Genomic DNA, 57,671 nt, shown 5'->3' with positions numbered 1-57,671 from the left:
CTGCATGAAATTACTCCGTAGGGATACTCTCGAAATTCGATCTTATTATTCAGAACCGGCGGATGACTGCAGGTTCCCTTAAATGCAAAAAAGCGTACCCCTTACGAGTACGCTTTCTCAAACTGGCGGAGCGGACGGGACTCGAACCCGCGACCCCCGGCGTGACAGGCCGGTATTCTAACCAGCTGAACTACCGCTCCTGCAAACAGTTTAGTTCACCGCGTCTTTCAGTGCCTTACCGGCTTTGAAGCCCGGTACGTTGGCAGCGGCGATCTTGATGGTCTGGCCAGTTTGCGGGTTACGGCCATCGCGAGCTTCACGACGCTTCACAGCAAAAGTACCAAAACCTACCAGAGAAACGCTGTCACCTTTTTTCAGGGCGCCAGTTACCGCTTCCAAAGTAGAATCCAGAGCGCGACCAGCGTCGGCTTTGGAAATATCCGCGCTAGCGGCAATCGCATCAATCAACTCTGACTTATTCACAAAGTTCCCCTTTCTCTATTTTCCCGGTTTTATGGTCGAGGCGTGATGCACTCTCCTTATGCGAAGCCGCCTTTATACCAACGGGTATCAGGGGCGTCAAGAAAGGAGAAGCACGATCTCACCCAAGTTAAAACAATTGAAAAACCATACAGATCAACAATTTAAAAAGGTTTAAATGTGATCCGTTAATGTGTACTAGGACGTTTGTTACCTTCCTGGTTTTTCTCTTCTGCCAGCGCTAAATCCTCTTCCAGCTCCGCTTCGGAAAGCGGATTTGGTTGATGAGTCAGTGCCACATCAAGTACCTGGTCAATCCATTTTACTGGTCGAATGTCCAAGGACGCCTTGATATTGTCGGGGATCTCCTTGAGGTCCCTCTCATTTTCTTCCGGAATCAATACCGTCTTGATTCCGCCGCGATGGGCAGCCAACAGCTTTTCCTTAAGGCCGCCAATCGGCAGCACCTGCCCACGCAGGGTAATTTCACCGGTCATGGCCACATCCGCACGCACCGGGATACCGGTCAACACAGACACCATGGCCGTACACATACCCACACCGGCACTGGGCCCATCTTTCGGGGTTGCCCCTTCCGGCACATGCATGTGCAGGTCGTTGCGATCCAGTGCCCGGCGGCGAATGCCCAGGGTGCCTGCACGGCTTTTCACTACCGTCCACGCAGCCTGGATAGATTCCTGCATTACATCACCCAGTGAGCCGGTAGAAATCACCCGCCCCTTGCCTGGCGTGGAAACACTTTCAATGGTGAGCAGCTCACCGCCCACAGAAGTCCATGCAAGGCCGGTTACCTGACCGATCTGATCCTGCTCTTCAGCACGACCAAAGCTGAACTTGCGGACACCGAGATAATGCTCAACCAGCTCTTCGCTCATGGTGACCGTTTTCGTTTCACCGCTGAGCAAATGTTCTTTCACCACCTTGCGGCAAATCTTGCTGATTTCGCGCTCCAGGCCACGCACGCCAGCCTCCCGGCTGTAATGGCGAACGATGTACCGTAACACGGCTTCATCAAATAACAGCTCATCTTTTTTCAGGCCGTTGTTTTTGATTTGCTTGGGGATCAGGTACTGCAGCGCAATATTGACCTTCTCTTCCTCGGTATAACCGGGAAGACGAATCACTTCCATGCGGTCCAGCAAGGGCGCCGGAATATTCATGGAATTGGATGTGCAAATGAACAGGGTTTCGGACAGGTTATAGTCCACTTCCAGGTAATGATCACTGAACGTATCGTTCTGTTCCGGGTCCAGCACTTCCAGCAGTGCCGACGCCGGATCACCCCGGTTATCCATGCCCATTTTGTCGACTTCATCGAACAAAAACAGCGGGTTACGGACGCCCACCTTGGACAGTTTCTGGATAACCTTACCCGGCAAGGAGCCGATATAAGTCCGGCGATGGCCGCGGATTTCCGCTTCGTCACGGACACCACCCAACGCCATGCGAACGAACTTGCGATTGGTGGCGCTGGCGATGGATTGCCCCAATGAGGTCTTGCCCACCCCTGGCGGCCCAACCAGGCACAACACCGGCCCTTTCACCTTGCCGACCCGGCTTTGTACGGCCAAAAATTCCAGCACGCGATCTTTTACGTCTTCCAGACCGTAGTGGTCCCGGTCCAGTACTTCCTTGGCGTAATTCAGGTCATGACGCACCCGGCTGCGCTTTTTCCACGGCACCGAGGTCATCCAGTCCAGATAACCGCGTACAACCGTGGCTTCCGCCGACATGGGGGACATCATCTTGAGCTTGTTCAGCTCTGCCTGAGCCTTGTCACGAGCCTCTTTGGGCATGCCCGCGCTATCGATTTTCTTTTCCAGATCGTCCAGGTCATTACCGCTGTCTTCCAGATCACCCAGCTCTTTCTGGATGGCTTTCATCTGTTCGTTCAGGTAATACTCACGCTGACTTTTCTCCATCTGCTTTTTCACCCGACCACGGATGCGCTTTTCCACTTTCAGCACATCAATGTCGGATTCCATCAGCGCGATCAGGTGTTCAACACGCTCGCGCACGTCCACCATTTCCAGCACGTCCTGCTTCTCTTCCAGCTTGAGCTGCAGGTGGGCGGCAATGGTGTCAGCCAAGCGGCTGACTTCGTCGATGGAAGAAACGGAACCGGTAACTTCCGGCGCCACTTTCTTGGAGAGTTTGACGTAATCCTCGAACTGACCCTGCAGGGAGCGAGACAACGCATCCTGCTCGCTTTCGTCCGGGAGCCCTTCTTCCAGCTCGCGCACATCAGCAACAGCGCCTTCTTCACCGAATTCAGCCTTGGCCACATGGGCACGCTGACCGCCTTCGACCAGCACCTTCACGGTACCGTCCGGCAGCTTGAGCAATTGCAGGATGGTTGAAATCGTTCCGACCCGGTAGATGTCGTCCACACCCGGATCGTCGTCGGAGGCATTACGCTGGGCGACCAGCATGATCTGCTTGTCAGCTGCCATGGCAGCTTCAAGAGCCGCAATGGACTTTTCCCGGCCGACAAACAGCGGGATAACCATGTGCGGGTACACCACTACATCACGTAGCGGTAAAAGCGGAATATCTTTCAGCACGTATTGCCTCTATGACTTAGGTGAAAGCAGGACAGACCCGGACCATGTCCGGGTCTTAATCCGGGGCCACCTTGGAAGACTGCTCGTTGTTTTCGTAAATCAACAACGGTTCGGATTCACCCTTGATGGTCGGGCTATCGATCACCACCTTGGCCACGCTATCCATGGACGGCACCTGGTACATGGTGTCGAGCAATACGCCCTCGAGGATCGAGCGCAAGCCGCGAGCACCGGTCTTGCGTACCATGGCCTTGTTGGCGATCGCACGCAGGGCATCGTCGCGGAAATCCAGCTCCACCCCTTCCATTTCAAACAGACGCGCGTATTGCTTGGTCAGCGCATTGCGCGGTTCGGTGAGAATCTGGATCAGCGCTTCTTCGCTCAGCTCTTCCAGCGTCGCGATCACCGGCAAACGACCAATGAACTCGGGGATCAGACCATACTTGACCAGATCTTCCGGCTCCACATCGACCAGCAACTCGCCCAGATTGCGCGTATTGTCCTTGCTCTTTACTTCGGCGGAGAAGCCGATGCCGCCCTTCTCGGAGCGCTCACGGATCACCTTGTCGAGACCGGCAAAGGCACCACCACAAATGAACAGCATGTTGGAGGTATCCACCTGCAGGAATTCCTGCTGCGGATGCTTGCGCCCACCCTGGGGCGGCACAGACGCCACGGTGCCTTCGATCAGCTTCAACAGTGCCTGCTGCACGCCTTCACCGCTCACATCACGGGTGATGGAGGGGTTGTCGGACTTGCGGGAAATCTTGTCGATTTCATCGATATAGACAATGCCACGCTGGGCCTTGTCCACATCGTAGTCACATTTCTGCAGCAGTTTCTGGATAATGTTTTCCACGTCCTCACCGACATAACCGGCTTCGGTGAGCGTGGTGGCATCCGCGATGGTGAACGGCACATTGAGCAGACGCGCCAGGGTCTCGGCCAGCAGGGTCTTACCGCTACCGGTAGGCCCAATAAGCAAAATATTGCTTTTTCCGAGCTCAACTTCGTCACGGCCTTTGCCGCCACTACGCAGGCGCTTGTAGTGGTTATACACCGCCACAGCCAGCACCTTCTTGGCGCGCTCCTGGCCGATCACGTACTCATCAAGGGTGTCCTTGATCTCGTTCGGCTTGGGGAGGCGCTCGCCAGCCGTATCGCTGGTGTCTTCCTGCACTTCCTCGCGGATAATGTCATTACACAGATCCACGCATTCGTCGCAGATAAAGACCGAGGGCCCCGCAATCAGTTTGCGGACCTCATGCTGGCTTTTGCCGCAGAAGGAGCAATACAGCAGTTTGCCGTCGTCGCCCTTGCCAGTGGAATCGGTCATCGAATTGCCTCTAAACCTGTGTATTTGCTTTGAAGATGCAGGGTAGCCCGGTGTTTTTCAAGCCCGCCGGGCCGCTCTGCTGTTCCGTTAGGACACTTTTTGTACGAACAGGCCCTATTTAAACAGGACGTTGGCTCAACACCGCGTCAATGATGCCGTATTCCTTCGCTTCGTCGGCACTCATGAAGTTGTCACGGTCAGTGTCTTTTTCCAGCTGCTCGATGGGCTGGCCGGTGTGGTGAGCCAGCAAGCTGTTGAGCTGCCCTTTGATTTTCAGGATTTCCTTGGCGTGAATCTCAATATCTGAGGCTTGGCCCTGGAAGCCACCCAGCGGCTGGTGGATCATCACCCGGGCATTGGGCAGTGCAAAACGCTTGCCGGTGGCCCCGGCGGTAAGCAGGAAGGCCCCCATGCTGGCCGCCTGGCCTACACACATGGTGGACACATCCGGCTTGATGAACTGCATGGTGTCGTAGATGGACATGCCGGCGGTAACCGAGCCACCCGGGCTGTTGATATACAGGTGGATATCCTTGTCCGGGTTCTCGGACTCAAGGAACAGCATCTGTGCCACGATCAGGTTGGCCATGTGATCTTCCACCTGGCCAATCATGAAGATCACCCGTTCTTTCAGAAGGCGGGAGTAGATATCGAAAGAACGTTCCCCACGGGCGGTCTGCTCGATAACTACCGGCACCAGCCCCAGATTGGTCGGATCCTTGATCAGCTGGTTCATTTCCGGGGTAAGCGAGTTAATACGGCTCAAGTCGATCATGTAGCGCTTTCCTTCTCGTCGATCGTCCGTGGACGTTCTCAACTGTTTATTGATGCCGGAGGTCAACAACCGGCATGTACCTTGGGCTTTCTTGGGGGCCGAAAGGCCGGAAAACAAGGCAAGCAAGGCAAATAGGTCTTCAGGCATCTTATGACGGCACTTGGGGGGCGTCTATAAAAGTGGGCGGGAGAGGGGTTCAAGTGCACAATTCTTGCGCAAATTGCGCATAAATAACGCAAAACGGGGCCCGAAGGCCCCGTTTTGAAGGTCAAACCGAAGGTTTAAATCAGCCTTCCGCTTGCTCGCGCGGCTTAACCGCGTCCTGGTAAGGCATGCTTTTCTCTTCCACCTTGGCGCTTTCCAGCACCAGGTCGACCACCTGCTCTTCCAGCACCGCACCTTCGATCTGCTGCAGCTGCTGCGGGTTGCTGTAAACCCAGCTCACCACTTCTTCCGGCTTTTCGTACTGCTCGGCAATCTCTTCAACGCGGGCTTTTACCTTGTCGGCATCTGCCTTGATTTCGTTCTTGTCGAGGATGGCACGCACTACCAGACCCAGACGCACAGAGCGCTCGGCCTGCTCTTTGAACAGGTCATCCGGCAGGATAGAGGGATCAAACTGCTGGCCGCCACCAAACTGCTGCATCATCTGCTGACGCATGCGCTGGATTTCCTGGGTGACCAGAGCTGCCGGCAGGTCAAACTCATGCAGGTTCACCAACCCGTCCATGGCCTGCTCTTTCACCTTGCTGGTGATGGCATTCTTGAGCTCACGCTCCATGTTCTTGCGTACTTCAGCCTTGAACTTGGTTTCATCGCCATCGTCCACACCAAAGCCTTTCATGAACTCGGCGTCCACTTCCGGCAGCGCCTTGCCTTCCACCTTGTTGACCTTGATCTGGAACACAACAGCCTGACCCTTCAGGTCTTCGGACTGATAGTCTTCCGGGAAGGTCACATCAATGTCTTTCTCGTCACCGGCTTTCATGCCAACGATGCCGTCTTCAAAGCCCGGAATCATCTGGCCAGAGCCCAGCTCCAGGTTCTGCCCTTCGGCGGTACCGCCTTCGAAGGCTTCGCCGTCTTTCAGGCCTTTGAAATCGATATTGACGCGGTCACCGGTTTCGGCGGCACGGTCCACATCGGCAAACTCCGCACGCTGCTGGCGCAAGGTTTCGATCATGGTGTCCACGTCGGCATCGGTCACGTCGGACTGGGGCTTTTCCACTTCGATGGTATCGAACGCGGCCAGCTCAACCTCCGGGTACACCTCGAAGGTCGCCACGAATTCCAGATCCTTGCCTGCTTCGTTGGTCTTGGCTTCAAAACCGGGCATGCCTGCGGGCTGCAGTTTTTCCTGCTCCACCGCTTCGATGAAGGCTTCACGCATGACGTCAGCCAGCACTTCGTTACGCACGGCCCCGCCAAAGCGACGCTTCACTTCACGCATGGGCACTTTACCCGGGCGGAAACCGTCCAGACGGATCGTTTTCTGGGCTTCCTGCAGCTTGCCTTCTACTGCCACATCCACTTTTTCCGCGGGTACACCCACCGTCACACGGCGCTCAAGACCTGAAGTCGTTTCAACAGAAACCTGCATAACATCCTCTTTAAAAAAGACTTTTATCTCTGCCCGCCGCCGAAATAACGCGAAGACGGCCTAATGAAGGGCGCAGATTATAATCAAAGGGAGCTTCGCTGCCTACAGTCTGCCTGTAGCGCAGCACCTGAAGCCCATACGAAAAAGCCTCCGGGGATCTATCCCGGAGGCTTTTAATATGGGGTGACTGATGGGGCTCGAACCCACGACCGCCGGAATCACAATCCGGAGCTCTACCAACTGAGCTACAATCACCATAAAACTGTCTGCTTTCTTGCTGTCCTGCCTGGCGCGCCTGGCAGGACTCGAACCTGCAACCGACGGCTTAGAAGGCCGTTGCTCTATCCGGTTGAGCTACAGGCGCTTGCAGGTTTCCGCCATCAAGCCAACTGGTCGGGGTGGAGGGATTCGAACCCCCGACATCCTGCTCCCAAAGCAGGCGCGCTACCAGGCTGCGCTACACCCCGTCTCATAAAGCAAAGTTAGCAACTAAGCTCGAAAGCGAGGCGCGCATAATACTCGGCACCCCCATAAGCGTCAACGGTGTTTGACGCAAAAAAATGTCTAACGTTCAGATTTTAGGCAACTTTTGCGTCCATTTTTTGCGCGCGGTGCCTGTGCATGCGAGAATCGCGCCGTTCCCGGCTACCCCGGCTGGCTGTCATTAGTGCACCCCGCCGAGCCGCACCTCCTAAATGTAGTCAATTTCAGAGAGACCGCCCACATGACCGCCCAGATTCTTGATGGCAAAACCCTGGCCCAGCAGTTTGAACAGGAGATGCGCCTGCGCGTCGACACCCTGAAAGCCAAGGCCGACGGCCGTACGCCGATTCTTGCCACCATTCTGGTGGGTGCTGACCCGGCCTCCGCCACCTATGTAAAGATGAAAGGCAACGCCTGCCAGCGTGTTGGCATGGAATCTGTCGCCATCGAACTGAGTGAAGAAACCACCACGGAACAGCTACTGGCCAAGATTGACGAACTGAATAGCAACCCGGATGTGCACGGCATTTTGCTGCAACACCCGGTGCCCGCCCAGATCGACGAGCGCGCCTGTTTCGATGCTATCAGCCTGGAAAAGGACGTGGACGGCGTCACCTGCCTCGGGTTTGGCCGCATGAGCATGGGTGAAGACGCCTACGGTTGCGCCACCCCCAAGGGCATCATGCGCTTGCTGGAGCACTATCAGGTGGAGCTGGAAGGCAAACATGCCGTCGTAGTGGGGCGCAGCGCGATTCTGGGCAAACCCATGGCGATGATGCTGCTCGAAGCCAATGCCACCGTCACCATTTGTCACAGCCGCACCCAGAACCTGCCGGAACTGGTGAAGCAGGCAGACATCGTTGTCGGCGCCGTGGGCAAACCGGAATTCATCAAGGCAGACTGGATCAAGGATGGCGCAGTGGTGGTCGATGCCGGCTTCCACCCGCAAAAATGCGGGGATATTGAACTGGCGCCGCTGGTTGATCGCGTGACCGCCTATACCCCGGTCCCGGGCGGGGTCGGACCAATGACGATCAACACCCTTATCTTCCAGACCCTGCAATCCGGCGAGAAAGCCTTCGGCTAAGTGCCAACCGGGGCGCCTCAGGCGCCCCACTCTTCCCTGCTTCCCCATCACTCCCCATCATCTGTGCTCGCCCTGAACTGTCATAAAATGGTCAATATCCACCGCTGTCGGGCTGGGTTAGCATCCTTGATGCTGCAGTGATTTTCTCGTTGCAGCCGCCCAATTGAGGCAGACCAAGGAGAGCACCATGTCAGGGAAGTTCGAGATCGACAAAGCCAGCAATGACCAGTTCATCTTTCGCCTGAAAGCCGGCAACGGCGAGATCATCCTCGCCAGCGAGCAATACACCACCAAGTCCGCCTGCGAGAACGGCATCGATTCGGTACGCAAGAACAGCACCGCTGATGACAACTTCGAACGCAAGATCGCCAAGGACGAGCGGCACTACTTCGTCCTCAAGGCCGCCAACCACCAGGTGATTGGGCAAAGCCAGATGTACAAGAGCGCCGACGGCATGGAAAACGGCATTGCATCCGTTGCAGCCAATGCACCCACCGCCGCTTTGGTCGACCTGACCTGAAAACGCTCGCAATACAAAAAAAAGCCGCACTCAAACATCCGAGTGCGGCTTTTTTTGTTTTCAGCCTTGCTGCAGTGTTACGCAGCAATCAATAGCCTATGATCGAGCCAGCGTGCGACTCAGGCTTCCTTCGGCCAGGACTCACGCAAGCCCACTGTCTGGTTGAACACCAGCCGTTCTTCGCTACTGTCCTGATCCACACAGAAATAGCCTTCGCGCTCAAACTGGTAACGGGTTTCCGCAAGCGCGCCGCGCAGACCCGGCTCTACCCAGCAACCATCCAGCACAGTCAGGGACTCAGGATTGATGTGCGACAGGAAGGTCTGCCCTTCTTCCAGCCCCTTGCCGGGGTTGGCAGCGCTGAACAAACGGTCATACAGACGCACTTCGCAGGGCAGGCCTTTTACCGCGCTGACCCAATGGATTACCCCACGCATCTTGCCCTGGTCCTCGGCATTTTCCGGGTTCTTGCCCAGGGTGTCCGGATCATAGGTGCAACGCACTTCCACAATCTCGCCCTGTGCATCGCGCACCACATCCGTGGCACGCACTACATAGCCGTAACGCAACCGCACCCGATCACCCAACACCAGACGCTTGAACTTCTTGTTGGCCTCTTCCCGAAAATCCTCACGGTCGATATACACTTCCCGCGTCATCGGCACCTGGCGGGTGCCCATGGATTCATTCTGGGGGTGCACCGGCGCAATCAGCGACTCTTCTTTACCCTCTTCCCAGTTCTCGATGACCACTTTCAACGGATTCATCACGCACATGGCCCGCGGAGCATACTGGTTCAGGTCATCACGGATCGCCGCTTCCAGCATTCCCATGTCCACCACCGAATCCGCACGGCTAACCCCCACCGACTCACAAAAGGTACGAATAGAGGCCGGGGTGTAACCGCGGCGGCGCAACCCGGAGATGGTCGGCATGCGCGGATCATTCCAGCCATCCACGTGCCCTTCATCCACCAGCTGCTTGAGCTTGCGCTTGCTGGTCACTGTGTAATTCAGGTTCAACCGGGCAAATTCATACTGGCGGGGACTGGCCGACACAGCCGTATTCTCCACCACCCAATCATAAAAGGGACGATGATCTTCGAATTCCAGCGTACACAGGCTGTGGGTAATGCCTTCAATGGCATCCGACAGCGGGTGCGTGAAGTCATACATGGGGTAGATAACCCACTTGTCACCGGTCTGGTGGTGGGTCTTCTTGCGAATCCGGTAGAGGATCGGATCACGCAGGCTGATATTCGGGCTCTGCATGTCGATTTTCGCGCGCAGCACCGCCTCGCCTTCGTCCAGCTTGTTGTCGCGCATCTGCTCGAACAACGCCAGGTTTTCATCCACAGACCGGTCACGGTAAGGGCTCGGCTTGCCGGGCGTGGTGAAATTACCGCGGTATTCAGCGATTTCCGTCGGGCTCAGGCTGTCCACATAGGCCAGGCCTTTCTGGATCAGGCCCACCGCCAGATCATACAGCTGGTCAAAGTAGTTACTGGCAAAGCGCTCTTCACCGTTCCACTGGAACCCCAGCCACTGCACATCCTGCTTGATGGACTGGATGTACTCGTCCTCTTCCTTCTCCGGATTGGTATCGTCGAAGCGCAGATTACAGCTGCCGCCATAGCTTTCCGCGATACCAAAGTTGAGGCAGATAGATTTCGCATGGCCGATATGCAGGTAACCGTTGGGCTCCGGCGGAAAACGGGTAGCCACCTGGCCGTCATTTTTACCTTCTGCGAGGTCACGGTCGATGATCTGTCTGATAAAATTGCTTGGCGCTTTCGTTTCGCTCATTGCCTGGGCCAGTCCGGATAGAGATACGGTAAATGGGTACGGTGAAAATGAAGGTGCGCTAGTGTACTGTAGCCCCCCCAACAGTCAAAGACTCAGGGCCCCTCTGCACGCAAAATAGGCGTTAACTGACGGGTCCGACCCTGCGGAGAAACATCAATGAAAGTGTTGCTGACAACAACTTACGGCAAAATCACCCTGCAACTGGACGCAGAGAAAGCGCCGGGAACCACCGAGAACTTCGTGCAATACGTCAAGGAAGGCCACTTTGATGGCACCATCTTCCACCGCGTTATCAGCAACTTCATGATCCAGGGCGGTGGTTTCACCGAAGACATGCAGCAAAAGCCCACCCGCGCACCGATCCAGAATGAAGCGGGCAATGGCCTGTCGAACAAGGCCGGCACCATTGCCATGGCGCGCACCCCGGATCCGCATTCCGCCTCGGCCCAGTTCTTCATCAATGTGGCCGACAACCACTTCCTGGACAAGGAACGCAGCCAGGACGGCTGGGGCTATGCGGTATTCGGCGCCGTGTCTGACGGCATGGACGTGGTGGAAAAAATCCGCAATGTCGCCACCGGCAACAGCGGCGGCCATCAGGATGTACCGGCAGAACCGGTACTGATCGAATCCGCCGAGCTGATTGAGGACTAATCGTCATGCGCCTTGCTGCTGCCCTGCTCGCCCTGCTTCCCGGCTTGTTGCTGGCCAACCCGGTGGTCCGCCTGGACACCACTGCTGGCCCGGTGACCATCGAGCTGTATGAAGACAAAGCCCCGAAAAGTGTCGCCAACTTTCTTCAATATGTAGACAGTGGCTTCTACAACGGCACCCAGTTTCACCGTGTTATTAGCGGTTTCATGATTCAGGGTGGCGGCTTTGACCAGAGCGGGCAGCGCAAGGCCACGCGCGAGCCCATTCAGAACGAGGCCGACAACGGTCTCAAGAACAAGCGCGGCACCCTGGCGATGGCGCGCACCAGCAACCCGCACTCCGCCACCGCCCAGTTTTTTGTAAATCTGGTAGACAATCGCAATCTGGATTTCACCGGCAAGAACAGTCGCGGCTGGGGCTATACCGTTTTCGGAGCGGTCACTGACGGCATGAATGTGGTCGACAATATTGCTCGCGAACGCACCACCAGCCAGCGCCTTAACGGCATGATGGCCCGCGATGTTCCGGAAGTACCGATTCTGATTACCAAGGCCTATCGCCTGGAAGATGACAGCACGCCGGCTAAACAGGCGAACGAAGAGAAGGACGCTCAATAGTCATGAGTTACACCCTTTTCATCTCTGATCTGCACCTGGATCCGGCACGCCCTGAGCATCTGGATGCCTTGAAAAAGCTGCTGGCAGAACATGCCGGCAAAGCCGACGCCCTCTATGTACTGGGCGACCTGTTCGAAGCCTGGATCGGCGACGATGATGACACCCCCTTCAATCTCGATGCCATCGCCGCCTTCCGCCAGTTTTCCGACAGCGGCAGCAAGCTCTACTTCATGCACGGCAACCGGGATTTCATGCTCGGCAACGACTTTGCGACGGCCTGCGGCGGCACCCTGCTCGACGAAGGCACCGTAGTCGATCTTTACGGCACTGATGCGATCCTCATGCACGGCGACAGCCTTTGCACCCTGGACACCGCCTATCAGCAGTTCCGCACCATGGCCCGCAACCCCCAGTGGCAACAGGGGATGCTCGCCAAACCACTGGAAGAGCGTCGCATGATCGCCCAGGGCATGCGTATGCAAAGCCAGGGCAACAATGCCAACAAGGCCGAAAACATCATGGATGTCACCCCGGAGGAAGTGGTCCGGGAAATGCAGGACGCCGGTGTGAAGCACTTGATCCACGGCCACACCCACCGCCCGGACGTCCACGACGTAGCCTTGCCTGACGGCACCGGCAAGCGCTGGGTGCTCGGGGACTGGGGGAAGCTGGGGTGGCAGATTGTGGCGGACAGTGAGCGGGGACTGCGGTTGGAAAGCTTCGACATCAATTAATAGTTAATAATTAATAACTCGCGGATTAATGTTTCAATTCTTAAACGCAAGAGGCCGCGCCCAACCTATGGGCGCGGCCTCTTGCGTTTAAAGTGGCAAAGTCGTTGCTCGCGCAACTATTAATTATTCATTATTAACTATTATTGCCCTTTCAGGCGTTCCGGAATGAAACCGGAACTCATCATCCGGCGATTCAATCAGTTCCTGCTCTACCGCCTTGAAGAAATCCACCCGTTCAGCGATCGGCCCCTGCGCATATTGCTCGGCCAGTTTCAGGTAATCCTCAAAATGGCGCGACTCACTTTTCAGCAAATAGCGGTAATAACGCCCCAGCTCCTCATCCACATGGGGCGCCAGTGCGGCGAAACGCTCACAGCTGCGTGCCTCGATTAACGCCCCCACAATCATGGTATCCACCAGGCGCCCAGGTTCAGAGGTGCGTATATGCTGACGCATCCCCTTGGCATAGCGGGCTGGAGTCATGTGGTCGTAGGTCACGTCGCGCTGGCGCATCAGCTGCACCACCTGTTCAAAATGCAGCAGCTCCTCGCGGGCCAGCTGGCTCAGCGTATCCAGTAGCTCGGGACGGTCCACATAACGAAACATCAGGTTGATCGCTGTGCTGGCCGCTTTCTTTTCGCAGTGGGCATGGTCAATCAGCAGGATATCCGGGTGCTGCAATGCCCAGTCGACCCAGGCAGGCGGCGTCGCACAGGGGAGAAAATCGCGGATATGAGAAATGTCGTGCATGGGGATCTCGCTGGCTCAAGGTAACCCATCCGCAGACAGGCGCCGGCATTATAGCGTTTTTGTGCGCAATCTCATCCGCACGGCTGGTGCTCGCCGGTCGCGCCCGTATACTGTCGCGCCATGGGCAGAAAAACACATCCACGCGTACAGCGAGCAAAAGGTCAGGCAGCCATCATCGCATTGCGACTGCTGGGCGCCCTGCCCTTTGCCATCAACCGGGCACTGGCCACCGCCGTTGGCACCTTGCTGGCCTGGTTGCCGACTCAGGCACTAAAAGTCAGCAAGACCAACCTGGCGCTTTGCTACCCCGCTCTCTCTGCGGAAGAACAGACCCGGCTGGCCCGCAAATCCCTGCTGGAAAGCGTCAAGAACACCTTTGAAATTGCACTGTTCTGGCGACAGCCTGCTGAGGGCCTGAAGCGGGTGGTGGCCGTTGACGGTGATACCCCATTACGCCAGGCCGTGCAGGATGGCAGACCCATCATGATTCTGGCGCCGCACCTGGGCTGCTGGGAAGTCCTTAACTTCTGGCTGGCCACCGAATTTGGCTTGCATGCCATGTTTGCCCCCTCCGGCCTGCCGGAAGTCGATGACCTGGTACGCAGTGGCCGGGAGCACTTTGGCTCCACCATGTATCCGACCACCGCCCGTGGCGTGGCCGGATTGGTCAGGGCCATGAAAAAAGGTGCCCTGACCGCCATCCTCCCGGATCAGGTCCCCGACCGCCGCAGCGGGCGGCATGTGCCTTTTTATGGGCAATCGGCCTACACCGGTACGCTCGCCTGCAAATTGATTCGCCAGACACAGGCCGTCACGTTTATGGCCTGGGCCCGTCGTCTGCCCGGCACCCAGGGCTACGAAATTCGGGTGCGCCCGGCGGACGACAGCGTGGCCGATGACGATCTGGATACCGCCCTCACGGCCATGAACCACTCCATTGAAAACCTGATCGACGAATCCCCCAGCCAGTACCTGTGGAGCTACAAGCGCTTCCGTCGCCCACCGCCCGGGGTCGACACGCCATACTAGCCCTCGGTTTCAGTACCTTACGTTTTCAGTGTCTTACGCTTTCAGTGATTGTGAGTATTCATACCATGAATGGCTGCAACACCCGTTTGGCTTAACAATTGATGCCCATTCCGCTATACTCCGCGCGCAATTCCAACCCCCAGTAACACCCTAAAAGACTGATTTCCAAAAGAAATTAGCCAAGACGACGATGAGGGAAACGCTGTGCTAGAAGCCTATCGCAAACATGTAGAAGAGCGCGCCGCTGAAGGTGTACCGCCGAAGCCGCTTACCGAACAGCAGGTTGCCGACCTGGTAGAACTGCTGAAGACCCCGCCGGCTGGCGAAGAAGAATTTATCCAGGACCTGTTCGTCAACCGCGTTCCGCCCGGTGTGGACCAGGCCGCTTATGTAAAGGCCGCTTTCCTGACCGCAATTGTGAAAGGCGAAGCCAGCTCCCCTCTGATCGACAAGAAGCGCGCTGTCCAGCTGCTGGGCACCATGCAGGGTGGCTACAACGTGGCCCCGCTGATCGAAGCTCTGGACGATGCCGAGCTGGTTGACGAAGCCGCCGAACAACTCAAGCACACCCTGCTGGTTTTCGATGCATTCCACGACGTGGAAGACAAAATGAAAGCCGGCAATGCCAAAGCCAAGGAAGTCATTGAATCCTGGGCCGAAGGCGAATGGTTCACCAAGCGTGCCGATCTGGCCGAAAAAATGACCTTGTCTGTATTCAAGGTTACCGGTGAAACCAACACTGATGACCTGTCTCCTGCACAGGACGCCTGGAGCCGCCCGGATATCCCGCTACACGGCAACGCCATGCTGAAAAATGCGCGCGAAGGTATCACCCCGGAAAAAGACGGTGAAATCGGCCCGCTGAGCCAGATGGACGAGCTGAAGAAAAAAGGCCATCCGGTTGCCTACGTGGGCGACGTTGTGGGTACCGGTTCTTCCCGTAAATCGGCTACCAACTCCGTACTGTGGCACTTCGGTGACGACATTCCGTTCGTACCGAACAAGCGCGCCGGCGGCGTCTGCATCGGCGGCAAGATCGCTCCGATCTTCTTCAACACCATGGAAGATTCCGGCGCCCTGCCTTTCGAGTGTGACGTGGAAAAAATGAACACCGGTGACGTGATCGACGTTTACCCGTTCGCAGGCAAGGTAGAAAAAGACGGTGAAGTCATCGCCGAATTCGACCTGCGCTCCCAGGTTCTGCTGGACGAAGTGCGCGCCGGCGGCCGTATCAACCTGATCATCGGTCGCGGCCTGACCACCAAGGCTCGCGAAGCGCTGGGTCTGGCACCGTCCGAATTGTTCCGCAAGCCGGAACAGCCGGGTGATTCCGACAAGGGCTTCACTCTGGCCCAGAAAATGGTCGGCAAGGCCTGTGGCATGGACGGTGTTCGCCCCGGCATGTACTGCGAGCCGAAGATGACCACCGTGGGCTCCCAGGACACCACTGGCCCGATGACCCGTGACGAGCTGAAAGATCTGGCTTGCCTGGGCTTCCAGGCCGACCTGGTGATGCAGTCTTTCTGTCACACCGCCGCTTACCCCAAGCCGGTTGACGTGGAAACCCAGCACACCCTGCCCGACTTCATCATGAACCGTGGCGGTGTTTCCCTGCGTCCGGGCGACGGCATCATCCACTCCTGGCTGAACCGTATGCTGCTGCCGGATACCGTTGGTACCGGTGGTGACTCCCACACCCGTTTCCCCATGGGCATCTCCTTCCCGGCCGGCTCTGGTCTGGTTGCGTTCGCTGCTGCCACCGGCGTTATGCCGCTGGACATGCCGGAATCGGTTCTGGTTCGCTTCAAGGGTAAACGCCAGCCGGGCATCACCCTGCGTGACCTGGTCCATGCCATCCCCATGCAGGCTATCAAAGACGGCCACCTGACCGTTGCCAAAGCGGGCAAGGTCAACGTCTTCTCCGGTCGCGTACTGGAAATTGAAGGCCTGGATGACCTGACCGTTGAACAGGCATTCGAGCTGTCTGACGCGTCCGCCGAGCGTTCCGCTGCGGGCTGTACCATCACCCTGTCCGAAGACAGCGTGACCGAGTACCTGAAGTCCAACATCACCATGCTCAAATGGATGATTGCCAACGGTTACGGCGATGCCCGTACCATTGAGCGTCGCATCAACGGCATGGAAGAGTGGCTGGCCAACCCGAGCCTGATGCGTGCCGACGCTGATGCCGAGTACCACACTGTCATCGAAATCGACATGGACCAGATCAACGAGCCGGTACTGTGCTGCCCGAACGACCCGGACGATGCCAAGACCCTGTCCGACGTGGCTGGCGCCAAGATCGACGAAGTGTTCATCGGTTCCTGCATGACCAACATCGGTCACTTCCGTGCTGCGGGCAAGCTGCTGCAGAAAGTGGAAAGCGGCACCATGCCGACCCGTCTGTGGATCGCTCCGCCGACCAAGATGGATCAGCACCAGCTCACCGAAGAAGGCTACTACAACATCTTCGGCAGCGCCGGTGCGCGCACCGAGATGCCAGGCTGCTCCCTGTGCATGGGTAACCAGGCTCGCATCGCGCCAAAGTCCACTGCTGTATCCACCTCCACCCGTAACTTCCCGAACCGTCTGGGTCAGGGTGCGGATGTGTACCTGGCATCGGCTGAGCTGGCGTCTGTGGCGTCCATCCTCGGCAAGCTGCCGAGCAAGGAAGAGTACATGGAGTATGCGAACACCATCGACTCCATGTCCTCCGAAATCTACCGCTACCTGAACTTCGACCAGATGGCCGAATACCAGGAAGTGGCAGACACCGTGAAGATCCCGGTTGCCCAGTCTGTCTAAGGCTCGGTAATTGCTTCACCAAAAAGCCCCGCATTTGCGGGGCTTTTTTTTGGTTCATCGCAGGTCAAGTATAAACGATACGCTGGCGACCGCTTACTGGATTAAATCGTGAGTTTACCCCCACCTTCGCTTATCACTCGATGGATCACCTTAAGTCTGGCTGGACGCAAGAAATTGCCAGACTCGCGCGGCGGGTTCCGACAGGGGATGCGAACGCAGACGGTACATACTTGGCTGCGCATCGACCCCGGCATCCAGCGGCAATACACACAAAGCCCCGGACGCCACATCGCCCGCGATCATGGAATCCGGTGCCAGGGTCAGGGCCTTTCCTTCCCGGCAAAGCGCCAGACACGAACTGATCGTGTCCAGCTGGTAATCCGGGCCTCCCCGTTCATTCATTAACGCCGTCAGCCAGGTTGCCGTTTCCCGGCGGTAGTTTCGTGACACTCTCGGCAGCGCCCAACGCTGCTCAAAAGCCAGCGTCTTCAACGCTTGCTCATCACTCCCTGCGACGGCACTCGCCGCCATGATCTTCGGTGACGCCACTACCCGTAATGGCAGTGCCAATAAAGGGTGCGTAACCAGATCATCCTGATCAGGTAATCGCTGCCGTAAACGCAGGTCGTAGACCATGAAATCATGCCGGTAGGCATACAGCCCTTTTTGCAGGGTATGGAATTCCCCCACCTGAATATCAAGCCGCTGGCCCTGCGCCAGCACATTCGGCCCGGATAGCATCTGCATAAGAATATCGGGAACAAAAGGGCCACAACCGATACTGATTACCCCGGCCTTGCCCTCGCGATGCCGACCCACCATACGATCCAGGCCCGCACTCTCCTGCAGGATCCGGTTTGCCTGCCGGTAAAGCGATTGTGCAAAGTCAGTCGGCCGCAGATGGTGCGTGTCGCGCTGAAACAACACCAGCCCAACCGCGTCCTCCAGCCGCTGCATGCTACGGCTCAACGCCGGTTGCGACAGCCCCAGTTGCCGGGCCGCCGCCGATACACTGCCCTGCTCATAGATCGCCACGAAATGGCGGAGCTGCTGCAATTGCCACATGGCATTACCTTTACGCATGGATATATAAACCATGCTTATAGCAAAGCCGGCCATACTCTGTCCACGCTGCCCTGTTCGGGTTACCACGGGAGAGACAGATGACAAAAATAAATCGCCGTACAGCACTGAAACAACTTGGCCTTGGCGCCACTGCCCTGGCCGTTGCCAACCCGGTTAAAGGCGCTCCAGGCTTGCGAAAGAACCGGCGCCCCAATGTGCTGTTGCTGGTTTCCGATCAGGAACGCTCAGGCCTGGACCTGCCGGGCTCCCTGGATCTTCCCGGCCACGAGAGGCTGCGTCGGCAAGGCACCAGCTTCAACCATTATCACGTCAACACCTCACCGTGCTCCCCCTCACGCTCGGTCATGTACACCGGCCAGCACACCATGCACACCCACATGACAGCCAATCTCCATGCGCCCCCTTTTCCCGCACTCAACGACAAGCTGAAAACCCTGGGGCATCATTTTCGCGATCAGGGCTACTACACGGCCTACAAGGGGAAATGGCACCTGTCAGATATCGAGGATGGCCCCGGCCTGCTGTACGGCAATTACCCAAGCAGAAACCGTGCACTGGAAAAGCACGGCTTCAGTGACTACAACCTCACCGGCGATGTTCACGGCAGTGTCTGGCAGGGTTACATTGCCGACAGAATGGTCACCGCAGAGGCCTGCCGTTGGCTCATGGGTAAAGGTCAGACAGAAGAAAAACCCTGGTTCCTGGCGGTCAATTTCGTCAATCCCCATGACATCATGTTTTTCTCTACCGGCGAAAAACAATCACGCTCACGCACCAATCCGCAGTTCATGGCACCGCTTCGTCCGGCACCCCATGATCCGGTGTACGCAAAAGACTGGTCCCACATTTCTCTTCCTGCGTCTTTTCGGGCGTCACTGGACAACAAGCCCTGGTGCCAACAGGCCTACGCCAAACTGATAGACAGCGTTTATGGTCACATCGACAAAGATAACGAAGCCGCCTGGCTGGCCAACCAGAGTTACTACTTCAATTGCCTGCGAGACGTGTCGCGACAGGTGGACCAGGTGCTGCAGGCCCTGGAGGAAAGCGGGCAGGCGGATAACACCATCATTGTCTACACCGCCGACCATGGTGAAATGGCCGGAGCCCATGGCCTTCGCCAGAAAGGGCCCTTCGCCTACAAGGAGAACAGCCGGGTACCACTGATCATCAGCCACCCGGACGCGCGCCAACAACGCGACGTGGACAATATCGGCTCTTCCGTCGACCTGGTTCCCACGCTGCTAAGCCTGGCAACCGAGGGCAAGGCCGACACGCAAACCCCCGGCACCGACTTGTCAACGGCACTCGATGGGCGCCCCTCAGACAGGGACAGCAAAGGCCATTTGTTCGCGTATGGAGTGACGCTCTACACCGACCCGGAGATCACCCAAGCCCTGGTTGAAAAAGGCGACGAGATCACCCCCATGCGACTGATGACAGAAGCCTTTAGCCAATTGAAGCTGGGCCCCGCACTGAACAATCGGGGCCTGCATCGCGGCTGTTTCGACGGGCGCTATAAATTCGTCCGCTACTTCAGCCCCGACAGCCATCACCGCCCGGCAGGCTGGGCGACGTTGACGCAGAACAACGATCTGGAACTGTATGACACTCACAACGACCCGGATGAACTGGACAATCTGGCCGCAACGCCGGACCCGCACAAAGCGTTACTGCTGAGCATGAATGAAAAAACCAATGCGCTGATTGACCATGAAATTGGCAAGGACAACGGCGGAGAGTTTCCCGGGCCCACCTTCCTCTATCAGCTATAGCCCTTTTTCGGGCTGGCAGCCGGCTGGCGCCTTGGGAAGTAACGCCGGCTGCCGCCCACCTTATCCAGCTCATCAATCACGTTCGGTCATGACGCATCATTGCGGGCCTGGCGTTTCTTGGTCACCGCCGTGGGTATCGCCTGCAAAGGATCTTCCGGCCAGGGATGCTTGGGATAACGCCCGCGAAGATCTTTACGCACGGCCGCATAGTTCTCTGCCCAGAACCGCGCCAGATTATCGGTAATGGCTGCCGGTCGCCCTGCCGGGGTCAACAGGTGAGCGGTGATTGCCAGCGCCCCACCGGCCAGGGGCGGCAACGCCTGCAAACCGAACAGTTCCTGCAGCTTGGCCGCCAACACCACATGCTCGCCGGTGTAATCCAGACGCACACTGCGGCCGGTGGGAATCGTCACCGTTTCCGGCATCCACTGTTTCAAGTGACGCTGCTGGTCTACCGATAACAGGCTCGACAGCGCAGCCCCCAGAGGCAATTTCTTCAGATCCGCCACACTGCGCATGCCGGCAAGATAAGGCGCCAGCCACTGTTCCAGGCAGGCCATCAGCCCCGCATCACTCACATCCGGCCAGCCCGCGTCTGGCTGTATCGCAGATAAACGCTGAATGCGCGCTTGCCACTGACGCCAATGCGCCTCCCAGGGAAGCACCGCAAGGCCCAGGCTGCGGATACCGGCCAGCAGCCCGGCTATCTGTTGCTCACTGTCCAGGGACTCCAGTGTCTGGCTTTGCAGCACCAGATTCCCCAGCACTCTTTCACGCCGCCCGGTGACCCGCTGCTTTTCGGTGTCCCAACCAATATGTTCCCGCCAACGGCCGTGTTGCTCCAGAACAGATTCAATCTCTTGATCGGTCAGCGGCCAGGCGAGACGAATACGGGCGTCCCTCGGCTGTCCATCCGTATCCATGACCAGCAACCATTCCGTTCCCTGCAGGCTATCGTTGTCATGCAGGAACAGGCCCGGGCCATCGGCCATTTGGTAACGCCCCTGACTACCACTACGCCGCCGGCTTATCTGCAGCGCAAACACTGACGCCAACAAGCCCCCCATGCCATCGCGCCAGCCTTGCGATGCCTGGTCGTTCCCGGCGTTAAGGCGCTTCGCCTCGGCAAGTACCGTAGCGAAGCGTTGCGGATGATTCTCCAGCGCCTCCAGGCGCCGCCGTAAATCCACCCCCTCGCTGGCAAGGATATCCCGCTCGGACAGCACCGCGACAAGCCGGGCCGCCGGCTCAGCGAGCCCGGCCTCTTTGGCAGCAATCAACAAAAGGGCAAGGGATGGATCCACCGGGAGACGGGCAATGGCCTCGCCCCGAGACGTCAGCGACGCGCTTTGATCCAGCGCACCACCCCGCTGCAGGCGCTCCACCGCACTGTGCCAGGCGGCCTGCGGTGGCGCGTCAAGCCATGGCATCTGTTGCGGCTCGCGGCAACCCCAGCGAGCCAGATCCAGCACTAGCCGGTCGAGCCCCACGCGCTGAATTTCCGGTAATTGATAACGCGCCAGCACGTCCGCTTCGCCCCACAAGCGCAGGCTATGGCCTGGGCCCAGGCGCCCTGCCCGGCCGCTACGTTGCCGGGCGTTGGCCTCACTGATGCGGCAGGTCACCAACCGGGTACGGTGCCGGGCAGCATCATAGACCGGCTCGCGGGCAAAACCGCTGTCGACCACGTGAGTTACCCCTTCGATGGTCAGGCTGGTTTCTGCCACATTGGTCGTCAACACGATCAGCTGCGGCTCACTGGCTGCCAGCGCAATCACTCTCTGCTGCTTGTCCAGAGACAAGCCGCCATGCAGCGTGACCACTGGCACCGGGCAGCTCCGCTGATTCAACTGGCTGGCAACACGACGCATATCGCTCTGCCCGGGCAGGAAGACCAGCATCACCCCGGCGTCGCCTATCAGGCTCATCACCTGTTCCGCGCAATGGTTGCGCCAGTCCTGGCGGGCGGGCACCGGCGCATAAGCAACGGACACCGGGTAGCTCTGCCCTTCGCTACGCACCACCGGCGCCTGCAGAAGGGTTTCCAGCGGGCCGCAGTCCAATGTGGCGGACATCACCAGCAGGCCGAGGTCGGGACGAAAAGCCTCACTCGCTTCCAGAATCAGGGCCAGGCCAAGGTCCGCGTTCAGCGAGCGTTCATGGAATTCATCAAAAATCACCAGGCTCACTCCGGGGAGTTCCGGATCGTTGAGCAACATGCGGGTCAGCACGCCTTCGGTCACCACTTCCAGGCGCGTCCGGGCACTCACCCGGGTATCAGTACGGGTGCGGTAGCCTACCGACTGCCCCACGGCTTCTCCCCGTTGCGAGGCCATAAACGTGGCCACCGACCGGGCCGCCACACGGCGTGGCTCCAGCATCAGGATTTTCCCGCGCTGCCCCCACTCACTGTCCAGCAGCGCCAGAGGTACACGGGTGGACTTCCCCGCCCCCGGTGGCGCCTCAAGAATGGCACGCCCGTGCGCCTTTAACGCCTGTAACAGCGGGTTAATCGCCTGATCTACCGGGAAATCTGTTGCCATTCGTTACGTCCGTCGCCGTTTCGCCGTGACCACCGTCACGCTGCCACTTTTCATCACGCTGTAATGCTCGTGACGAGCAAAACCTATGCTATATTCTGCCCATATAGCTAATAATTAATAACTACATCAGATAGTGATTTATGCTGAATGATTTGGGGATCCCTGAGCATCTAATCTGGAAACTGGACCAGTTTGACAACCACAAGCGGGCAGTCAATTTTATCAAGCAGTTCCAGGAAACGCTGTGCGTTTACAGTGCGCCCGTGCAGCAGCTCTATACCAACTACGACATCTCGTTGCCCGATGACGATGATCGCTCGATGATAATTTTGCCTAATCCCTACGCGTACCACGATACCTTCAACAGTATCGGCGACCACAGTGTGCATGCCAGCGGCATGTACATCGTACCCGGCGATCTGTTCGGTAAGGAGGGGTTGTTTCTGACCTTGCGCCTGCTCAAGTACGGCAAGCGTGTTATCAAGCCAGTGCCGCTGAAAGTGGGTTTGTGGGCGCTGATGAAAAAAGAAACGAAGGAAGTTCCCTTTCTACCGGTTATCACCAAAGGCGACCTGCGGGCTTTTCGCAAGGATTTCCCCTGCCTGCACCTGCATCGCATTCAACCGTCCAAGCTGGTGGACCGCTCCCCCATGGAGATCAAGGCAATCCAGAAAGTGATTCGCGACAAGCTGAAAGTGTATATGTGAGGGAGATGCGACACGCTACACGCTTACACGCAACACGGCTTCCGGCTTGTTGCGTGAAGCGTGCAGCATCTCTTAATCCGCGCTTTCCCAGCAATACTCCAGCGCCTGAATGTAATACTCCAGCCCACGCTGGGCCGCCTTGAAGGCGCGGTCACGGCTTTCCTGCTCTACACAGAGCAACTTCACCAACTCCATGGCCTCATGGGGGTGATCGTCGTCATAAGAGGCATGAGCTCTCAGCCAGGCCATGGAATGACGGTTAATCGTGACGACCCCGTCTTCCTGATACGCCTTCATGCCCTTGACCACACTCTGGCTCCACTCGCCCGTGGCCCACTCAATGGCCAGATTGGTCGCCGCGATCCCTTCTTCCAGGCTACCTTGCCGGCCCATGGTCCAGAGAAAATTATTCACCGCATCCATCGCCGCGGGAGGCTCAACAAATTCCAGATCTTCCAGTGTCAGGCCGAATCCCATGGCCCAGTCCTGATACCAGTAGGCATGGCGCTGTTCAATCTTGATGTTGCCGATCAACCAGTTCTTGGCCTGCTCGTGGCCCGGGAAGCGGCCAGGCCGGGTTTTCGCCAGGTTCAACCCCATGTACTTGGGGAAGTTTTCCACCAGCGGGTAGAAATTCAATAACGCACAACGGAAACGCGGCAGGCTCAGCTGGCCACTGGCCATCTCCGCGAATACCGGGTGGTTGACGACCTTGTTCTTGAGGGGCACCAGATCATCCCAGAACTGCTGGGCCCAGGGGGTGTGTTCTGTCAGCTCTAACGCTTTCTTGTAATTTGCGGCACGCATTCGTCGTTCTCCATAACAACCCAAAGCAAATCAATGCAGCGAACACCAGCGTACCCGCCTCCCGGCTAGCACACTAGTCCAATAATTTGTATAAGCGATTTCGCAGGCCACGTAAATGACGCATTTGCTGTTTACTGGCTTTTTGTCGTGGATCGTACAGAGCACGCTGGTAGTAACGGGCCCAGTCACGGGCCGGGCTGGCGGCCCGGGGCCAGCGCCCTGCAATGGCCTCAGCCAACTGTGAAGGGGTCACCCCCGGGGACAACGCCAACCCGCAGCCCTGCACACGCTGATGTAACCGCCAGAATTCCTTCTCCATGGGCGACTGGCTATGGACCGGGGTGCGCCAGAACAAATACAAGCCATACAGCCCCAGCAGCAATGCCACAGACACCATCAGGGTTACCGCTACACGCAGCGGTGTCACCTGGCCCAGCAGCTTGCTCAGCACGGACAACTGCAGCTGGCTGTCATAACCCAACACCCAGGTCTGCCAGCGGAAATCCACATAATCCGCCCACTCACGCATGACCCCCAACAGACCACTACCAGCAAAGCCATCGAGTTGAATACCTCCAAGCGCATCCCCGGAGTCGCCCTCTTCAAGGGCAGCCCGCAACCCGCGTTCCACGCGCTCAGGCGCCACTGCACCGGTGGGGTCCACCCGCACCCAGCCCTGTCCCTCAAGCCACACCTCACTCCAGGCATGGGCGTCGTATTGGCGCACCAGCAAGTGGGAACCCAGACTGTTCTGTTCGCCCCCCTGATAGCCCACCACCACCCGGGCAGGGATTCCGGCAGCGCGCATCAGGAAGGTAAAGCTGGAGGCATAATGCTCGCAGAACCCCTTGCGCGAACGGAACAGGAAATCGTCAATGGGGTCGGCCACCAGTTTGGGCGGTCGCAGCGTGTAATGGAAAGGCTGTTGGCGAAAATACCTCAGCGCCTGCTGCACCACTGCCGCATCCGACTGGCTCTCCAGGCGCCACTGCTGGGCGAGACCACGGGCACGCCGGCCGCTCTCGTCAGGAATCGACAGCATCAGCGCTTTCTCTTCTGCAGCCAATGGCAGCCGCCGGGTTGCCGCCGGCACACTGACCACCTGATAGCTCTGTCGTTGGCTCACCGGGTTGTTCGCCACCAGCCGCATGTCCCGGGCCAGGCTGACGCCTCCCTCACTGACAAAGGGTACCGGCATGGCAAACAACCAACGCCGCTGAGTGGGCTCGACAATGACCTGATACGCATAGCTGGTGCCGTCACTCCGCCCGGCCGTCAAGGCATCGACCCAGTCCGGTGCCGGCCCACGACCGCTGTACAGGTAGTTAGCCTCATCCATGCCACGGGGAATCGCCTGCTGCCAGGCCCGGCCATCAAAATGGCTCAATGTCAGGCCGCGCCAGTAGCGTTCTGCCGGCGGCGGCATATCGCCGTCAAAAGCGACACGGAACGCCAGCGCGGACGACTCTGACAGTTCGCTGATCTGTCCCGGGGCCATGCTGTCCGTCATCCCGGTGCGGGCTTTTCCGTTGCCCACCTGCATGTTCCATAGCGGCGCCACCCGAGGCACCAGCACAAACAGAATCAGCATCAAGGGGACCGCCTGGGCCATAATGATGCCGGCGCGTTTAAGGTGCTGCATGCCGCTGGCACGGGTGTCGCTATGGTTGATACCCGCCAGGCAGGCGGTGAGCAGCACCATGCACAGCAGCACATACAAGAACATCAACGGACTTTGCGAGAACAGCAACGAGGTCGCGCAAACAAAGAAGCCCAGCACCAGCAAGACGTAGGCATCACGCTGACTGACCACTTCCAGATACTTGAGCCCGAACAGCGACACCAACAGCGCCACCCCCGCTTCCGGACCGTACAGGCGACCGAAGCTGTAAAAGGTGAGCGCCACCGCCCCCATCAGCAACAGGCTGCGGATAATACGCCCGGGCAGCGCCATCCGCTGGCGGTTGACCAGGGCACGGATCGCGATCACCAACGCAAACAGACCACCCTGCCAAAGCGGGCCTTTGAGTAGCTGAGGCAGCGCACAGAACGTTACCGCAAGCGTCAGCCAAAGCCGGGTATGGGAAGGAACCTGGTAAATACGCGCCATCAGAACTCCGGGTAACAGGCCAGCGCATCCAGCAAGCGCCAGCGATGCACATCACCGGTATCCGGCGCCAATGTCAGGCCCGGCAACACCAACCCATAGGGCTGGTGTTGCCGATCCAGCTCCAGCACCCAGTGACACAGAATGGAAAGCCGTTGTTCATCACCCAACCCTTCCAGCTTGTCCCAGCGCAGCCAGAGCCGTCCGCCCACAGGCTCTTCGAACAGCTTGGTATTCAGGCCGCGACCACGGGCATACCCTTTCCAGTCGATTTTGCGCAAGGAGTCGCCCGGCACATACCGGCGCAGCCCCTGAAACTCTTCGTTGCCGGACTGGCCACTGCTGAATGCCCGCTGGTTATTTTTGCCACCATCGGCAGGGCAATCTTCACTTTCCTGCGGACGCGGCCAGGCCAGGCAATAATGATCGAGCGTCGCGTAGGACCAGGTACGCAGCAAGCCAAGAGGAAAACGGCTTTCCACTTTCAGTCGTGGTGCCGGGATTTTGCCCCTTCTGGCCAACGACAGATTCAGCCACAGGCTCTCCTCCTCGCCCGCCAGGACACTCACCTGTTGTGCGTCCTGCCCTGGCCAGCGCAACCAGATACAATGATGAGCACGCTGTTCAGCAAACAGCACCACTTCCAGTGCCCCTTCTTCGCCACTGAAGCCGGATTCCGCCGTGCCATTGCGCAGACCCAGGGCAGATAAATTGCGAAACGTATGCAGGATGGCCACCAGAAACAGACTCGCCATCAGAAAAGACAGGGCCAGAATCAGGTTGTTTTCATAATTGATGCCACCGATAAACAGCAGCGCGGCCACTAACAGATAGAAAAACCCGTAGCCGGTAGGAAAAATAAAAATACGTTTCTGGTCGAGAACGATCTGACTGGCTGCCGGCAGACGGCGTGCCAACCATCGCTCGTACAGCCGGCGCGGTCCTTGAGGAAGCCTCACGATGCCGCCCTAGCGCCGTACCACAGGCACGGACTGGAGCAATGATTGGCTAATGGCAGCCACGCTGCCCCCTTGCCGAGCACTCAGGCGATGCTCTGCCACCGAGGCCCAGACCGCCTGCACGTCTTCTGGCAGCACATAGTCCCGGCCGGTAATCAGCGCCCAGGCCCGTGCGGCACGTAACAGCCCCAAGCCAGCACGGGGTGACAGCCCCGCCACAAAGCGGTCATCTGAGCGCGTAGCGTCAAGCAGTCGCTGTACATAGTCGAGCAGTTCGCGGGTCACCCGGATTTTGCCCACTACCTGGGCCAGCTTCATCAGCCCTTCACCATTGATTACCGCTTTCAACTCGCGCACCTGCTGGCGCAAATCACCGCCGGCGAGCAGTTCCAGCTCCACATCCGGAGCCGGATAGCCCAGGGATATACGCATCAGAAAACGGTCCAGCTGGGATTCCGGCAGCACGAAAGTGCCGGCCTGGTCCACCGGGTTCTGGGTCGCCACCACAAAAAACGGCGCGGGTAATGGCCGGGTCACCCCATCCAGCGTGACCTGCCGCTCTTCCATGGCTTCCAGCAAGGCGCTCTGGGTTTTCGGCGTGGCACGATTGATTTCATCAGCCAGCAGCAGTTGAGTGAATACCGGACCTTCGCGGAGGGAGAATTGCTGAGTGTTGGGGTCGAATACGGACACACCCAGGATATCCGCCGGCAGCATATCGCTGGTGAACTGCACCCGCCGGTAATCCAGCTGGAACACCCGGGCCAGCGCATGGGCCAGGGTGGTTTTACCCATGCCCGGCAGGTCTTCGATCAGCAGGTGGCCGTTGGCCAACATACAGGTCAGCGCCAGTTTCAGTTGTTCTTCTTTGCCCAGTACAACTCGCCCTACCTGGGCCAGGGCTTTATCCAGTGCCTGCATGCGTCCCCTTTATGCATTCATTGCCAATACGGACAGCGAGGCGGAAGATCAGGCGCTGGCCAGCGCCTTCAGACCGCGGCTCAGGTCTGCCTGCAGATCCTCAACCGCCTCCAGGCCAATGGCCAGACGAATCAGATTCTCTGTCACACCGGCTCGCTGTTTTTCTTCTTCGTTGACTCGCCCATGGGTAGTCGTCGCCGGATGAGTCACAGTTGTTTTAACATCGCCAAGGTTGGCAGTAATGGAAATCAGGCGAGTGGCATCAATAAAGCGCCAGGCTGCCTGACGATCGCGGTTACCGGCAGCGTCTTCCACTTCGATGGACATTACCGCGCCGTAGGCCGACTGCTGCTTGCCCGCCAGTTCATGCTGTGGGTGACTTTTCAGCCCGGCATAATGCACCCGGGCAATCCCCGGCTGTGCTTCCAGCCATTCAGCCAGCACCATGGCCCGTTCGCTTTGCGCCTTCATTCGCAGGCTCAGGGTTTCCAGGCCCTTGATAAAGACCCAGGCATTGAACGGGCTCATACAGGAACCGGCAGAACGAACGAACCCGAGAATATCATTCATGGGTTCTTTCGGGCCGACCACGGCACCACCGAGGCAACGCCCCTGCCCGTCCAGATATTTGGTGGCGCTATGGATAATCAGGTCAGCACCCAGCTCGATAGGCTTTTGCAGGGCCGGCGTGCAGAAACAGTTATCCACCACCAGCAACGCCCCGTTGTCATGGGCGAGCTTGGCCAGGGCGGCAATGTCACCGACTTCCGCCAGTGGATTCGACGGCGTTTCCAGAAACAACATTTTCGTTTCCGGGCGAATCGCCGCTTGCCACTGTGACAGATCACTCATGTCCACCAGCGTGGTGTCGATACCAAATTTCTTCAGGTAGCGGTCGTAAATCACGTTGGTGGTGCCGAACACACTGCGCGAGCTGACGATGTGGTCGCCTGGTGCCAGCAAAGCGAAAAACGTGCCGCTGATCGCCGCCATACCGGACGCGAAAGCCACACAGGCCTCACCGCCTTCCAGAGCTGCAAGCCGCTGCTCAAAGGCGCGTACGGTAGGGTTGGTAAAGCGGGAGTAGATGTTGCCGGGCTCTTCACCACTAAACCGCGCCGCTGCTTGCGCCGCGTTTTCGTAGACGAAGCTGGAGGTCATGAAGATAGGATCCGAATGCGCCATTTCATCCGTGCGCAATTGCGCCGTACGGATTGCCAGGGTTTCCACACTCAAGGTTGTCGGATCCAGATCATCACTCATGGTTTATTCTCGCTTTCATGCCGCACGCGACACGCAACAACGCGTCAGAGATTTGCGCCCAAAGGAAGTATCATTACACGCGAAAAAAGCCGAGTCGATTCGCAGCGACGGATTCATTCATCTGGCAGCACGCCTACATTGCCTTGTTGCGTGCTGCGTGCCCGCGTTAATTAGCATTATGCAGATCGATAATTTCGTTATCCGCCAGGGCCTGGGTTTTCTCGCTGTTACCTTTCGCCGCGTCGTTGCGCCGCGCTTCCAGGTTGGCCAGATAGTCCGGGGTAATATTGCCGGCCAGGTACTCACCATTGAACACGGAGCAATCAAAGGACGCCACATTCGGGTTGCCCTCCTGACAGGTTTCCACCAGATCATCCAGGTCCTGGTAGATCAACCGGTCAGCGCCGATCAGTTCACCGATTTCATCGGTGGTACGGCCGTGGGCGATCAGTTCCTGGGCCACCGGCATATCAATGCCGTAGACGTTCGGGTATTTCACTGCAGGCGCCGCTGAGGCGAAATACACTTTCCGTGCGCCGGCTTCCCGAGCCATCTGGATGATTTCGTTGCAAGTGGTACCGCGCACGATGGAGTCATCCACCAGCAGTACATTTTTGCCCTGGAATTCCAGTTCGATGGCGTTGAGTTTCTGGCGCACGGATTTCTTGCGCTGTTGCTGGCCCGGCATGATGAAGGTACGACCGATATAACGGTTCTTGATAAAGCCTTCACGGTATTTCACGCCCAGATGATTGGCCATCTGCAAGGCGGACGTGCGGCTGGTATCGGGAATGGGAATGACCACATCGATATCGTGGTCCGGCCATTCGCGCTCCACTTTCTCAGCCAGTTTTTCGCCCATGCGCAGACGCGCCTTGTACACGGAGATGCCATCGATAATGGAATCCGGGCGCGCCAGATAAACCTGCTCAAAAATACACGGATGCAGGCTCGGAGATTGCGCGCACTGACGGGTATGCATCTCACCATCAGCGGTGATGTAAATCGCTTCGCCCGGGGCCAGATCACGCTCCACATGGAAACCCAGGGAAGACAAAGCCACAGACTCGGAAGCCACCATATATTCCGGTCCGTTGGGGGTGTCCTTGCGGCCAAAGCACACCGGGCGAATACCATGGGGGTCGCGGAAAGCCAGGATGCCGTAGCCAGTGATCATGGCCACCACGGCGTAGGCCCCTTCCACCCGTTGATGGACTGCAGCCACCGCATCAAAGATGTCTTCCGGTTCCGGCTGCAACTTGCCGCGGCTTTGCAGCTCGTGGGCAAACACGTTCAGCAGGACTTCGGAATCGGAGGTGGTATTGATGTGGCGCAGGTCGGCACGAAAGATATGTTCGGCCAGCGCTTCCGCATTCGTCAGGTTGCCGTTGTGGGCCAGCGTAATGCCATAGGGAGAGTTTACATAGAACGGCTGGGCTTCCGCCGAACTGGAGCTGCCTGCCGTGGGATAGCGCACATGGCCAATCCCCATGTTACCGACCAACCGACGCATATGGCGGGTGCGGAAAACATCGCGCACCATGCCGTTATCCTTGCGCAGGTAGAGACGATCACCGTCACAGGTCACGATACCAGCCGCATCCTGGCCACGATGCTGGAGAACGGTCAGGGCATCGTAGATCCCCTGGTTCACATGGCTATGACCGACAATACCCACAATGCCGCACATGGTACTTACCTCTAGCTGCCGCTTACATTCATGATAAAGGCGAGAAGACTCTCGCCAACGTCCCGGGTCCACGCTTCCATCATCACCAGATGCGGCACCAGGGTAGATTCGTGCCACCAGGGGTCAGCGGCAAACAGATGCCGACCCAGGGCAACCAGTACGACCATCAGCAAGACCCCACGCAGGGCGCCGAACACCATACCCATCAATCGATCTGTACTGCTCAGGCCGGTGACGCGGATCAGCTCACCGAGCAAATGGTTGATGAGGGCTCCCACCGCCAACGTCAAGGCGAACAGGCTGCCGAAAGCGACAGCGGCCCGCAGGCTGGGGGTGGAGATCTGCTCCTGGAGAAGGATATCCAGGGCCGGGCTGAACAGGCGCGCGATAATAAAGGCCGCTACCCATGTGAGCAACGAAAAGGCTTCGCGGGTAAACCCACGGCGCACACTCAGAAGTGCGGAGACTGCGATAACAAACAGAATAATGCCGTCTGCCAGATTCATGTAAAGCGTGCTCTCGCCGGCGGGTTAGGGCTGAAAAAGGGCAATGCCGGACCAGGAAAAGGCGGACATGGCACCCTGCAAATACAGACGGCGCAGTTTATCAGAGGCGAACCCGCTTGCCCATGCATGCCCGGCTTCCCCGCTGTACGAAACAGGGACACAACCACACAGGCGGCCATCCGTCAGGGCACGTAAATCCGCACCAGCCCCTTAAGCTTGAAACGCTCGTCGTCGGCCAGCTTCTGCCGGGTGGCTTCAGCATCGTTTTTGCGAATTTCCGGCCCGACCATAACCCGATGCACCACTTTCCCTTCATGGCTGTCGGTTTGTATGTATGCCCGATAGCCTGCGTCTTTGAGTTTATCGACCATGCCGCTGGCATTATCCGCATCGGAATAACTGCCCGTCTGGACCACAAACCCGGCCAGCACAGGGCCATCAGCGGGGTCGACCTGGGGCGGCGTCACAGGGTCTTCCGGCGGCGGCACTGGCGCATCGTCCTTCACTGGTGCGACCGGTTCCGGCTGCTGCGGAACGGTTTGCGTGTCCTCGTCGCCATCCTCGTCGCCAAGTTGCTGCTCGGCAGCGTCCTGAATCGCCTCACGGTCAGCCACAATACGCTCGTCCGCCGTGTCCAGACGCTCCTGCGGCACTACGGGTTCAACCAGCACGGTTTTGTGTTCCGGCGGCTCGGGAATACGCATATCCAACGCATTGCGCACCTGCTCAGGGGTACGGAACAGGAACGGAGCCAGTGCGCCGGCCAGAATCAGTAACAGTACAATGCCCACAATGCGCTGACGCGCTCGATTATCCACCGGTTTCTCCATTCAGCATTCACTAGCGCCGCCGTTACTGCGCCTGCTCCCGAGCTTCTGCCACGGTATAAAAGGAACCAAAGACGACCACCTGATCCTCACCACCAGCCGCATCCAGCGCGGCGCGAGTAGCCGCCGCCACACTGGCATATTCCTGGTACTGCGCGGTGTCAGGCAGCCCCTCTCGCAGTCTTGCCGTCGGTGCCGCACGGGGAATCTGCGGTGCGGCCAGATACCACCGGGTAGCCATGCCGTCGAATAGCCCAATCACTGCATCAACGGGTTTGTCGGCCATCATACCGAACACCAGATGCCGGGTCCCGGCACAGGCCGGAAGCTGCTGCAGAAAACGCTGTACCGCCGGCAAATTGTGGCCCACATCAAACCAACAGGATACCCCGCCGATGTGCTGCTGCTCGCAACGCCCAAACAGGCCCAGTTCAGCCACCGCCGCCACATCCGCATCGCCACACTCTACACCCACCAGAGCCAGCGCCTGACAGGCCGTGGCCAGGTTGTCTGCGCCCAAGCGTACCTGCGCGGGCAAACGCAACTGTCGGTTGTCTGACAGAACCAACGCCTGGTCCTGGACATGAAAGTCCCGGCCGGCAAACACCGGGCTCGACCCCAGCGTTGCGGCCAGCGAAACAAGGTTGTCCGGCCAGTCCATTTCACCAAACACCAGCGGCTTGTCCGCCCGGCCAATGCCGCACTTCTCGGCAGCGATGGCCTCGCGGGTATCGCCCAGCCAGTCCTGGTGATCAAGCCCTACGGACGTCACCACAGACACGTCGGGTTCAACAATATTGACCGCATCCAGCCGCCCACCCAGGCCGACTTCCAGCAGGATCAGATCGGCAGTGCTGGCCTTGAACAACCAGAGCGCGGCCAGCGTGGTAAATTCGAAATAGGTGAGCGGCACGCCTGCCCTCGCCTGCTCCACCTGGGCAAACGCCGCACATAACTGCGCATCGCTGGCCAGGCCTTCAGGCAGGCGGACCCGCTCGTTGAACACATGAAGGTGCGGAGAGGTATACAGGCAGACCTTGCGGCCCTGGCGTTCCGCTAGCGCCGTCATTAAACGTAGCGTGGAACCTTTGCCATTGGTGCCAGCAACAGTAATCACGGGAACGGAAAAATGCGCCACCGCCAGGCGGGCAGCAACGCCGTGGAGCCGGTCCAGGCCCAGTTCGATCTCGGCCGGGTGCATGGCCTCGATGCGGCGCAGCCACCCGGCCAAGGAATCAGGCAGAGAGGTATCAGTCATTCAGTGCCAGTGGCGACCAGCCCATCATGTTCGCCAGCAAACGATGGAGGGTGTCACGCATATCATGCCGGGACACGATCATGTCGATTGCGCCATGATCCAGCAGGAATTCACTGCGCTGGAAACCTTCCGGCAATTTCTGGCGGACGGTCTGCTCGATCACGCGGGGGCCGGCAAAACCGATCAAGGCATTGGGCTCTGCCACATTGACATCCCCCAGCATAGCCAGTGACGCAGAAACGCCACCATAAACCGGGTCCGTCAGCACGGAGATAAACGGCAAACCGGCCTGGCGCATCTTCTCCAGGGCGGCACTGGTTTTTGCCATCTGCATGAGCGAGAACAGGGCTTCCTGCATACGCGCCCCGCCACTGGCGGCGAAACACACCAACGGCAGCTTCTGTTCCAGGCACACGTTCACCGCGCGGACAAAACGCTCACCGACCACGGAGCCCATGGAGCCGCCCATGAAATTGAATTCAAAGGCACAGGCCACCAGCGGCTCGCCGTGCAACGCCCCTTTCAACACCACCAGAGCGTCTTTTTCCTCAGTGGCTTTCTGCGCAGCCACCAGACGGTCTTTATACTTCTTGGAGTCCTTGAACTTGAGCCGGTCCACCGGCGCCAGCTCAGCCCCAATTTCCGTTTGCGCGCCTTCATCCAGAAACAGCTTGAGACGACGGCGAGCATCAATACGCAAATGGTGATCGCACTTGGGACACACATCCATGTTGCGGTCCAGTTCCGGCCGATAGACCACTCCTTCGCAACGCGGACACTTTCGCCACAACCCTTCAGGAATATTGTTGCGCCGGCTTTCCTGGGGGCGACGTACGGCGGGAAGGATTTTTTCCAGCCAGTTGCTATTGCTCATGCAGAGGTCCCGTTATTGATCCATGGCGTTACGCATAGCGCTGAGAATACCGCCAACCGCGTCATTAATCGCGTCCGGAGTATCCTTGTTTTCAGCGATCTGGTTAACCAGGGCACTACCGACAACTACACCATCGGCCACCCGGCTCACCGCCTGCGCAGATTCAGCGTCTTTGATACCAAAGCCGACACCAATGGGCAATTGAGCAAGGTTGCGAATTGTTTCAACCCGACTCGCCACTTCATCCACATTCAGGGTGGCGGAGCCGGTAACGCCCTTCAGGGATACGTAATACAGGTAGCCCGAGCCCGCCTCACCAATCAGCTTGATACGGGCATCCGAGGTGGTGGGTGCCACCAGGAAAATCATGTCCAGGCCATGGGCATCCATTACCGGCTTCACCTCCAGGGCCTCTTCCGGTGGCAAATCCACCAGCAGCACGCCATCCACACCCGCATCCGCTGCGGCTTCGGCAAAGGCTTCGTACCCCATGACTTCCACCGGGTTCAGGTAGCCCATCAGCACCACCGGCGTGTCCGTGTTGGTTTCGCGGAATGCCTTGACCATGGCCAGCACATCCCGGGTGGAGGTGTTGTGTGCCAGTGCGCGCTCGCAGGCCAGCTGGATCACTGGTCCATCGGCCATGGGGTCGGAAAACGGCACGCCCAGTTCAATAATATCCGCCCCAGCATCCACCATGGCATGCATCAACGGCACCGTCACATCCTTGACTGGATCACCGGCCGTCACAAAAGGAATCAGTGCCTTGCGGTTCTGACCGTCCAGGCGCTGGAAGCAACTTTCAATACGACGCATTTCTGCTCCTTAAAACAGGTAGTGGAAAGCCCACCGGGCTTTCCGGGCCGGTGTCGTGCTTGACCGCACGACACCGACCGCTATAAGCCAACCGCCTGACATCGAATCAGAATTCGATCCCGTCAATGGCGGCTACGGTCAGAATATCCTTGTCGCCCCGGCCAGACAGGTTCACCACAATGTTCTGGTCCGGTGACATGGTGGGCGCCAATTTGCGGGCATACGCCAGTGCGTGGGCCGATTCCAGTGCCGGCATAATGCCTTCCACCTGGGTCAGCTCGCGGAATGCCGAGAGGGCTTCCTGGTCGTCTGCGGCCACGTAGTTCACCCGGCCAATGTCCTTGAGCCAGGAATGTTCGGGGCCCACACCGGGATAATCCAGACCGGCCGAAACAGAATGCGTCTCGATAATCTGGCCGTTGTCATCTTCCATCAGATAGGTGCGGTTACCGTGCAGAACACCAGGGCGGCCCGCATTCAGCGGCGCAGCATGACGGCCGGTTTCGATCCCGTCACCGGCTGCTTCCACGCCATACATGACCACATCCTCGTCGTTAAGGAAGGGATGAAACAGACCGATGGCGTTGGAGCCGCCACCCACGCAGGCCACCAGTGCATCCGGCAGCTGGCCGGCTTGCTTCAGGCTTTGCTCCCGGGCTTCACGGCCGATAATGCACTGGAAATCACGCACCAGCTGCGGGTAAGGATGCGGGCCGGCTACCGTACCGATGATGTAGAAGGTGTCATCCACGTTGGTGACCCAGTCACGCATGGCTTCGTTCATGGCGTCTTTCAGGGTCCGCGAACCGGAGGTCACCGGAATCACTTCTGCACCCAGAAGCTTCATGCGATAGACGTTGAGCTTCTGACGCTCCACGTCTTCAGCCCCCATGTAGACCTGACATGTCAGACCCAGGCGAGCCGCGACAGTGGCAGTAGCTACACCGTGCTGGCCAGCCCCGGTTTCCGCAATTACCCGCGGTTTGCCCATGTGCTTGGCCAACAGCGCCTGACCGATGGTGTTATTCACCTTGTGCGCGCCGGTGTGATTGAGATCCTCACGTTTGAGCCAGATCTTTGCGCCACCGAGCTGCTTAGACCATCGCTCTGCCAGGTACAGCGGAGACGGGCGACCCACATAATGGGCCAGGTCGTAGTCGAAATCCGCGCGGAACTGCGGATCGTCCTTGAGACGCGCATACATGGCGGTCAGTTCGTCCAAAGCCCCCATCAGGGTTTCGGAAACAAAGCTGCCACCAAATTGGCCAAAGTGGCCACGCGCGTCAGGAAAAGCAGAAAAATCAGGGCGTTCAGACACCAGCTACTCCTCGTGTTTTGACACTATTGATAAAGGCGCGAATGGCGGAGGCATCCTTGATGCCGCCACTGCGGCAGCCCTGAACATTCTTCTGTTCAACGCCACCACTCACATCCACCGCCCATGGCCGAACCTGTGTCACAGCCGCGGCCACATTTTCCGGGTGCAAGCCACCAGCCAGCACCACGGGCAAGGGCAGGTCTTTCGGAACCCTGCTCCAGTTGAAAACCTCGCCGGTGCCGCCTGGCAGCCCCGGCACATAGCTATCTACCAGTAACCCCGACGCGTTGCGGTACGCCTGCGCGTACTCATGCAAATCCACGTCGTCCTTCATCCGTACCGCCTTGATCCAGGGGCGCCCGAAACTATCACAGTACTGCGGGTCTTCATTGCCATGGAACTGCAGCACATCCACCGGCACGGTGGCCAGCACCCGGCTGATCTCGTCACGGGGGGCATCCACAAACAGCGCCACCGTGGTAACAAACGGGGGCAGGCTGGCGCAGATCTGCGCCGCGCGGGCCGCAGTCACTACGCGGGGGCTGGGCCCATAGAAAACCAGACCAATCGCATCGGCACCGGCCTTCGCCGCCGCCTGGGCATCTTCAATTCGGGTAATACCGCAGATTTTGACCCGGGGTATGGTCATGGGTACTCCAGTGTAACAAAAATCAAGGGTTGTAGCGTGTTGCATGAAGCGTGCGGCATCTTGCACTTACACCATTATGCCTGAAGGTCATCCGGTAACCACAGGGGGCCAAGGGGATCTTTCGGCAATGCAAAGCTGTCTGGATACTCGATGTCTACCAGGTACAAGCCAAAGGGCGGTGCCGTAGCGGCCCCTTTGCGCCGGTCACGGCCCTCCAACACCTCTCTGGCCCAGTGAGCAGGCCTCTTGCCCGCTCCCACGCTCATCAACACCCCGGCAATATTACGCACCATGTGCATCAAGAACGCGTTAGCATGGGCTTCGAGTACGAGCACTTTGCCGTGCTCATAGAGCTCCAGACTGTGCATCGTCTTCAATGGTGATTTCGCCTGGCAGTGCACACTGCGGTAGGCAGTGAAGTCATGCTCACCAACCAGATACGTAGCCGCTTCACGCATGGCGGCCACATCCAGCGGTCGATAATTCCAGGTCACCTGGTTGCGAAACAGGGCCGGCGGCCGGGCATGGTTGCAGATGACATAACGATAACGGCGGCTCACTGCGGAAAAGCGCGCATGAAAGGCATCATCCACCGGCGTTGCCCACCGCACGGTCACGTCCCGCGGGAGATTGGTATTGGCCCCCATGATCCAGCTCTTCATTTCACGGGGGGCCTCCGAGTCAAAATGGACCACCTGGCCAGTACCGTGCACACCCGCATCCGTTCGCCCTGCACAGACCACGGCCACTGGGTGGTTGGCCACTTTGGATAACGCCGCTTCCAGGCATTCCTGCACCGTGCGTACACCTGGTTGCTGCGTCTGCCAGCCACGAAAGTCAGTGCCATCGTACTCAATACCCAGCGCAATACGTGTCATGGAACCCTCAGAGATGAGTTGAGTGACGCGTTGAACGTTCAACGCAGGAACGCGACCTGAACCTCTGGCGGCCAGGAACCCCCTTCGCTATTCCAGCGCGACTCGCGTTACCGCTTTTCACTTTCGACTAAAACAAAAAAAGGGGCGATACCATAAGGCATCGCCCCCTTTTTGCCTAGCGAGAGAGGGGTTAACCCACCTGACTGAGCAGCTCTCGGGCTTCGGACTGTTGCTGGTCATTACCCTCAGAAATCACTTCGTTGAGGATATCCTTGGCGCCTTCGTTATCGCCCATGTCGATATAGGCTTTGGCCAGATCCAGCTTGGTCGCGTTCTCGTCTGTTTCACCCAGGAAGTCGAAATCATCCTCATCAGCCAGCACATCAGCGCTGGATGGAGCCGGCGTCTCATCCACCGGAGCGGCGGGCACAACAGTCGGCTCGATGGACACAGCATCATCCTGCCGCTGCGCATCGCTGACGTCAGCGTCGGCAGCTTCAGGGGCGTCGAAAGACAGGGTCTGGTCGTCATCCAGATTCAGCTCGTCATCGCCCAACAGGTCTTCCAGGGAGCCATCATCTGCGGCGGCCACTTCGTCCGCGTCGATCTGTGTGTCAGCCACCGGCGTCGCATCTTCCTGCGGTGCGTCCAGATCCAGCGCGGTGATATCGTCAAGTGACTCTTCCGCCTGGGTGCTTCCACTCAGGGACTTCTCGGCTTCGTCCAGCTCCAGATCGATATCCAGATCTGACAAGGTGTCATCTTCGAGGGACTGCGGGGCGCTGCCTGTTTCATCAGACAGGTCCAGATCATCCAGCGACAGATCCAGCTCTTCGTCTGCTGCCGGCTCGGCAGACAGATCATCGAATTCTGCGTTCATTTCATCCAGATTCATATCACCGAATTCGGTGTCATCTTCCAGAGTCGCGCTGCCCACATCATCCAGTTCCAACAGCGAATCAGCAGACATTGACTGCTTGTCTGCGTCAGACATTTGCGGTTCTTTTGCCGCGTCATCTTCGCTGTCGAAATCCAGGCTGAAATCATCATCCTGCGCATTAGCAGAAGAAGACGATGTTTCGCTGTCCGCATTCAGCATGACGGTAGCGTCTTCGTTGTCTGCCTCGGCAGAATCCAGCTCAAAATCGAAATCCGCCAACTCGTCCGTGCTTTCCGGCTCCAGAGACGGCGCTTCCGCCTCAATGGTCGGCGCGCTGGCAGACTCGTTCCCCAGATCAGAAGACAGGCCCATCTCCAGATCATCCAGAGACAGCTCGTCATCATCCTGAGCCGCTGCCGGCGCTGTCGCACCGCCCAAACGGGCAATGGCCGCATCCACATCGGCACCGGTGCCGGCATAGGTGGTTGCCTGCTGCTGGAATGCCGCGTCGTCGCCCATTTCTTTCAGCAGTTCCAGCAGACGCACTTTCAAGTCTGCCCGTTCTGGTGATTTATTGATTTCGTTGCGCAGGAAGTCAACCGCTTGCGGATAGCGGCCGTAGGCCACATACACTTCCACATCTTCCAGCGGATCCTGGCTACCGCCCTGCCCTTGTACCGGGGCCGCATCGTCAGCGTCATCATCAACGGCAGCAACGGTCGGTGCGTTATCATCATCCAGGTTCAGGCCAAATTCATCGTCCTGCTGGTCGTCAACATCATCAAACAGCGGACCATCCAGATCATCATTGTCATCTTTCTTCTTGCCGCGCAGCAGCAGGGCAATCAGCAGCAAAATGGCCAGCAAACCCAGCGCGATGTACAGCAGGTTTTCCATGATCAGATCGACAATGCCGCCACTCTGGGCAACCGGCGGCTGAGCAGGCGCCACTGGCTCAGGCTTGGACACCGGCTCTACCGGTTTAACCGCGCTGTCCGCCGCAACCTCTTTGTCACCGGCACTGTCAGCAGCACTCTGTGAACCTTCTGCGTCACCGGCATCGGTTACACCACTCTGCTCCGCTGCTTCTTCGTCGGAGCCTTCCAGAACAGCAACGTCATCGCCTGCGGCCTGCGTATCGTCTTGCTGAGTCGCATCAGCAGCGGCAATAGACTCTTTCGCTTCATCATCACCCGCCGCATCGTCGGCGTCCGCAGAGAGCTCAGGCTCAGCGGGCTCTTCCATCAACGGATCATTGTCCGGGGAGGCCACGCCCTGCTCTTCGCGCAATTGACGCAGTTCTTCCTGCAGCTGGGTAATCTGGTCATTACGCAGCTGCAGCAGCTCTTCGCTGGTGGAGTTCTGCGCTTCCAGATCGCTCAGCCGGGATTTCAGTTCGGAATTTTCACGGTCCAGACGATCCAGGCTCTCATCGCGAATCGCCAGTTCGTTCTCAAGCACCGCCGTATTCGCGCTACCTTGCTCGTCAGAACCCGTGCTATCGCCATCATCCACACCGGCAGTGGATTCCGGAGCCACCAGTTTCACTTCACCACGGGTTGGTGCCTCAGCCTCATCATCGCTGTCAGCCACTTGGCGGGAACCATCAATCTGGGCACGCTGCGGGGTTTGGATGCCACGCTTTTCCAGCATGTCACGCCATTGGCGGTTCTGGTCTGCCACTTCCACAATGGCGGAACGGGTAGAGATGTTGCGCACTTCCTGCTCGTTAGGAATACGCAGAACCGTGCCCTCACGCACCAGGTTCACGTTGTTGTTGATGAAGGCATCCGGATTCATTTCCTGAATCGCCACCAGCATCTGCTGCACCGATACACTGTTTGAGGGGCGATTGTTCAGGGCAATCTGCCACATGGTATCGCTGGAACGTACGGTATAACGGCTGCGGGGACCGCTATCGGCCACGGCCGGGGCAGACTGGACCTGCTGAGGTTCCGATTCGATGGCGGGCTCAGGAGTACTGTCAGGCTGGGAGGTTGGCGTTGGCGCAGGCGCGGGTGCGGGTGCCGGCGCTGGGGTCGGTTCGCTGCGCGTCACCGGCTGAGGGACACGACTGATGGTCGGCGCAGCGGTCACGGCGCTATCGGCAAAGCTGGGCGGGTCCAGCAATACCGTGTATTCGCGCATCAATCGGCCCGTGGGCCACAGGAATTCAACCAGGAAGTTCAGGTAAGGCTCACGCACCGGCTGGTCCGTAGAAATATGCAGTTGGGCTTTGTCACCCTCCTGAAGCTCTACAGAAAATGCCAGACGATTGAGGAAATAGCTGCGATCAACGCCAGCAGCATCGAATTCTGACTGGGGCGCCAGATTCACCAGAATTTCTTCTGCAGACAGGTCACCGACCTCGTGCAGAGAGACATCCATATCCAGGGGCTGGTTCAAATAGGAATTAAGCTGGTATTCCCCTACCCCCAATGCTGCCGCTACGCCAGGCGCCATCATCGCCACAGCTGTTAAGCCAAACCCAAGTTTTCGAAGCATGGTCGAACCCTTTATTTATTATGTTTCCCGCGCTCAGCCCGATCCCGCGGGCCTTACGGATGTACCCGTGGCGGCAAGCTGTCCTATATGACGCCGTTCACACATTCTGCCTCAGGCCAGAGACAAAACCTAGAAACCGCGTCACATAATGTCAGTAAGTATCCATTACAGATAGTCTTTTAGCAACTTCTCGACTATTTTCACCGCGTTCAATGCAGCCCCCCAACGGACATTATCGGCAACGCTAAAATAGCTCAACGCCCCGCCCGCTTCCATCTCTTCACGGACCCGGGAAAGTCGCATTACAGGCTCACCTTCCACCATGGCCACTGGGGACATGGCTTGCGGATCATCACTGTCCTGCACCGACATATCGCCACCGTCATCCCACAAGGCATGGCATTGCGCTGCCGACAGCCCCTGCATGCTACGTACGGTGACACTCTGCCCATATCCATAAAAAACCGGCACACGCACCGTGGTGACCTGGATGGACAGGGGCTGATCCGCCAGAATACGGCGGGTTTCCAGCATCAACTTAAGCTCTTCGCTGGTGAAGCCGTTTTCCTGAATCTGACCACTCACCGGCAGCACATTGAAGGCGATTTGCGCCTGAGCCGCCTCACTGGGAGACAGGCCATTGAGCAGCCGCACGCTTTGCTGGGCCAGCTGATCCACCCCGGCCTTGCCGGTGGCGGATGCCGCCTGGAACTGGGTAACCACCACATCCTGCAGGGGCCCCAGTTCGGTCAGCGGTTTCAAGGCGCGCAGCAACTGAACCGTGGAGGCATCAGCGCAGGCCACCAGGTTTTGCTCCCGGGCCTGGGCCAACATCTCGTCGTTCACATCGGCCACCACCAACGGAATGTCCGCCTCATAACGGTAGGCCGGTGACAGATCCACCACCACCGCGCCGGACTCTGCCGCAGCCGGCGCCAGGGCCTGGCTCACCGACGCTCCCGCCGCAAACAACGCCACTTCCACCTGGGAGAAATCGAAATCCTCGGCGGTGCGCACTGTCAGGGTTTTGCCGGCAAACGCGATCTTGCTGCCGGCCCCATTTTCGGAAGCCAAAACAAAAAGCTCGCCGACCGGAAATTTCCGATCAGCGAGCAGTTTGATGATGGCCTCTCCGACCAGGCCGGTTGCACCGACGATGGCCAGATTGATAGACCGATCCATCACTTACCTCTATTTGACGCTTAGCGCTCGAGAAGAATTCGCAGCATACGGCGCAGCGGTTCAGCCGCACCCCACAGTAGCTGGTCACCCACGGTAAAGGCATTGAGGAACTCGCCGCCCATGTTCAGCTTGCGCAGACGGCCCACAGGAATCCCCAGGGTACCGGTCACGGCAGTGGGCGTGAGATCCCGCAGCGTGTCTTCCTTGGTGTTCGGCACCACTTTCACCCAGTCGTTGGACTTGGCAATGATGTCGTTCACTTCGTCCATGGGCACATCACGGTTGAGCTTCACGGTCAACGCCTGGGCATGGCAACGCATGGCACCAATACGGACACAGGTGCCATCCAGGGCAATCGGGTTGCCGCTGCGGCCGAGAATCTTGTTGGTCTCTGCCTGGGCTTTCCACTCTTCCTTGCTCTGACCGTTCTCCATTTCCTTGTCGATCCAGGGCAACAGGGAACCGGCCAGCGGGAAGCCGAAGTGCTCACGGGGCATGGCATCGCTGCGCATGCTTGCCGCCACCTGGCGATCGATATCCAGAATGGCACTGGCCGGGTCGGCCAATTTGTCGGAAACATCGCCGTGAATCTTACCCATCTGGGCAATCAGCTCACGCATGTTCTGTGCACCAGAGCCGGACGCGGCCTGGTAGGTCTGGGCGCTCGCCCACTCCACCAGCCCTTCATTGAACAATCCACCCAACGCCATCAGCATCAGGCTTACCGTGCAGTTACCACCCACAAAGTCCTTGGTGCCACTGTCCAGGGCCGAATCCACCACGGAACGGTTCACCGGGTCCAGCACGATGACGCTGTTGTCCTGCATGCGCAGCGTGGATGCTGCATCAATCCAGTAGCCATCCCAGCCCGCTTCACGCAGCTTGGGGTAGACCTCGCTGGTGTAATCGCCACCCTGACAGGTCACGATCACGTCCAGCGCTTTCAGTTCATCAATATTCTTGGCATCGCCCAGGGCCGGAATATCCTTGCCCACGTCCGGGCCAGCCTGTCCAACCTGGGAGGTCGAGAAAAAGACCGGTTCGATATCTGCAAAATCATTTTCGGCAGTCATGCGCTCCATCAGTACGGAACCCACCATGCCACGCCAGCCGACAAAACCGACTTTCTTCATTAGAAACTGTCTCCTGAAAGGGTTGCCCTTTCTATCAGTGAATCAATGCGCGTGTTGCGCCTGTGCGTCATGCCTCAGTCATGCTTGTGACAAAGCATCGGCAACGGCGCTGCCCATTTCTTCGGTGCCCACTTTGCGAGTGCCCTCGGTGTAGATATCCGCAGTACGAAGCCCCTGATCAAGAACACGCTCTACAGCGGCTTCAATGGCATCAGCCACATCACCACGCTCCAGGCTGTAACGCATCAGCATGGCCAGCGACATAATGGTCGCCAGCGGGTTGGCGATGCCCTGGCCGGCAATGTCCGGTGCCGAGCCGTGGCAGGGTTCGTACAAGCCCTTGCGATTTTCATCCAGTGACGCGGAGGGCAACATTCCGATGGAGCCGGTGAGCATGGCGGCTTCATCGGAGAGAATGTCACCAAACAAATTGCCGGTGACAATCACATCAAACTGTTTCGGCGCACGCACCAGTTGCATGGCCGCGTTGTCCACATACATGTGTGACAACTCGATCTCCGGGTAGGCCTTTGCCTCCTCGGTGACCACTTCTTTCCAGAGCTCGGTGACTTCCAGCACGTTGGCCTTGTCCACCGACAACACGCGCTTGTCACGTTTCATGGCCAATTCAAAGGCCACTTTCGCAATCCGGCGCATTTCCGACTCGGTGTAGACATAGGTGTTGAAGCCTACACGCTCGCCGTTTTCTTCCTTGATACCGCGAGGCTGACCGAAATAGATGCCACCGGTCAGCTCGCGCACAATCAGGATATCCAGCCCGGATACCACTTCCGGCTTCAGGCTCGATGCATCCGCCAATTGCGGAAACAGAATCGCCGGGCGCAGGTTGGCAAACAGGCCCAGCGACGAGCGCAAACGCAACAGGCCACGCTCGGGGCGCTTGTCGCGTTCGATGGTGTCCCATTTCGGACCGCCAATGGAGCCGAACAAAATAGCGTCTGCGGCACGGGCTTTTTCCAGCGTACCTTCCGGAAGCGGGTCATTTTCCGCATCCACCGCTGCGCCCCCGACCAGGGCCTCATCCAACTCCACTTCGAGCCCGAACTTCTGCTTGGCCACGTTCAGCACCTTGACCGCTTCTTTCACGATCTCCGGGCCAATACCGTCACCGGGCAACACCAACACCTTGCTCATTACTGCTTCCTGTCTACTACCGCCCTTGCGGGCTATTAAAAGTCTTTGGTTACCAGAACATCATCCGGCGCGGACGCCTTTACCAGCTCCAGGGTGTAATCTTTCTTGCCCTCAGCGGCACTGATGCGAACCTGATAGATGCCACCTTGCGCGAAGTTGTGGCGGAACTTGCCGAAACGAAGAATGCCCGCCTGGTCGGCAAACACTTCCACCGAGTGCTTACCGGCTTCAATCTGCACACTCTGCGCGCCCGCTTGCTCAGTAATGCGCTCGCCATCCACCTTGAACAGGGATGCCTTGGCTTCGCTACTGGTAGGCATCTGCCAGCCAGCGTCTTCGCCCTGCGCTGTCGGGGCCGACAGCTGGTTATCCACACTCAGCGTGGCCGCCTGCTCCCCGGTGGGGGCGTCGTACATGCCCGTGGATGCACAGCCAGACAGCATCAATACCGAAACCAGCGACAGCGAAAGTAAACGCAACATACAACCTCCTTGGTTATTCTTTTAATGGTCGGCAAAAACCCAGGGCTCGCGTTCCATGCGACCTTTTTCATAGGCACGAATCGCTTCCGCTTCATTCAGGGTCAGGCCAATTTCGTCCAGACCATTCAGCAGGCAGTGCTTGCGGAACTCATCAATCTCGAAAGGCAGCGGCGCCCCGGTTTCGGGAATCACCTGCTGGCCCTCCAGATCAATAGTGATCCGGTAGCCTTCCTTGTCATCAACAGCCTGAAACAGGGCTTCCACGTTATCTTCCGACAACACAATGGGCAATAACCCGTTCTTGAAACAGTTGTTGTAGAAGATATCGGCAAAGCTCGGGGCGATGATCGCCTTGAAGCCGAAATCCATCAACGCCCAGGGCGCATGCTCACGGCTGGAGCCACAACCGAAGTTGCGCCGGGTGATCAGAACACTGGCTCCCTGATAGGCGGGCAAATTCAGCACAAAGTCTTTATTCAGCGGGCGGGAGCTGTTGTCCTGGCCCGGAAAGCCTTCGTCCAGATAACGCCATTCGTCAAACAAATTGGGCCCGAAACCGGTCCGTTTGATGGACTTGAGAAACTGCTTCGGGATGATCTGGTCGGTGTCCACATTGGCACGATCAAGCGGGGCAACCAGACCATCATGACGCACAAACTTTTCCATGGTGTTGCTCCTTATGCCTGATCGAGTTCGCGAATATCAACGAAATGGCCTGCCACCGCCGCTGCTGCTGCCATGGCCGGGCTCACCAGATGCGTACGGCCGCCATTACCCTGGCGCCCCTCGAAGTTACGGTTCGAGGTGGAAGCGCAGTGCTCGCCGGCTTCCAGCCGGTCCGGGTTCATGGCCAGACACATGGAACAACCCGGTTCACGCCATTCAAAGCCTGCCGCCACAAAGACCTTGTCCAGGCCTTCTTTCTCCGCCTGCTGCTTGACCAGGCCAGAGCCCGGCACCACCAACACCTGCTTGACGCTACCGGCCTTCTGGCGGCCCTTGGCCACTTCCGCCGCCGCCCGCAAGTCTTCGATGCGCGAGTTGGTGCAGGAGCCGATAAAGACACGGTCCACCTTGATATCCGTCACCGGCATTCCCGGTGTCAGGCCCATGTACTCATAAGCGCGGGCCATGCCAGAACGTTTGACTTCATCGCTTTCCGCCGCCGGGTCCGGCAGATTGGCATCCACCGGCACAACCATTTCCGGGCTGGTCCCCCAGGACACCTGAGGCTTGATGTCCGCCGCATCAATGTTGACCTCTTCATCGAAGCGGGCATCGGCATCAGAGACCAGCGTACGCCAGTAAGCTTCTGCCTTGTCCCAATCCGCGCCCTTGGGGGCAAACGGGCGGCCTTTCACATAATCGATGGTCACATCATCCACTGCCACCATGCCCGCGCGGGCGCCGGCTTCGATGGCCATGTTGCAGACTGTCATGCGCCCTTCCATGCTCAAGCTGCGCATGGCACTGCCAGCAAATTCAAGCGCATACCCGGTACCGCCAGCGGTGCCAATCACGCCGATGATATGCAGCACCACGTCTTTCGCGGTGACGCCGGGGCCAAGCTCACCCTCAACAGAGACGCGCATATTGTTCATTTTCTTGGCCACCAGCGTCTGGGTCGCCAATACATGCTCTACCTCACTGGTACCAATACCGTGGGCCAGGCAGGCCAAGGCACCGTTGGTGGAGGTGTGGGAGTCACCACAGACGACGGTCATGCCGGGCACCACAGCACCCTGTTCCGGCGCCATCACATGCACAATGCCCTGGCGCACATCGCCAATCCCGAATTCGGTGATCCCGAATTCACGGGTATTGTCTTGCAGGGTCTGCACCTGAATCCGCGAGGTGTCATCGGCGATGTCGGCGGCACTCTTGAACGGCGTGGTCGGCACGTTGTGATCAATGGTGGCCACACTGGCACTGGTCCGCCACGGCTGACGGCCCGCCAGACGCAGACCTTCAAACGCCTGGGGCGAGGTCACCTCATGGATGATCTGGCGATCAATATAGATCAGCGCAGAGCCATCTTCGCGCTGGGTAACGAGGTGGGCTTCCCACAATTTGTCATAGAGGGTCTTGCCTGCCATGCCTTTCTCCTGAACCGTAGCGTAGTGCCGCAGCGTATTGTCACAACTATGGCTGGTTTATCACTGGTAATTAATGTAGAACTACGCCATCAATAAATCCAATTCATATTTTTCATTTTTAAGATAACCAATTATTATCCTCCGTACCGACACTGTGGATGCCCCGGGAATGATCGACACCCCAACGCTAACCGCCTTTATGGCCGTTGCCGAAACCGGCTCATTTTCTGCCGCGGCTGAGCGCCTGTACATCACTCAGCCTGCCATCAGCAAACGGATTGCCCTGCTGGAACAACAGCTTGAAGCCCGCCTGTTTGACCGTGTAGGCCGCCAGATCCAGCTAACTGAAGCCGGCCGCTCACTGCTGCCGCGTGCACGCCAGGTACTGATGGACGTGGAAGACATGGCCCGCGCCATTCACGATTTATCCGGGGAAGTGGGCGGTAAATTGCGAATCGGCACCAGCCACCATATTGGACTGCACAGATTGCCACCGGTTCTGCGCCAGTTTTCCCGGGATTACCCCCTGGTGAAGCTCGACATTCATTTCATTGATTCCGAGGAAGCCTGGGAAGGTGTTCTGCACGGGGAACTGGAAATGGGGGTGGTCACCCTGCCCCCGCAGCCGGATGAGCGTTTGCACAGCGAAGTCATCTGGAACGACCCGCTGGTGTTCATGTGCGCACCGGAACACCCGCTGGCAAAGCAGGAAAACCTGACACTGGAAGCCTTCACCGATCACAGCGCTATCCTGCCATCACCTGTCACGTTTACTCGCGGCATCGTGGAGCGGCTGTTCGATGAGCACAACCTGAAGTTGGATATCGCCATGTCCACCAACTATCTGGAAACCATTCACATGATGGTGTCCATCGGTCTGGGCTGGAGCGTATTGCCCGCCACCATGGTGGATCGGGGAATGGTGCAGCTGCCTGTGGACGCGCCATTGCCCCAGCGCCAGCTGGGTGTCGTCACGCACCCGGCCCGCAGCCAGTCCAACGCGGCAAAAGCCTTTTTGCGTGCCCTGCGCAGCCAGATTATCTAAACAAAAGGCAGGCGGCTGACCCCAGCCGCTACCGGGGCGACCGGGTAGCACCACCGACAATCAAAAGCGAAGCCGCTACCGCCGCCACCACCGACGCCACGAAAAACAGCAACACGCCCCATTGCTCCCACAACAACCCCGACAAGCCCGCTCCGGCCGCCCAACCGGCCCCAAAACCCAGGCTGGAGTACAGCGCCTGCCCCTGACCCGCCAGTGCTTCCCCAAACTGACGGTGCACCCAGGCAATACTGGCGGCATGGAAACTGCCAAAACTGGCCGCATGCAGCAGCTGAGCCAGCGCCAACAGCCACAGGGAATCGCCAGCGACGCCAATCATCAGCCAGCGCAGCGATGCCAGCAGCAAGCTGGCCACCAGAAGCCAGGGAATATGAAAGCGTGCCAGCAGGCGATGCATGATCAGGAACAACCCGACTTCCGCCACGACGCCCAGGGACCACAACAAACCGACAATGAACTTGCTGAAGCCCAGAGCTTCCAGGTAGATGCTGTAAAAGGTGTAGTACGGCCCGTGGGACAGCTGCATCAGGAAAGCCGCCACCAGAAACAGACTTACCGCCGGGCGACACAGAATCTGCCATACCGATGCCCCCTGCCCCCCAGCTTGCGCTCGCGGTGCATTGCCCGCGGGCAGGGTCAGCGTTCCCAGCCAGAGTAGCCACAACAGGCCGCTGAGCACCCAGGGCAGCACCCCCGTGCCCACCCGGTCGAGAACTTCGCCGAGCACCAACACCGCCACAATAAAGCCCACCGACCCCCACAACCGCACATGGCTGTAGCGGTGTGACTGGCGACCCAGAGATTGCAGTGTGAGCACTTCGAACTGTGCCAATACCGCGTTCCAGAAGAAGCTGAAAGACACCAGCAGCGCGGCCATGGACCAAAACGTATCCACCCAGAACACGGGCAGGAATACGATGGCCGCCAGCAGGTTGCCGGCACGAATAATGCGCAAACGCTGACCGCTACGATCAGCCAGCCAGCCCCACAGATTCGGAGCGCCGATTTTGGTGAGCTGGGGAATGGCCATCAGAGCGCCGATGGCAGCCGCACTGAAGCCCAGATCTTTCAGGTACAGAGACCAGTACGGCACCAGCGTGCCAAGCAGACCGAAGTAAAAAAAGTAGAAGCCGGAAAGGCGCCAATAATAGGGCATGAAAGAGGAACCTTGCTCTTGGCTGAAAGCCTGACGCCTGACTCTAAGCAGCGTAAGTGACGCAGCCAAGCCGCTAAGCACAACGCTCTATCTTTGTCAGGCATCCAGCATCTGGCGTCAGGCGTTACTTACCCCGGAATCGGCGCAAACGGCGGCACCACATCCCCATTCTGACCCCGGTGGCGCAGATAATGATCCATCAGCACGATAGCCAGCATGGCTTCGGCAATGGGCGTAGCACGGACCCCGACACAAGGATCATGGCGCCCCTTGGTCACCACCTCGGCAGCTTCACCGTCCAGCCCGATACTCTTGCCGGGAATCAGAATGCTGGAAGTGGGCTTGAGCGCCATGGCCACGCGAACGGTCTGCCCGGAGCTGATGCCACCCAGCACGCCGCCCGCATGGTTACTCAAAAAACCCTCCGGGGTCATTTCATCGCGATGCTGCTCGCCGCGCTGATTCACCACGGCAAAGCCGTCGCCGACTTCCACCCCTTTCACTGCATTGATGGACATCATTGCCTTGGCCAGATCCGCGTCAATGCGATCAAAAACCGGCTCGCCCCAACCGGGCGGCACGCCATCGGCAAACACTTCCACGCGGGCACCGATGGAAGAGCCGTCCTTGCGCAGTGCATTGATCAGGTCTTCCAGGGCCGGCACCTTGCTCTCATCCGGGAAGAAGAACGGGTTCTTGTTCACCGCCGACCAGTCACAGGACTCGGCCTTCACATCACCAATCTGGGTGCAGCCACCATAGATACGAATGCCCAGGCGCTGCTCCAGGAATTTGCGGGCAATGGCGCCGCCGGCCACGCGCATGGCCGTTTCCCGGGCAGAGGAACGTCCGCCGCCGCGATAATCACGGAAACCGTATTTCTGGGTGTAGGTGTAATCCGCATGGCCAGGACGGAAAGTGCCGGCGATGTTGGAGTAATCCTTGGATTTCTGGTCGGTATTCTCGATCAGCAAGCCAATGGAAGTGCCCGTAGTCTTGCCTTCGAACACCCCGGAGAGAATTTTCACCTGATCCGGTTCACGCCGTTGGGTGGTATAGCGGCTGGTGCCCGGCTTACGGCGGTCCAGTTCAACCTGCAGGTCCGCTTCACTGATTTCCAGGCCCGGGGGGCAGCCGTCCACGATAGCGCCCAGGGCGGGGCCATGACTTTCACCGAAAGTGGTAATGCGAAAACGCTCACCGAAACTGTTACCGGACATGCTGCCCCTCTTGAAAAATTAATAAAATCAATCTATTACAAAAAAAATCCGTCAAATCACTTCAGACTGGCAAAGGCTCTTGCCGCATCGCTGACTCAATCAGCCAGGAGATCGTCACGGTATTCTAGCAGCTGCGCGCGGGTAAGCATGAACACCCCGTGCCCGCCTCGCTCGAATTCGAACCAGAAGAACGGCACCTGGGGCCAGGTCTGCAACATGGCTTCCCAACTGTTGCCCACTTCCACGATCAGCACACCCTCTTCAGTCAGCTGATCCGGTGCATCCAGTAACAGCTTGCGCGTGAAATCGAGGCCGTCATCACCGGATGCCAACGCCAGCTCTGGCTCATGGCGGTACTCGTCCGGCAAACTCGCCATATCCTGGGCATCCACATAGGGCGGGTTGGAGACGATCAGGTCGTAGGGGCCATCCACCGCGGCCAGCCCATCGGATTGTAGCGCCCGCACCTGCTCCGCAAGCCCGTGGCGCTGAATATTTTCCTCACATACCGCCAGTGCCTCAGCGCTGATATCACTGCCATCCACCTGGGCATGCTCAAACGCGTAGGCACAGGCAATCGCGATACAGCCACTACCGGTACACAGGTCCAGCACCCGATGCACTCGCTCAGGATCGACCCAGGGCGTAAAGGACTGCTCAATCAGCTCAGCCAACGGCGAACGCGGTATCAACACCCGCTCATCCACATAGAACGGCAGGCCACAAAACCAGGCTTCATGGGTCAGATAAGGAACCGGGACCCGGTCATTCACCCGCTTCACCAGCTGACTCAGATACCCACTAATTTCAGAGGGCAGTAAACGGGCATCGAGAATCCGGGGATCACTCTGCAGCGGCAACGCCAGCTGATGCATCAACAGGGCCAGGGCTTCATCCCAGGGATCATCATTGCCATGCCCAAAGAACACCCCGCCACTGCGCAGCATGCTTTCCCCAAAACGCAGACAGTCACGGACTGTTTGCAGGGTGGCCATGGCCTCATTCTGTTGTTGCGAACTGATCACGCATCCACCTCCACCGACAACACGCACTGACAACTGCGCCGATCACCCTTGATCCTGCACCGTTGACGAACACCAGTAAAAAGAAGCGCTGAAGATTAGCACAGAATCGGTTATAAAAGCCTGTCACGCTTGCAGTAAAAGGACAGCAATGAGCGCGGTTACGGTAACGCAGGAGGGCCCCTTCGCCCTGGTCGAGCTAAAGAAAGGCACCCAGGTGGACATGCGCGTTCAATTGTCCATTTACCGGCAACGGCTGCGCCTGTTCAATCAGCACCAGCAGCGTAAACAGCTCACCATTTACGTCGGCCATATCAAGGGGCTGGATTACACCGCCGCCCGCTACTCCTGTGGCGAGGATTTTGCGCAAATTACCGAAGCCAAGGCGATGGTGCTGGAAAGCGTACTCAACCGGACCTATGCCAATATGATGCTGAAGCTTAACAAACCGGCCTTTCCCGTTTACATTTGTGGCAGCATCAGCCAGGCCAAGGAGTGCCTTCTCAAACATCACCCACAGGAGTGAGCACTATCTGGTTATTAAAAACGGAACCGGATGCCTTCAGCATCGATGATCTGCGCAACTGCAAAAACGCCACCAGCGGCTGGGATGGCGTGCGCAATTATCAAGCACGCAACCGGCTTCGCGATGAAATGAAAGCCGGCGATACCGTGCTGATTTATCATTCCAGCTGCGCGGTCCCCGCCATTGTTGGCGAAGCCCACGTCACCAGCGCCCCCTACCCCGATCCGACCCAGTTTGATCCTGCTGCGGATGGCTATGACCCACGCAGCACCCGCGAAATGCCCCGCTGGTATCAGGCCGATATACAGTTTGCCTGCCACTACCCGCAGCCCTTGACGCTGAAGCAGATCAAGCACCACCCCGAATTTGCCGACATGGAGCTTGTGGTGCGGCCTCGCCTGTCGGTACAGAAAGTGTCCGAGCGGCAGCTCCAGCTCATCCGGCAGATGGGTCAGCCCGTGGATGCCACCGCATAGGGCGCGTTGCGCACCACAAAAACTCCCAGCACCACAACAGGGCATTCATTAAGACAAAAGAACTACAAACCCCCTGATTCCGTCGGCTTTACGCGCTGGCACAGCGGTTGCAATCCCTTCTCACAACCAATGACGAATGGGATTCACCGCTATGCTGTTGCGACGCTATCACTGGCTTTCTCTGCTGATTCTTCCCGAGTTCGCCAACGCCGATACCCTGACTGCCACCGATACCGTCTGGATTGCCATCGCTGCGGCGCTGGTGTTCTTCATGCAGGCGGGTTTTGCACTGCTTGAGAGCGGGCTGAGCCGGGCAAAAAACTCACTGAACGTGGTCATGAAGAACTACATGGACCTGTGTGTTGGCACTCTGGTGTTCTGGGCCGTGGGCTTCGGGCTGATGTTCGGCACCAGCAGCAATGGCTGGTTCGGGCAGGATCAGTTCATGCTCAACCAGGCTGACGCCAGCACCTGGGCCATGCTCCTGTTCCAGATCATGTTCGCCGCTACCGCCGCCACCATCGCCTCCGGGGCCATGGCGGAACGCACCCGCTACGTGGGTTATTTGTGCGGTGCAGTGGTGATTACCGGCCTTATCTACCCGCTGTTCGGCAACTGGGCCTGGAACAGCAATGGCTGGCTCGCCCAGATGGGCTTTATTGATTTCGCCGGCTCCACGGTGGTCCACAGTATCGGCGGTTGGTGCGCACTGGCCGGTATTATGGTGGTAGGCCCGCGACTCGGCCGTTTCGACAGCCAGGGCAAACCACGCACCATTCCCGGCCATAACCTTTCCTATGTGGCATTGGGCGGCTTCATACTCTGGTTCGGCTGGTTTGGCTTCAACGGGGGCTCCACCCTCTCTGCCAGCGTGGATATCGCCAAGGTGAATCTGAATACCCAGCTGGCCGCCGCAGCCGGTGCCGTGGGCAGCGTTATCTACCGGATGGTAAGTCGCCGCCCGGTATTACTGACAGAAACCGTGAATGGCAGCCTGGCGGGGCTGGTGGCGGTGACCGCTGGCTGTGCCGTCATGGCACCCGGCTTTGCCGTCATCACCGGCCTGGTGGCCGGCGCGCTGGCGGCTTTCGGCGCCCGCATTCTGCTCGCCTTCCGCCTGGATGACGTGGTCGGCGCCGTCCCTGTGCATGCCTTCGCCGGTGCCTGGGGCACCCTGGCTGCCGGGCTGTTCTACGACGGCGACCTGTTCAACGGCCAGCGCGTGATGGTGCAACTGCTGGGAGTAATCGTGGCATTCGGCTGGGCATTCTTCACCGCGCTGATCATGTACATGCTGGTATCCATTCTGGCAGGCCTGCGAGCACCGGCTCTGCACGAACAACGGGGGCTGGACCTCAGCGAGCACGCCGAAACCGGCTACCCGGAATTCCCCCAGAACACGCTCTACAACAGTGACACCTACAACGCAGACAAGGCCCGCGGGCAGGAGCTGCGTCCATGAGCCCAGCGCCCATCAACCAAAGCGTCCAGCGTCGACGACGCGCTATCGTCACCGGCCTGGCGCCCTACATGAATGAGCCGGTACTGCTGGAGGCGATCAGCCACTGGCAGCTGCATTACGCGGAACGACCGAGCTTTTCCCTGCAAGGCTTTGTCAGCGACCTATGCCGCCTGTTCGACCTTGGCGAGCGGCGCCACCATATTCACATGAGTTTGGTGCAAGCGATGACGCTGTCCGACAGCGAACTTGCCGCCGATCCATTGGCCAACAGCAACGACAGCCACACTGAAGCGCACCCGTGCACCCATGCGTTTCAGTGCCTGCTCCAGGCCCTGTGGCAGAGGCTTGGCAAACGGGCAGCCACCCAGTTACAGCTGGATATGGGGGCACAACTGCGCCAGCGCAGTGTTAGCGCCGAAACCCGACTGACCATGGAATACTGGCTGCAATCACCGGACAAATCACTCAGCCCCCTGCCCCTGGCCAGCTTGCGTGACCAACTGAACCGCACCTATGTCCTGTTATGCGAACAGCTGGGGCCTGTCGAGGCAGACCAGCAACTCAAGGCCGCTTACCAGGCAACGCTGGCCCGGCTGGATGACAAGGAGGCCCTGCAAACCTTGATGTAGTTCTGCCCCGCTGTGCACAGAGACAGGATCAGGTACTCTCAGGAATGGAATAAGTAAAGGCACGGGTGGCCATTGATGGCCACCAGGGGGAGACAGTGAAATTACACCACCAGATATTCATTGCCATGTTGGCCGGCGCACTGGCAGGCAGTTTCACCGCCGAATCCAGCACGCTGTTCGGGCTACCTGTGCTCAGTGGTTACGATCTGGTGGGAACCCTGTTTATCAATGCCTTGAAAATGGTCGTCATCCCGCTGATTGTGACGGCCATTATCAACGGCATGGTGGGCGTCGGCGATGGGCAGAATCTGGGGCGGATGGGCCTGAAAACCGTGGCCCTGTACATGACCACCACCCTGGTAGCCGTGCTGATCGGCCTCACCGTGGTCAATCTGTTCAGCCCCGGTATTATCAATGATCAGCCCGCCCGGGAGTTACTCGGCCTGGCCACGGAAACCGAGGATGCGCTGGCTAAAATCGAAGGCCGTGGGGCCGGCGATTTCACCGATATCCTCCGCCAGATGCTGCCGCCCAATCTGATAGCGGCGGCAGCCAACGGCCAAATGCTGGGGCTGATCGTCTTTTCGCTACTGTTCGGATTTTTCTTGCGTACCGAGCGCTCGCCCTCCGGCCAGAGCCTGCGCAACATTATCGACGGCATCTACCAGGTAGTGATGAAAATCACCATGCTGGTGATCCGCTTCACCCCGCTGGGCGTGTTTGCCCTGATCGCGGCCACGGTAACCCGCACCGGCATGGATGCCATCGAGCCACTCGCCTGGTTCTTCCTCACCGTACTGGTAGCGCTGGGCCTGCATGCTTTTGTTTTCATGCCGATCCTGATTGCCCTGGCAACCAAGCGCTCACCGCTTCGCCATATCCAGGCCATGATACCCGCGCTGCTCACCGCGTTTTCTTCCGCCAGTTCGGCCGCAACGCTGCCTCTGACCATGGAATGTGTGCAGAAACGCTCCGGGGTATCGACGCGCACCAGTAGCTTCGTGCTGCCATTGGGCGCCACCGTCAACATGGACGGGACCGCCCTGTATGAGTGTGTAGCGGCCATGTTCATTGCTCAGGCCTACGGCCTGGACCTGTCGCTGACCACCCAGTTCATGATCGTGATCACCGCCCTGCTCACCTCCATCGGTGTGGCCAGCATTCCCGCTGCGTCGCTGGTGGCAATTACGGTGATTCTTGGCGCCATCGGCCTGCCGGCAGAAGCCATCGGCCTGATTCTGGTCACCGACCGCGTGCTGGATATGTGCCGCACTGCGGTCAACGTCTGGGGCGACAGCGTGGTTACCGTGGTGCTGGCACGGAGTGAGGGGGAAGAACAGGTGTTGTCGCTACCGGTCTCCGAGATGGAAACGGTAACGACAACAGCCGGACATGCGGACCGAGATGCAACAGCCAGTGAACAGTCTTAGAATGCGTGTGCAGACCCGCTATTATCCCAGTCGCGCTTGATGGCAACAGCAGCACTGCCAATAACAGGTACCATGCAGGCAAACGCCAGCATTGCGGAAAACAGGTTTTCACCGTTGTTTTCAAGGCCTGCCACGAGAAAAACCGTTACGGCAACCGCAATCATCAGGGCCAGGGTATCTTTGAACAAACGTGAGAATAAAGTCATAACAATTGCTCCCTTTAATGCTTTGTGTGAACACATGTTAACTTTATAATTCTCCAAGTCAACACCTGTTCACAACATTATTTTTGCTTTGCTTCTCGCATATGGAGACACGTTGAAACAATCGCCCACCCTCCTTATCACCCGCGGCTGCAGCCCACTCGGCCAGGCCCTGGCCCGGGCGGCCGCCGGCCACTACCGGGTTGCCATCGCCAGTGACGACACACGCACCGGCAGTGCGCTGTGCCGCAGCCTGCATGAAGACGGCCATGAAGCCCTCTTCATCGAAACAACCACGGGGAATGCTCAGGATATTCAACGGGGTATAAATCGGGTTCTGCGCCGCTGGCAGCAGCTGGACGTGATCATCAACCTGCCTGGAAACCTGCTGGTAGGGCCTTTTGAAGCCATCCAGGAACAGCAGTGGCAAGCGCTGGCCAGCAAGCAGAAAATGCACGTCGTGCACAACTGCCAAAGCGCCCTGACGGCCATGAAGAAACAGGGAAACGGGAGAATTATTAATGTGGTGCCCGATTGCGGTTTACTGGCCGGGCCACTGACATCAGCAAGCAGCAGCACCTACGCAGGCATTGTCGCCCTCACCGAAAGCCTGAACAGCGAACTGGCCAACAGCCCGGTCAACGCCACCCTTATTGCACTGCCCCTTTACCGGGAGCTATCTGTACAGCTGGATGCCACGGACCCGCTCAGCCAGGCCCGCTTTGAACGCAAGATTCGTGACAGCCTGGATACTGCGCTGTCTCTGAGTGCCGATATTATGGCCATGCTGGACAAGCCCGAGAGCGC

The 57,671-nt window shown here is 58.4% G+C and carries 51 protein-coding genes and 4 tRNA genes (2 of these 55 cut by a window edge); 16 read left to right on the top strand and 39 right to left on the bottom strand.

The window, feature by feature from the left end:
- The 10 genes from F1529_RS12800 to F1529_RS12755 form a co-directional block, all read right to left on the bottom strand.
- A protein-coding gene (locus F1529_RS12800) for a SurA N-terminal domain-containing protein (RefSeq protein ID WP_155135253.1) crosses the window boundary here: on the bottom strand, window positions 1-6 show its 5' end (the start). The gene continues 1,926 nt to the left of window position 1, outside the view; 6 of the gene's 1,932 nt are visible here — the first part of the coding sequence; the start codon lies at window positions 4-6; the stop codon falls past the left edge of the window.
- 117 nt (window positions 7-123) lie between these two features.
- Window positions 124-200, bottom strand: a tRNA-Asp gene (locus tag F1529_RS12795).
- 10 nt (window positions 201-210) lie between these two features.
- Window positions 211-483 carry an HU family DNA-binding protein gene (locus tag F1529_RS12790; RefSeq protein ID WP_039925990.1) on the bottom strand — a complete coding sequence of 91 codons (273 nt, stop codon included), beginning with the start codon at window positions 481-483 and terminating at the stop codon, window positions 211-213.
- Window positions 484-668: 185 nt separating this feature from the next.
- On the bottom strand, window positions 669-3,065 hold the full coding sequence (gene lon, locus F1529_RS12785; RefSeq protein WP_007151474.1) for an endopeptidase La: 2,397 nt from the start codon (window positions 3,063-3,065) through the stop codon (window positions 669-671).
- A 55-nt stretch (window positions 3,066-3,120) separates the two neighbouring features.
- The gene (gene clpX / locus F1529_RS12780) at window positions 3,121-4,401 is read right to left on the bottom strand and encodes an ATP-dependent Clp protease ATP-binding subunit ClpX (protein WP_007151111.1); all 1,281 of its coding nucleotides are present in this window, start codon (window positions 4,399-4,401) and stop codon (window positions 3,121-3,123) included.
- Between the two features lie 118 nt (window positions 4,402-4,519).
- On the bottom strand, window positions 4,520-5,176 hold the full coding sequence (clpP, locus tag F1529_RS12775) for an ATP-dependent Clp endopeptidase proteolytic subunit ClpP (RefSeq protein WP_290516969.1): 657 nt from the start codon (window positions 5,174-5,176) through the stop codon (window positions 4,520-4,522).
- Between the two features lie 286 nt (window positions 5,177-5,462).
- Window positions 5,463-6,776: a trigger factor gene (gene tig, locus F1529_RS12770; RefSeq protein ID WP_155135251.1), complete on the bottom strand. Its 1,314-nt coding sequence runs from the start codon at window positions 6,774-6,776 to the stop codon at window positions 5,463-5,465.
- A 179-nt stretch (window positions 6,777-6,955) separates the two neighbouring features.
- Window positions 6,956-7,031: transfer RNA gene (locus F1529_RS12765), tRNA-His, on the bottom strand.
- A gap of 32 nt (window positions 7,032-7,063) precedes the next feature.
- Window positions 7,064-7,140, bottom strand: a tRNA-Arg gene (locus F1529_RS12760).
- A gap of 26 nt (window positions 7,141-7,166) precedes the next feature.
- Window positions 7,167-7,243 (bottom strand) — tRNA-Pro (locus F1529_RS12755).
- A gap of 257 nt (window positions 7,244-7,500) precedes the next feature.
- Here F1529_RS12755 and folD point away from each other — a divergent pair.
- Together folD and F1529_RS12745 are read left to right on the top strand one after the other, a co-directional pair.
- Window positions 7,501-8,346: a bifunctional methylenetetrahydrofolate dehydrogenase/methenyltetrahydrofolate cyclohydrolase FolD gene (gene folD / locus F1529_RS12750; protein ID WP_155135249.1), complete on the top strand. Its 846-nt coding sequence runs from the start codon at window positions 7,501-7,503 to the stop codon at window positions 8,344-8,346.
- A 187-nt stretch (window positions 8,347-8,533) separates the two neighbouring features.
- Window positions 8,534-8,866, top strand: a complete 333-nt coding sequence (locus F1529_RS12745) for a YegP family protein (RefSeq protein WP_007151317.1) — start codon at window positions 8,534-8,536, stop codon at window positions 8,864-8,866.
- Window positions 8,867-8,985: 119 nt separating this feature from the next.
- Here F1529_RS12745 and F1529_RS12740 read toward each other — a convergent pair whose 3' ends face one another.
- Window positions 8,986-10,671, bottom strand: coding sequence for a glutamine--tRNA ligase/YqeY domain fusion protein (locus tag F1529_RS12740; protein ID WP_155135247.1), 1,686 nt, complete (start codon window positions 10,669-10,671; stop codon window positions 8,986-8,988).
- A 156-nt stretch (window positions 10,672-10,827) separates the two neighbouring features.
- Between F1529_RS12740 and F1529_RS12735 the strand changes: the two genes are divergently transcribed.
- From F1529_RS12735 to F1529_RS12725, 3 genes are read left to right on the top strand one after another with little or no spacing between them, the layout of a single operon-like run.
- Window positions 10,828-11,325: a peptidylprolyl isomerase gene (locus F1529_RS12735; protein WP_007151150.1), complete on the top strand. Its 498-nt coding sequence runs from the start codon at window positions 10,828-10,830 to the stop codon at window positions 11,323-11,325.
- Between the two features lie 5 nt (window positions 11,326-11,330).
- On the top strand, window positions 11,331-11,942 hold the full coding sequence (locus F1529_RS12730; protein ID WP_196220403.1) for a peptidylprolyl isomerase: 612 nt from the start codon (window positions 11,331-11,333) through the stop codon (window positions 11,940-11,942).
- Window positions 11,943-11,944: 2 nt separating this feature from the next.
- Complete coding sequence (locus tag F1529_RS12725) at window positions 11,945-12,676, top strand: UDP-2,3-diacylglucosamine diphosphatase (protein ID WP_155135245.1); 732 nt, start codon at window positions 11,945-11,947, stop codon at window positions 12,674-12,676.
- A gap of 123 nt (window positions 12,677-12,799) precedes the next feature.
- On the opposite strand, the gene F1529_RS12720 is transcribed toward F1529_RS12725, so the two are convergent.
- The gene (locus F1529_RS12720; protein WP_155135243.1) at window positions 12,800-13,426 is read right to left on the bottom strand and encodes a tRNA-(ms[2]io[6]A)-hydroxylase; all 627 of its coding nucleotides are present in this window, start codon (window positions 13,424-13,426) and stop codon (window positions 12,800-12,802) included.
- A 120-nt stretch (window positions 13,427-13,546) separates the two neighbouring features.
- Between F1529_RS12720 and F1529_RS12715 the strand changes: the two genes are divergently transcribed.
- Together F1529_RS12715 and acnB are read left to right on the top strand one after the other, a co-directional pair.
- Window positions 13,547-14,455: a lysophospholipid acyltransferase family protein gene (locus F1529_RS12715; protein WP_155135241.1), complete on the top strand. Its 909-nt coding sequence runs from the start codon at window positions 13,547-13,549 to the stop codon at window positions 14,453-14,455.
- Between the two features lie 204 nt (window positions 14,456-14,659).
- Window positions 14,660-17,260 carry a bifunctional aconitate hydratase 2/2-methylisocitrate dehydratase gene (gene acnB / locus F1529_RS12710; protein ID WP_007149196.1) on the top strand — a complete coding sequence of 867 codons (2,601 nt, stop codon included), beginning with the start codon at window positions 14,660-14,662 and terminating at the stop codon, window positions 17,258-17,260.
- A 150-nt stretch (window positions 17,261-17,410) separates the two neighbouring features.
- Here acnB and F1529_RS12705 read toward each other — a convergent pair whose 3' ends face one another.
- Window positions 17,411-18,343, bottom strand: coding sequence for a LysR family transcriptional regulator (locus F1529_RS12705; RefSeq protein ID WP_230457788.1), 933 nt, complete (start codon window positions 18,341-18,343; stop codon window positions 17,411-17,413).
- An 80-nt stretch (window positions 18,344-18,423) separates the two neighbouring features.
- Here F1529_RS12705 and F1529_RS12700 point away from each other — a divergent pair, with 80 nt between their 5' ends.
- Window positions 18,424-20,121, top strand: a complete 1,698-nt coding sequence (locus F1529_RS12700; protein WP_155135237.1) for a sulfatase-like hydrolase/transferase — start codon at window positions 18,424-18,426, stop codon at window positions 20,119-20,121.
- An 86-nt stretch (window positions 20,122-20,207) separates the two neighbouring features.
- Here the strand turns inward: F1529_RS12700 and hrpB are convergent, their stop codons facing one another.
- A complete protein-coding gene (gene hrpB / locus F1529_RS12695) occupies window positions 20,208-22,664 on the bottom strand; it encodes an ATP-dependent helicase HrpB (RefSeq protein WP_155135235.1) in 2,457 nt (818 codons plus the stop codon).
- A 140-nt stretch (window positions 22,665-22,804) separates the two neighbouring features.
- On the opposite strand from hrpB, the gene F1529_RS12690 reads away from it, so the two are divergent.
- Window positions 22,805-23,371, top strand: coding sequence for a hypothetical protein (locus F1529_RS12690; protein ID WP_007149727.1), 567 nt, complete (start codon window positions 22,805-22,807; stop codon window positions 23,369-23,371).
- A 72-nt stretch (window positions 23,372-23,443) separates the two neighbouring features.
- On the opposite strand, the gene F1529_RS12685 is transcribed toward F1529_RS12690, so the two are convergent.
- The 21 genes from F1529_RS12685 to leuC form a co-directional block, all read right to left on the bottom strand.
- The gene (locus F1529_RS12685; RefSeq protein WP_155135233.1) at window positions 23,444-24,178 is read right to left on the bottom strand and encodes a TenA family transcriptional regulator; all 735 of its coding nucleotides are present in this window, start codon (window positions 24,176-24,178) and stop codon (window positions 23,444-23,446) included.
- A gap of 73 nt (window positions 24,179-24,251) precedes the next feature.
- Window positions 24,252-26,288, bottom strand: a complete 2,037-nt coding sequence (locus F1529_RS12680; RefSeq protein ID WP_155135231.1) for a DUF3488 and transglutaminase-like domain-containing protein — start codon at window positions 26,286-26,288, stop codon at window positions 24,252-24,254.
- Window positions 26,288-27,202, bottom strand: coding sequence for a DUF58 domain-containing protein (locus F1529_RS12675; RefSeq protein ID WP_155135229.1), 915 nt, complete (start codon window positions 27,200-27,202; stop codon window positions 26,288-26,290). The genes F1529_RS12680 and F1529_RS12675 overlap by 1 nt, the downstream gene beginning before the upstream one ends.
- A gap of 51 nt (window positions 27,203-27,253) precedes the next feature.
- On the bottom strand, window positions 27,254-28,165 hold the full coding sequence (locus F1529_RS12670) for a MoxR family ATPase (protein ID WP_007150232.1): 912 nt from the start codon (window positions 28,163-28,165) through the stop codon (window positions 27,254-27,256).
- A 48-nt stretch (window positions 28,166-28,213) separates the two neighbouring features.
- Window positions 28,214-29,428: an O-succinylhomoserine sulfhydrylase gene (locus F1529_RS12665; RefSeq protein ID WP_155135227.1), complete on the bottom strand. Its 1,215-nt coding sequence runs from the start codon at window positions 29,426-29,428 to the stop codon at window positions 28,214-28,216.
- A 166-nt stretch (window positions 29,429-29,594) separates the two neighbouring features.
- A complete protein-coding gene (gene purF / locus F1529_RS12660; RefSeq protein WP_007148625.1) occupies window positions 29,595-31,118 on the bottom strand; it encodes an amidophosphoribosyltransferase in 1,524 nt (507 codons plus the stop codon).
- Between the two features lie 11 nt (window positions 31,119-31,129).
- Window positions 31,130-31,624 carry a CvpA family protein gene (locus tag F1529_RS12655; RefSeq protein WP_007148633.1) on the bottom strand — a complete coding sequence of 165 codons (495 nt, stop codon included), beginning with the start codon at window positions 31,622-31,624 and terminating at the stop codon, window positions 31,130-31,132.
- Between the two features lie 182 nt (window positions 31,625-31,806).
- Entirely contained in the window at window positions 31,807-32,442 is a 636-nt protein-coding gene (locus F1529_RS12650; protein ID WP_232211675.1) for an SPOR domain-containing protein, read from the bottom strand.
- Between the two features lie 34 nt (window positions 32,443-32,476).
- Window positions 32,477-33,709: a folylpolyglutamate synthase/dihydrofolate synthase family protein gene (locus tag F1529_RS12645; RefSeq protein ID WP_155135225.1), complete on the bottom strand. Its 1,233-nt coding sequence runs from the start codon at window positions 33,707-33,709 to the stop codon at window positions 32,477-32,479.
- Window positions 33,702-34,583 carry an acetyl-CoA carboxylase, carboxyltransferase subunit beta gene (accD, locus tag F1529_RS12640; RefSeq protein ID WP_007150713.1) on the bottom strand — a complete coding sequence of 294 codons (882 nt, stop codon included), beginning with the start codon at window positions 34,581-34,583 and terminating at the stop codon, window positions 33,702-33,704. Before accD ends, F1529_RS12645 begins: the two co-directional genes overlap by 8 nt.
- 12 nt (window positions 34,584-34,595) lie before the next feature.
- Window positions 34,596-35,399 (bottom strand): tryptophan synthase subunit alpha, encoded by an 804-nt coding sequence (trpA, locus tag F1529_RS12635; protein WP_007149825.1) that lies wholly within the window; start codon window positions 35,397-35,399, stop codon window positions 34,596-34,598.
- A gap of 106 nt (window positions 35,400-35,505) precedes the next feature.
- The gene (gene trpB, locus F1529_RS12630; RefSeq protein WP_370457016.1) at window positions 35,506-36,717 is read right to left on the bottom strand and encodes a tryptophan synthase subunit beta; all 1,212 of its coding nucleotides are present in this window, start codon (window positions 36,715-36,717) and stop codon (window positions 35,506-35,508) included.
- Window positions 36,710-37,366: a phosphoribosylanthranilate isomerase gene (locus F1529_RS12625; protein ID WP_155135220.1), complete on the bottom strand. Its 657-nt coding sequence runs from the start codon at window positions 37,364-37,366 to the stop codon at window positions 36,710-36,712. The genes trpB and F1529_RS12625 overlap by 8 nt, the downstream gene beginning before the upstream one ends.
- 74 nt (window positions 37,367-37,440) lie before the next feature.
- Window positions 37,441-38,244, bottom strand: coding sequence for a tRNA pseudouridine(38-40) synthase TruA (gene truA / locus F1529_RS12620; RefSeq protein WP_155135218.1), 804 nt, complete (start codon window positions 38,242-38,244; stop codon window positions 37,441-37,443).
- Window positions 38,245-38,434: 190 nt separating this feature from the next.
- On the bottom strand, window positions 38,435-41,629 hold the full coding sequence (locus tag F1529_RS12615; RefSeq protein WP_196220402.1) for a FimV/HubP family polar landmark protein: 3,195 nt from the start codon (window positions 41,627-41,629) through the stop codon (window positions 38,435-38,437).
- 165 nt (window positions 41,630-41,794) lie between these two features.
- Window positions 41,795-42,811, bottom strand: coding sequence for an aspartate-semialdehyde dehydrogenase (locus F1529_RS12610; RefSeq protein ID WP_155135216.1), 1,017 nt, complete (start codon window positions 42,809-42,811; stop codon window positions 41,795-41,797).
- Window positions 42,812-42,831: 20 nt separating this feature from the next.
- Window positions 42,832-43,944: an aspartate-semialdehyde dehydrogenase gene (gene asd, locus F1529_RS12605; protein WP_007150277.1), complete on the bottom strand. Its 1,113-nt coding sequence runs from the start codon at window positions 43,942-43,944 to the stop codon at window positions 42,832-42,834.
- A gap of 78 nt (window positions 43,945-44,022) precedes the next feature.
- Entirely contained in the window at window positions 44,023-45,099 is a 1,077-nt protein-coding gene (gene leuB / locus F1529_RS12600) for a 3-isopropylmalate dehydrogenase (protein ID WP_007151605.1), read from the bottom strand.
- Window positions 45,100-45,134: 35 nt separating this feature from the next.
- Window positions 45,135-45,581, bottom strand: a complete 447-nt coding sequence (locus F1529_RS12595) for a hypothetical protein (RefSeq protein WP_007148799.1) — start codon at window positions 45,579-45,581, stop codon at window positions 45,135-45,137.
- Between the two features lie 21 nt (window positions 45,582-45,602).
- Entirely contained in the window at window positions 45,603-46,247 is a 645-nt protein-coding gene (leuD, locus tag F1529_RS12590) for a 3-isopropylmalate dehydratase small subunit (RefSeq protein WP_155135214.1), read from the bottom strand.
- 11 nt (window positions 46,248-46,258) lie between these two features.
- Window positions 46,259-47,677 carry a 3-isopropylmalate dehydratase large subunit gene (leuC, locus tag F1529_RS12585; protein WP_155135212.1) on the bottom strand — a complete coding sequence of 473 codons (1,419 nt, stop codon included), beginning with the start codon at window positions 47,675-47,677 and terminating at the stop codon, window positions 46,259-46,261.
- A gap of 169 nt (window positions 47,678-47,846) precedes the next feature.
- On the opposite strand from leuC, the gene F1529_RS12580 reads away from it, so the two are divergent.
- Entirely contained in the window at window positions 47,847-48,722 is an 876-nt protein-coding gene (locus F1529_RS12580) for a LysR family transcriptional regulator (RefSeq protein ID WP_007150235.1), read from the top strand.
- A gap of 28 nt (window positions 48,723-48,750) precedes the next feature.
- Here the strand turns inward: F1529_RS12580 and F1529_RS12575 are convergent, their stop codons facing one another.
- The 3 genes from F1529_RS12575 to prmB all read right to left on the bottom strand — a co-directional run bounded on the left by F1529_RS12575 (window position 48,751) and on the right by prmB (window position 52,141).
- On the bottom strand, window positions 48,751-49,896 hold the full coding sequence (locus tag F1529_RS12575) for an MFS transporter (RefSeq protein ID WP_155135210.1): 1,146 nt from the start codon (window positions 49,894-49,896) through the stop codon (window positions 48,751-48,753).
- 128 nt (window positions 49,897-50,024) lie between these two features.
- Window positions 50,025-51,116: a chorismate synthase gene (gene aroC / locus F1529_RS12570; protein ID WP_007150886.1), complete on the bottom strand. Its 1,092-nt coding sequence runs from the start codon at window positions 51,114-51,116 to the stop codon at window positions 50,025-50,027.
- A gap of 95 nt (window positions 51,117-51,211) precedes the next feature.
- Entirely contained in the window at window positions 51,212-52,141 is a 930-nt protein-coding gene (gene prmB, locus F1529_RS12565) for a 50S ribosomal protein L3 N(5)-glutamine methyltransferase (RefSeq protein ID WP_007148532.1), read from the bottom strand.
- A 148-nt stretch (window positions 52,142-52,289) separates the two neighbouring features.
- Here prmB and F1529_RS12560 point away from each other — a divergent pair, with 148 nt between their 5' ends.
- The 5 genes from F1529_RS12560 to F1529_RS12540 all read left to right on the top strand — a co-directional run bounded on the left by F1529_RS12560 (window position 52,290) and on the right by F1529_RS12540 (window position 56,661).
- Window positions 52,290-52,664 carry a hypothetical protein gene (locus tag F1529_RS12560; RefSeq protein ID WP_007149949.1) on the top strand — a complete coding sequence of 125 codons (375 nt, stop codon included), beginning with the start codon at window positions 52,290-52,292 and terminating at the stop codon, window positions 52,662-52,664.
- On the top strand, window positions 52,661-53,140 hold the full coding sequence (locus tag F1529_RS12555) for an EVE domain-containing protein (protein WP_370457015.1): 480 nt from the start codon (window positions 52,661-52,663) through the stop codon (window positions 53,138-53,140). Before F1529_RS12560 ends, F1529_RS12555 begins: the two co-directional genes overlap by 4 nt.
- 136 nt (window positions 53,141-53,276) lie before the next feature.
- The gene (locus tag F1529_RS12550; protein WP_230457787.1) at window positions 53,277-54,602 is read left to right on the top strand and encodes an ammonium transporter; all 1,326 of its coding nucleotides are present in this window, start codon (window positions 53,277-53,279) and stop codon (window positions 54,600-54,602) included.
- Entirely contained in the window at window positions 54,599-55,231 is a 633-nt protein-coding gene (locus F1529_RS12545; protein ID WP_155135206.1) for a hypothetical protein, read from the top strand. The genes F1529_RS12550 and F1529_RS12545 overlap by 4 nt, the downstream gene beginning before the upstream one ends.
- A gap of 95 nt (window positions 55,232-55,326) precedes the next feature.
- Complete coding sequence (locus tag F1529_RS12540) at window positions 55,327-56,661, top strand: dicarboxylate/amino acid:cation symporter (protein WP_007148835.1); 1,335 nt, start codon at window positions 55,327-55,329, stop codon at window positions 56,659-56,661.
- Here the strand turns inward: F1529_RS12540 and F1529_RS12535 are convergent.
- On the bottom strand, window positions 56,658-56,867 hold the full coding sequence (locus tag F1529_RS12535; RefSeq protein WP_007150122.1) for a hypothetical protein: 210 nt from the start codon (window positions 56,865-56,867) through the stop codon (window positions 56,658-56,660). The genes F1529_RS12540 and F1529_RS12535 overlap by 4 nt on opposite strands.
- Before the next feature lie 112 nt (window positions 56,868-56,979).
- Here F1529_RS12535 and F1529_RS12530 point away from each other — a divergent pair, with 112 nt between their 5' ends.
- Window positions 56,980-57,671, top strand: the 5' portion of a protein-coding gene (locus tag F1529_RS12530) for an SDR family NAD(P)-dependent oxidoreductase (RefSeq protein ID WP_155135204.1). Its footprint extends 127 nt past the window's final position; only the first 692 of its 819 coding nucleotides appear in the window; it begins with the start codon at window positions 56,980-56,982; its stop codon lies off the right edge, out of view.

It is taken from the genome of Alcanivorax sp. VBW004, assembly GCF_009718865.1.
GTDB lineage: Bacteria > Pseudomonadota > Gammaproteobacteria > Pseudomonadales > Alcanivoracaceae > Alcanivorax.
Note: the sequence above shows the minus strand (reverse complement) of the source record. Positions and strands in the feature narration are given on the sequence as shown.

Bases quoted from the DNA above. Each gene is read 5' to 3' on its own strand.
- F1529_RS12655 (WP_007148633.1), bottom strand. From the start codon at position 31,624: ATGAATCTGGCAGACGGCATTATTCTGTTTGTTATCGCAGTCTCCGCA.
- F1529_RS12665 (WP_155135227.1), bottom strand. From the start codon at position 29,428: ATGAGTGATGATCTGGATCCGACAACCTTGAGTGTGGAAACCCTGGCA.
- F1529_RS12700 (WP_155135237.1), top strand. From the start codon at position 18,424: ATGACAAAAATAAATCGCCGTACAGCACTGAAACAACTTGGCCTTGGC.
- F1529_RS12595 (WP_007148799.1), bottom strand. From the start codon at position 45,581: ATGTTGCGTTTACTTTCGCTGTCGCTGGTTTCGGTATTGATGCTGTCT.
- F1529_RS12685 (WP_155135233.1), bottom strand. From the start codon at position 24,178: ATGCGTGCCGCAAATTACAAGAAAGCGTTAGAGCTGACAGAACACACC.
- F1529_RS12725 (WP_155135245.1), top strand. From the start codon at position 11,945: ATGAGTTACACCCTTTTCATCTCTGATCTGCACCTGGATCCGGCACGC.
- F1529_RS12550 (WP_230457787.1), top strand. From the start codon at position 53,277: ATGGGATTCACCGCTATGCTGTTGCGACGCTATCACTGGCTTTCTCTG.
- F1529_RS12545 (WP_155135206.1), top strand. From the start codon at position 54,599: ATGAGCCCAGCGCCCATCAACCAAAGCGTCCAGCGTCGACGACGCGCT.
- F1529_RS12745 (WP_007151317.1), top strand. From the start codon at position 8,534: ATGTCAGGGAAGTTCGAGATCGACAAAGCCAGCAATGACCAGTTCATC.
- F1529_RS12730 (WP_196220403.1), top strand. From the start codon at position 11,331: ATGCGCCTTGCTGCTGCCCTGCTCGCCCTGCTTCCCGGCTTGTTGCTG.
- F1529_RS12535 (WP_007150122.1), bottom strand. From the start codon at position 56,867: ATGACTTTATTCTCACGTTTGTTCAAAGATACCCTGGCCCTGATGATT.
- F1529_RS12705 (WP_230457788.1), bottom strand. From the start codon at position 18,343: ATGCGTAAAGGTAATGCCATGTGGCAATTGCAGCAGCTCCGCCATTTC.
- F1529_RS12560 (WP_007149949.1), top strand. From the start codon at position 52,290: ATGAGCGCGGTTACGGTAACGCAGGAGGGCCCCTTCGCCCTGGTCGAG.
- purF (WP_007148625.1), bottom strand. From the start codon at position 31,118: ATGTGCGGCATTGTGGGTATTGTCGGTCATAGCCATGTGAACCAGGGG.
- F1529_RS12715 (WP_155135241.1), top strand. From the start codon at position 13,547: ATGGGCAGAAAAACACATCCACGCGTACAGCGAGCAAAAGGTCAGGCA.
- aroC (WP_007150886.1), bottom strand. From the start codon at position 51,116: ATGTCCGGTAACAGTTTCGGTGAGCGTTTTCGCATTACCACTTTCGGT.
- truA (WP_155135218.1), bottom strand. From the start codon at position 38,244: ATGACACGTATTGCGCTGGGTATTGAGTACGATGGCACTGACTTTCGT.
- clpP (WP_290516969.1), bottom strand. From the start codon at position 5,176: ATGATCGACTTGAGCCGTATTAACTCGCTTACCCCGGAAATGAACCAG.
- F1529_RS12740 (WP_155135247.1), bottom strand. From the start codon at position 10,671: ATGAGCGAAACGAAAGCGCCAAGCAATTTTATCAGACAGATCATCGAC.
- F1529_RS12720 (WP_155135243.1), bottom strand. From the start codon at position 13,426: ATGCACGACATTTCTCATATCCGCGATTTTCTCCCCTGTGCGACGCCG.
- tig (WP_155135251.1), bottom strand. From the start codon at position 6,776: ATGCAGGTTTCTGTTGAAACGACTTCAGGTCTTGAGCGCCGTGTGACG.
- folD (WP_155135249.1), top strand. From the start codon at position 7,501: ATGACCGCCCAGATTCTTGATGGCAAAACCCTGGCCCAGCAGTTTGAA.
- accD (WP_007150713.1), bottom strand. From the start codon at position 34,583: ATGAGCAATAGCAACTGGCTGGAAAAAATCCTTCCCGCCGTACGTCGC.
- trpA (WP_007149825.1), bottom strand. From the start codon at position 35,399: ATGCGTCGTATTGAAAGTTGCTTCCAGCGCCTGGACGGTCAGAACCGC.
- F1529_RS12610 (WP_155135216.1), bottom strand. From the start codon at position 42,811: ATGGATCGGTCTATCAATCTGGCCATCGTCGGTGCAACCGGCCTGGTC.
- F1529_RS12735 (WP_007151150.1), top strand. From the start codon at position 10,828: ATGAAAGTGTTGCTGACAACAACTTACGGCAAAATCACCCTGCAACTG.
- F1529_RS12615 (WP_196220402.1), bottom strand. From the start codon at position 41,629: ATGCTTCGAAAACTTGGGTTTGGCTTAACAGCTGTGGCGATGATGGCG.
- leuD (WP_155135214.1), bottom strand. From the start codon at position 46,247: ATGGAAAAGTTTGTGCGTCATGATGGTCTGGTTGCCCCGCTTGATCGT.
- F1529_RS12645 (WP_155135225.1), bottom strand. From the start codon at position 33,709: ATGACTGATACCTCTCTGCCTGATTCCTTGGCCGGGTGGCTGCGCCGC.
- asd (WP_007150277.1), bottom strand. From the start codon at position 43,944: ATGAAGAAAGTCGGTTTTGTCGGCTGGCGTGGCATGGTGGGTTCCGTA.
- hrpB (WP_155135235.1), bottom strand. From the start codon at position 22,664: ATGGCAACAGATTTCCCGGTAGATCAGGCGATTAACCCGCTGTTACAG.
- leuB (WP_007151605.1), bottom strand. From the start codon at position 45,099: ATGAGCAAGGTGTTGGTGTTGCCCGGTGACGGTATTGGCCCGGAGATC.
- leuC (WP_155135212.1), bottom strand. From the start codon at position 47,677: ATGGCAGGCAAGACCCTCTATGACAAATTGTGGGAAGCCCACCTCGTT.
- F1529_RS12580 (WP_007150235.1), top strand. From the start codon at position 47,847: ATGATCGACACCCCAACGCTAACCGCCTTTATGGCCGTTGCCGAAACC.
- F1529_RS12575 (WP_155135210.1), bottom strand. From the start codon at position 49,896: ATGCCCTATTATTGGCGCCTTTCCGGCTTCTACTTTTTTTACTTCGGT.
- F1529_RS12680 (WP_155135231.1), bottom strand. From the start codon at position 26,288: ATGGCGCGTATTTACCAGGTTCCTTCCCATACCCGGCTTTGGCTGACG.
- F1529_RS12625 (WP_155135220.1), bottom strand. From the start codon at position 37,366: ATGACCATACCCCGGGTCAAAATCTGCGGTATTACCCGAATTGAAGAT.
- F1529_RS12690 (WP_007149727.1), top strand. From the start codon at position 22,805: ATGCTGAATGATTTGGGGATCCCTGAGCATCTAATCTGGAAACTGGAC.
- clpX (WP_007151111.1), bottom strand. From the start codon at position 4,401: ATGACCGATTCCACTGGCAAGGGCGACGACGGCAAACTGCTGTATTGC.
- F1529_RS12670 (WP_007150232.1), bottom strand. From the start codon at position 28,165: ATGCAGGCACTGGATAAAGCCCTGGCCCAGGTAGGGCGAGTTGTACTG.